The following is a 54,889-nucleotide window of genomic DNA, read 5'->3' on the forward strand; positions in this document are numbered from 1 at the left end:
GCGCAGCGCATGGCGAACCGCAGAGACAGCCGCATCGAGCCCAGTTTTGACGGACCGCCAAAGGCGCGATCCCAGACGGGTCTTTCGGTGAGCGAGGAGGACCGCGTCGTGCCGAGCAACCGCAAAGCCTCCGCCAAACGCAAGCCGTCCAAGACCAAATCCTCGCGCGGCGGTCGCGGCAGAAGCCGGCGCGGCCTTTTCGGCGTGCTTGGCCGGCTGTTCTACTGGTGTTTCGTGCTTGCCATCTGGGGCGGCATCGCGGTGGCGGGCGTGGTGATCTACTACGGTGCCAAGATGCCGGCGGCCACCACCTGGTCGATCCCAGATCGTGCGCCCAACATCAAGATCGTCTCGGCCGATGGGCAATTGATCGCCAACAGGGGCATGAGCGGCGGCGAGGCGGTCGGCCTGCATGAAATGTCGCCCTATATCCCCGAGGCGGTGATCGCCATCGAGGATCGCCGTTTCTACTCGCATTTCGGTGTCGATCCGATCGGCCTGTCGCGCGCGATGGTCACCAACCTGCTCGGCGGGCACTTCTCGCAGGGTGGTTCGACGCTGACCCAGCAATTGGCCAAGAACCTGTTCCTGACGCCGGACCGCACTCTGGAGCGCAAGGTGCAGGAAGTGCTGCTGTCGCTTTGGCTGGAGCACAAGCACACCAAGGACCAGATCCTCGAAATGTACCTCAACCGGGTCTATTTCGGCTCCGGCGCCTATGGCGTGGAGGCTGCCTCGCGGCGCTATTTCGGCAAGAGCGCGCGTGACGTCACCCTGTCGGAGGCAGCCCTGCTTGCCGGCCTTTTGAAAGCGCCGTCGCGGCTGTCGCCGGCGCGCGATCCCAAGGCGGCCGAGGAGCGCTCGCAACTGGTGCTCGCCGCCATGCGCGAGGAAGGCAAGATCAGCGAGAAGGAGCTGAAGACGGCGCTCAGCGCGCCGGCGACGCGCTCCCCATCCTACTGGACCGGCTCGGAAAACTATGTCGCCGACACCATCATGGAAGAACTGCCGGACCTGATCGGCGATGTTCGCGGCGATATCGTCATCGACTCGACCGTCGACCTGACGCTGCAGAAGCTCGCCGAACAGTCGATCCGCAAACTGATCGACGACAGCGGCAAGAAGCTCAATGTGACCCAGGGCGCGCTGGTTTCGATCGACGATTCGGGCGCGGTGCGCGCCATGGTCGGCGGCTATGATTATTCGACCAGCCAGTTCGACCGCGCCTCGGAGGCGCGCCGCCAGCCGGGTTCGGCGTTCAAGCCGTTCGTCTACATGGCGGCGCTGGAGGCCGGCCGCACGCCCGACAGCATCCGCAACGACGCGCCGATCAAGATCGGCAACTGGACCCCCGACAATTACGGCGGCAAATATTTCGGCAAGGTGACGCTGGCGACGGCACTGGCCAAGTCGCTGAATTCGGTCGCCGCCCAGCTGACCATGGAAGTCGGCCCCAACGCCGTGGTCGAGGCGGCGCACCGCATGGGCATCCAGTCCGACCTGCAAGCCAACACCTCGATCGCGCTTGGCACGTCGGAGGTGACGCCGCTGGAGCTGACCTCGGCTTACGTGCCTTTCGCCAATGGCGGGTACAAGCCCGACATCCATTTCATCCGCCGCATCACGGGTGCGGACGGCAAGGTGCTTTACGACAGCGGTGGCAGCGGCAGCGCGCCGCGCGTGATCAAGCCCGAGATTGTCGGCATGATGAATTCGATGATGACCGGCACGGTCGAGGTCGGCACCGCCAAGAAGGCGGCCTTCGCCTGGCCTTCGGCCGGCAAGACCGGCACCAGCCAGAATTCGCGCGACGCCTGGTTCGTCGGCTATACCGCCAACCTCACCACAGGCGTGTGGTTCGGCAATGACGACGGCACACCGATGAAGAAGGTCACCGGCGGCGCGCTGCCGGCACAGGCCTGGCACGAATTCATGGTCGCAGCCCATGAGGGCGTGCCGGTGCGGCCGTTGCCTGGCACATGGAAGTCGACGCCGCCAGATACGATCGTGCCCGACGATATCCCCTCGGTGGACAACAACCAGCAGGCGCCGGTACCGTCGGTGGCGGTGGGCCAGCAGCAACCGCAGGCAACGCAGACGTCCAACCCCGCGCCGCAGCCAGCGGCGCCGGTCCGCCCGGCACGGCCGGCCCAGACTGTGGATGCCAACGGCTTCAACATGCCGGCGGATGACGGCACCACCGCCTCGGTCGGGCATCCGGTGCCCCCGGGCAATGTCGGCGGCCCCATGAAGAAGCGGCAGACCTCGATCCTCGATATTCTGGGCGGCGGCTGAGGAGCCTGTCGTCCAGCGGCGTCAATCCGCCTCTCGCCAGCGCCGCGGTGTTCGGCTACACCTCCGGCCGGAGACCGCGACATGGCTGAACCAGACACCAGAAAAACCATCGTGCTGACCGGCGCCAGCCGGGGCATCGGCCATGCCACGGTCAAGCGCTTTTCGCGCGAAGGCTGGCGCGTCATCACCTGCTCCCGCCAGGCCTTTGCCGAGGATTGCCCGTGGCCCGCCGGACCGGAAGACCATATCAAGGTCGATCTCGCCGATCAGGAGGATGTCGGCATCGCGGTGTCGGAAATCCGCCACCGGCTGGAGGCGCATGGCGGCCATCTCCATGCGCTCGTCAACAATGCCGGCATTTCGCCCAAGCTCAAGGACGGCAATGGCCGCATGAATTCGATCGACACGCCGATGCATGTCTGGCGCGACGTGTTCCAGGTCAATTTCTTCGCGCCGATCATGCTGGCACGAGGCCTGTTCAAGGAGCTGGCGGCGGCGAAGGGCTCGATCGTCAACGTCACCTCGATCGCCGGCACGAGGGTGCATCCCTTCGCCGGCACGGCCTATGCGACTTCCAAGGCGGCGCTCGGCTCGCTGACACGCGAGATGGCGCATGATTTCGGCCCGCACGGCATCCGCGTCAACGCGATCGCGCCGGGCGAGATCGACACCGCGATCCTGTCGCCCGGTACGGACAAGATCGTCGAAACGATCCCGCTGAGGAGGCTGGGCACCACGGCCGAGGTCGCCGACATCATCTATTTCCTGTGTTCGCCGCAGTCGTCCTACGTGTCCGGCTCGGAAATCCACATCAATGGCGGCCAGCACGTCTGAGCCGGCCGGGCTCAGCTTGAGGACACGCTTCAAGTCATGGTCAGCACGGCCTTGCCGCTGAAGCTGCGCCGGCGCAGCGCCTCCAGCGCCTGAGCGATCTCCGTCCACGGCACGGTCAGGGCTATGCGGGTTTCGAGCCGGCCAGCCGAGACCAGGGCAAGCAGCGAAGCGATGTCGGCGCCGATGCTGGGTCCGGACGCGTAATAGGCGAAGGTCTGAAGCCTCGCGCCCTCGTGGCCCGGAACGAACTGGCGGAATCCAACCGGCGTGAGCTCGCCACTGCTCGAACCGAACATGACGATGGTGCCGCCCGGGGCCACCCGTTCGATCGCCTGCGCGAGGCTCTGGCCGCCAACCGATTCGGTGATGAGCGAGAATGGCCCGGTGGCCAGCTCGATCGACTCGACGACCTGCCCGGCTCCCAGCGCGCGAAGATCCTCCCTGTGACGCGCGGCGGCCACCGCGGTGACCAAGCCGCCCTGCTCGCGGGCGATCTGGACCTGGAAACGGCCGACCGCACCGCTCGCACCGGTGATCAGCACCTCCCGGCCGGCAAGCTCACCGCCATGGCGCAAAGTTCTCAGCGCCGTCGTGCCCGCGACCGGAAGCGTGGCGGCAGCGGCGAAACCGACGTCATCCGGCACGACGGTGAGGCGGTCCGTCGGCACGGCGACACGTTCGGCCCAGCCACCCTGGTCCACCAGGGCCGCGACCCGCGTGCCGATGGCTGGCCCGGAACCATCGGCCGCCATTTTCTCGACCACGCCGGCAATGTCCTGACCGGGGATGAACCCATCCGGACGGATGGCGATCAGGCGCAGTTCGCCGCGATTCAACGAGGTGGCGTGGACCGAGACAACTGCCTCGTTGGCGAGCGGCCTCGGCTCATCGAAATCTGCCAGGATCAGGCCACCGTTGCTGCCTGGGGACGTCATGAGGGCGAGCATTCGATTTATCTCCTGCTGTTGCGCGGCGCACGAGCGGTGCGCGCCATTTCTGCACGGCAGGAAACTATCGATTTCGAGGGTCGAAGAATTTAGCTATGATAGCTTCCTATCGCTAAAAGAAGTCAAAATGCGGCAACCGCTCCGATATCCCTGGGTCAATTTCGAAGTCGACCAGATCGACGCGGCGGCCATCGCCGTGCGTGTCGACGTTACCGAGACACGCGCGGAGGTCGCCGCTCATTTGCATCGCAAGGGACAACTCGTGTTCGCCCTCGGTGGTGGCGTAACATGCCGTGTGCCGAGCGGACTGTGGATGGTACCGCCTCATTGCGGGGTGTGGATTCCCGGGGCCATGGAGCACAGCAATATCGCCACGGCCAATGCCCGTATCTTCTTCGTCTATATCGAGCCGGGAGCCGCCGAATTGCCCGACCGCTGCTGCACGCTTTCGATTTCGCCGCTGCTGCGCGAACTGATCATCGACCTGTCCGACAGTTTGCAGGACGACCCGCAAAGAGATGAACTCCTGGCCAGGATCTTGCTCAACGAGCTGCCCCGCATGCCCGTGCAGCAGCTGCATCTGCCGATCTCATCGGAGCCTCGGCTCCGAAGGATCGCCGACGCGCTGGCGCAGGACCCGGCCGACCGCAGCACGCTTGCCGAATGGGCCGACCGCGTCGCGCTCAGCGAAAGCAGCCTCGCCCGCCTGGTCGTCAGGGAGACAGGGTTGAGCTTCGGGCGGTGGCGCCAGCAGCTGCACCTGATCGTCGCCATTCGCGAACTGGCTTCCGGGGCCTCCGTGCAGCAGGTCTCCGGCGATCTCGGCTACGGTTCCGTCACGGCCTTCATCACCATGTTCAAGAAGGCGCTGGGGAAGCCTCCGGCCAAGTATCTGGGCAGCATCGCCCAGAATGGAGGCTCCGCCTTCGTGGCGTAGCAGGTTCAGGTGGCGGAGGGTTCGGCGGCTTCCGGCTTGTTGCCCAGCACTTCCTCGACAATGCCGCGCGCTATCTCGCGCTCGCCCATGATCACCGTGTTGGCGCCAAGCCCCTTCAGATGCTCGACCTCGGCATCGGAATGGGCGCGGGCCACGACGTTGATGGCAGGATTGGCGGCGCGTGCGCGCAGCACGATCTGGCCGGCCTCGAAGGCATTGGGGATGGCAAGGATCAGCCGTCTGGCGCCTTCCGGATTGGCGGCCGCGAACACTTCGGCATTGGCGGCATTGCCGGCAACCGTCTCGATGCCGTCGGCCTTCAGCCGCGCCAGCGTCTTGTCGGCATCCTCGATGGCGAGGAAGGATTGCCCGGCTTCTTTCAGCGCCGCGCCGACGAGGCTGCCGACCCGGCCGTAGCCGATCAGGATGGCATGGCCGGTGAGCGCCGTCCTGGGAGGCGGACCGTCCTCCTTCCTGGATGTCGCGGCGACCGACGCCACCTGACCTGGTGACGTCGCCGGACCGACAGGCTTTGCGTCCGCGGGTGGTGCTGCCTTGGCGGCGCGGGCCTCAAGCCATGGCTTCATCCAGTCGATGATGAGGAACATCAGCGGGTTGAGCAGGATCGAGAGGATGGCGCCGGCAAGGATCAGGTCTCGGCCCTGTTCGGGCAGCAGTTTCAGCCCGACGCCGAGCTCGGCCAGGATGAAGGAAAATTCGCCGATCTGCGCAAGGCTTGCCGAAATCATCAGCGCCGTCGCCAGGGGGTATCCGAAGGCGATGACGATGACGAAGGCGGCAAGGGACTTGCCGATGATGATGATGGCCAGCGTCGCCAGGATAGGCAGGCCATTGCTGACCAGGCTGAACGGGTCGAACAGCATGCCGACCGACACGAAGAACAGCACGGAGAAAGCGTCGCGCAGCGGCAGGGATTCTTCGGCCGCGCGGTGGCTGAGCTCGGATTCGCTCATGATCATGCCGGCGAAGAAGGCGCCCAGCGCCAGCGAGACGCCGAACAGCTTGGCCGCGCCGAATGCCACGCCGAGCGCGATGGCCAGAACCGACAGCCGGAACAGCTCGCGCGAACCGGTGTGGGCCACGTAGTGCAGGATCCAGGGAATGACCCGCCGGCCGACCACCAGCATGACGACGACGAAGGCGACAACCTTGGCCAGCGTGATACCGACGACACCCCAGATGCCGTAGCTGGCCGGCAGCGACAGAAGGCCGCTAGAATGCGCATCCGCCTGTTCCTGGCCGCCAAGTACGCCGGCGAGCGCCGGCAGCAGCACCAGCGCCAGCACCATGGCCAGATCCTCGACGATCAGCCAGCCGACCGCGATACGGCCGCGTTCGGTTTCGATCAGCCGGCGTTCCTGCAGGGCGCGCAGCAGCACCACGGTGGAGGCGACCGACAGTGCCAGGCCGAAGACCAGGCCGGCGCCCATCGTCCAGCCGAGCATCCAGGAAAGTCCGACGCCGAGCAGCGTGGCAAAACCGATCTGCACGATGGCCCCGGGCACGGCGATCGCCCGCACGGACAGCAGATCCTTGAGGGAGAAATGCAGGCCGACGCCGAACATAAGCAGGATGACGCCGATTTCGGCCAGTTCATTGGCAAGGCCCGCATCGGCGACGAAACCGGGCGTATTCGGCCCGACCAGCACGCCGGCTACGAGATAGCCGACCAGTGGCGGAATTCGGAAGCGATTGGCAAGAGCGCCAAAGACGAAAGCCAGCCCCAGACCGGCGACGATGGTGGCGATAAGGGGCGTGTCATGCGGCATTGTCTATGGAGCGCCTTTCAAGCTAGCGATGTCGGATGTGCGCCGCCCGAAGCCGCCGCCTTTTTGCAATATGGTGGATGGCATGACGATGATGCAACCCGCAGAAGCGCGAAAATCGTCGCGGGGGGCCATAAAATGCACGACCGGCGGCCAGAGAGGCCGCCGGTTCAAGGATCGCGGCAGGCACGGACCTCGCCGGTTTGCCCGGCGCTTGTAGTCAGGCCGCCCGCAACAGGGTCTCGATCTCGAAGACCGCGTGGTTCGTCAGGGTCTTGGGAATTTCCGCCGCGACCTTGTCCTCGACCTCCTTGTGCAGTTTCTTGCGCATGGCGCCCAGCACCAGCGGCGGCGCGACGAGCACGAGGCTGTCGAACGCGCCCCGGTGCGCGAGCTTATAAAGTTTCGCTGCGATCTCCTCGGCGAAACGCTCCTTGCCGATGCGGTGCCAGTCGGTGTCCTCGACCGCGCTGCGGTGCGCTGATGGGCCGTCATTGTGCCGGCCCGGGCTGTCGCTTCCCTGATCGCGCGTGGGCGGGTTCTCCTGCTCCATCACCTGCACGACTTCCAGATTGGGAAACTTGTTGTCGCCGGCATTCTTCAGGAAGAGCGCCTTTTCCCCGTCGGCAACCATGACCCAGATGCCGTGCTTGAGATTGATCGTGTTCATGAAAGCGCTCCTTCTTCGGGCTGATGGATATGTCGGAACGCGTTTGCATCCGCTAACGTTCCAGGCAGCGGAGCGAGGTCGCCACGGCATGCCATCAAGCCGGTAAATCGGCTGAGGGGCGGGGCACGGCTTTAATCTATTAAATTAGTAGAATTTAGAAAAAACTGTTTTGCCGAATGGGGCAGCAACAGCTAAAACCATCTGAAATCAAGGGCCGTCTCGGCCCTACTGGCTGCGCCCTAGGCGCGCTCGTGGAATTTTTTTCTCCTGCCTTTCGCGGTTGCGAAAAAGCGATTGCCTGCCATCACAGGATGCGCGAGTGCTTTGCTTCTGGTTTTTCGCGCCCCGGCGTAAAACTGCCAGACTGTTCCCGGATTGCTTTCCAGATGTCGCCAGCCAATGCCAAGCTCAACGCCTTTCCCGTCTTCATGCGGGTCGAGGGCGAAGCCGTGGCCATCGTCGGCGGCGGCGCCGAGGCCCTCGCCAAGGCAAGACTGGTCGGCCAGTCGAGCGCGGCGCTACGCATCATAACCCCGACGATCGAGCCGGAGCTGTCGGCCTTCGTTGCCGAGGCTGGCGTCCGCCACGTCGCGGCGGCCTATGAAGCCTCGCATCTGGAAGGCGCGGTGATGGTGTTTGCCGCCAGCGGCGATGAGGAACTCGACCGCCGCGTGGCCTTAGATGCGCGCAGGCTGGGTATTCCGGTCAATGCGGTGGACCGGCCGGAACTTTGCGATTTCTTCACCCCGGCGCTGGTCAATCGTGCTCCGGTCGCCATCGCCATCGGCACCGAGGGGGCAGGGCCCGTGCTTGCCCAGATGCTGCGTGGCCGTATCGACCAGATGCTGTCGCCGTCGCTTGGGTCGCTCGCCGCGCTTGCGGCATCGCTGCGCGCCGCCGCCGAGAAGATTTTGCCGAAGGGAAATGCCCGCCGCCGGTTCTGGAACAGTTTCTTCCAGGGTGGTCCGGCGCGTGCCGTCGAGGCCGGCGAGCTTGGACGGGCGCATGACGCCGCCGTTGATCTATTGCTATCCAGCGCGCCCGCTGCTGGCCACGTCGCCCTGGTGGGCGCAGGTCCAGGCGCCGAGGATCTTTTGACGTTGCGGGCGCATCGCCTGCTGATGGAAGCCGACGTCATCGTTCATGATGCGCTGGTGCCGGAGGCGGTGGTTGCCATGGGCCGCCGCGATGCCGAACGCTTGCCGGTCGGCAAGCGCAAGGGCTGCCATACCAAGAGCCAGGCCGAGATCAACGCGTTGCTGGTCGAACTCGGCCGCCAGGGCAAGCGTGTCGTGCGGCTGAAGTCCGGTGATCCGCTGGTGTTTGGCAGGGCCGGCGAGGAAATGGCGGCGCTGCGCGATGCCGGCATCGCCTATGAAGTGGTTCCGGGCGTCACCGCCGCCTTTGCCGCCGCCGCCGATTTCGAATTGCCGCTGACACTGCGCGGCGTTTCGTCTTCCATGGTGTTCACCACCGGTCACGATCTTAAGGGCAATTCCTTGCCGGACTGGGCCAAGCTTGCCATTTCGGGCGCTACCGTCGCCGTCTATATGGGCCGCTCGGTCGCCGCCGAAGTCGCCGGCCGCCTGATCGAGGCCGGCCTGTCGCCAGATACGGCGGTCGCCATTGTCGAGAATGCCAGCCTCGGCCATCGCCGCCGTTTCCATGGCACGCTTGCCGATCTGCCGTCGCTGGAAGCGCGCGCCGATCTTTCCGGCCCTGTCATGACCATTATCGGCGACGCCGTCGCCGGCGCCAATTTCGAGCGGTCAGAGCCGCTGGCGGCATATCGGCGGGAAGATGCCATCACTGCCGCTGAAGGAGCCCAATCATGAAGATACTGACCGCCAATCGTCTCGGCGATGGCATCGCCGTCTGGTATGCCGATGGCGGTTGGGCCGAGACGGTGGACCAGGCCGACCTTGCCCATGACAAGGCGGCCGAGGATCAGCTGGAGGCGATCGGTGCCAAGGCCTATGCCGACAATGAGGTGGTCGACGTCAATCTGATCGATGCGGAAGTCGTGAACGGCGTGGTCGAGCCGGTGCGGCTGCGCGAGAAAATCCGCGCCGCCGGTCCGACCATCCGGGGCGATCTGGGCAAGCAGGCCGAACGGGCGGCATAGCCGGGACAGCAAATGAAAGCGGGCGGACGCGCCCTGAAAGACGAAGCATGTACCGTTACGATGAGTTCGATCACGATTTTGTCCAGGCCCGCGTCGCCGAGTTCAGCGACCAGGTCCAGCGCCGGCTGTCCGGCGAGATATCCGAAGACCAGTTCCGGCCGCTCAGGCTGATGAACGGCGTCTATCTGCAGCTGCATGCCTATATGCTGCGCATCGCCGTGCCCTACGGCACGCTGAACAGCAAGCAGCTGCGCATGCTGGGCCACATCGCGCGCAAATACGACAAGGGCTACGGCCACTTCACCACCCGCCAGAATATCCAGTTCAACTGGCCGGCGCTGTCGGATATTCCGGCGATCCTGGCCGATCTCGCCAGCGTCGAGATGCACGCCATCCAGACCAGCGGCAATTGCATCCGCAACGTCACCGCCGACCATTTCGCGGGGGCGGCCGCCGACGAGGCCGCCGACCCGCGCCCCTACGCGGAAATCCTGCGCCAGTGGTCGTCAGTGCATCCGGAATTCTCGTTCCTGCCCAGAAAATTCAAGATCGCGGTGACGGGAGCCGAACGCGACCGCGCCGCCATCCAGACCCACGACATCGGCCTGCACCTGAAGAAGAACGCCGCCGGCGAACTCGGTTTCGCCGTCTATATCGGCGGCGGCCAGGGTCGCACGCCAATGGTTGCGAGGAAGATCCGTGACTTCCTGCCGGAAGCAGACCTTCTGTCCTACTGCACGGCGATCCTGCGCGTTTACAACCTCTACGGCCGCCGCGACAACAAGTACAAGGCACGCATCAAGATCCTCGTGCATGAGACCGGCGTCGAGGAGATCACACGCCAGGTCGAGGCCGAGTGGCAGGAACTGAAGGACGCCGAGCTGAAGCTGCCGGACGCCGACATCCGCGCCATCGAGGCGTATTTCGCGCCGCCTGACCTCAGCGACCGGCCGGAAGGCGACGAGGCGGTCAAGCTGGCGCGGCTGGATTCCAAGGGCTTCTCGGAGTGGCTCGACCAGAATGTGGTCACGCACCGCCATCCCGACTACGCCGCGGTAACGATTTCGCTGAAAGGCATCGGCGAGGTTCCCGGCGATGCGTCGGACAGCCAGATGGAGGCGGTCGCCGACATCGCCGAGAAATACGCTTTCGACGAGCTTCGCGTCAGCCATGAGCAGAACCTGATCCTGCCGCATGTGGCGCGCGCCGACCTCAAGGCGGTGTATGATGCACTGGTCGAGATCGGACTGGCGACGGCCAATTCCAATCTGATCTCGGACATCATCTCGTGCCCGGGCCTCGACTATTGCGCGCTGGCGACCGCGCGCTCGATCCCGATCGCGCAGGAGATTTCGCAACGCTTCGCCTCGCTGGAGCGGCAGCGCGAGATCGGCGAGCTGAAGCTGAAGATCTCCGGGTGCATCAATGCCTGCGGCCACCACCATGTCGGCCATATCGGCATTCTCGGCGTCGAGAAAAAGGGTTCCGAGCTCTATCAGGTAACGCTCGGCGGATCGGCCGACGAGAACACGTCGGTCGGCGAGATCATTGGCCGAGGCTTCTCCTCGGAAGAGATCACCGACGCCATCGAGACGATCGTCGACACCTATCTCGGCCTTCGGCTCAACCCGCAGGAAATATTCATCGACGCCTACCGCCGTGTCGGTCCCGCGCCGTTCAAGGAGGCGCTCTATGCTGGCGAAGCCAAGGCCGCTTGACCGGATCGCCGATGCCGAGGACGGCGCCGCGGCAAAGGCGGCGGGGCTCGATGCGCTGTATGGTCATCTGAAGCCGCTCGAGATCATCGAGCGCGCGGCCAACGAACTGTTCCGCGACGAGATCGCGGCCGTGTCGTCCTTCGGCGCGGATTCCGCCGTGCTCCTGCATATGATCGCCGAGGTCGACCGGTCGCTGCCGGTCATCTTCCTCGACACCGGCAAGCATTTCGACGAGACGCTCGGCTACCGCGACGCGCTTGTCGCCGATTTCGGCCTGACCAACATACGGGTGATCAAGCCCGAGGAGGCGGCGCTGGAACGGATAGACCCGACCGGCAGTCTGCACCAGACCGACACCGACGCCTGCTGCGAGGTGCGCAAGGTCGAGCCCCTGGCGCGAGGGGTGGCCCCTTTCCGTGCCTGGCTGACTGGCCGCAAGCGTTTCCAGGCTTCGACGCGGGCAGCTCTTCCTGTGTTCGAAGCGGTCGGTCCGCGCATCCGCATCAATCCGCTGGCCCATTGGACGACATCGGACCAGGCCGACTACATGCGCGCGCATGCGCTGCGCGAGAATCCGCTGGTCGCCTACGGCTATCTGTCGATCGGCTGTTTCCCATGCACGCAGCCGGTGCAGCCGGGCGAGGACGCACGCAGCGGCCGCTGGGCCGGTCATGCCAAGACCGAGTGCGGCATTCATCTGTCGGGGCTGGAGAAGTCGCTGACCGACGCATCCCTTTAGAATATGATGATGTTCAGGTGAGGCCGGCCTACAAATAGCAGCTTCCCGCGCTTCCGGTGCTCACGTACTTCAAGTACGCTCTGCCCCGGTTCTCGCAAGCCGCCTTTTTCGGCGCAGCCTGACCTGAATCTCAACACATCCTTGGCTCGTTTGAATATCTAGGAACTTTTCTTGATGGCTGAACCAACGACACCGGAGACCCGGCTCTGGACCCCGCAGGGTTTTCGCGAGGATGAATGGGCGCATGCCGAAAGCGCCGAGGCGCTTACGGGCAATGGCCGCTTCATCCTGCCGTTGCAGGCATTTCTCGACCTTGACCCGGAAGTCCGCCGGTCGGCCAAGGAACGGCTCGGCGTTCTTTTGCAGCCCGGCGACCAGTTGGAGAAGATCGCAGATTTACTCGACCAGCTTTCGCTGGTGGCGCTGGTCTTTCCGGCCTTCAGCGACGGGCGCTCCTTCTCCAAGGCTGAACTGCTGCGCAGCCGCTACCATTTCGAGGGCGCCGTTCGCGCCACGGGCCAAGTGCTGGTCGACCCGCTGCCGCATATGCTGCGGCTGGGCTTCGACGAGTTCGAGATTTCGAACCCGGTGCTGCTGAAGCGTCTGGAAGAGGGCCGCACCGGCGGGTTGGGGCTCTATTACCAGCCGGCCGCCGTGACGGAGCCGAAAGGGCCGAAATACTCCTGGCGGCGCATTCGAGGCAGCTGACGCAGCGGCAATCCGGCGTCTCTTTACATCGCTTGCGATCGGGCCTTCTCTGATCATCCGGATGGAAATCCGCTTGATGATCGGGGAGGGTCTTCATGCGCTACGACTATGTCATTGCCGGCGGCGGGTCCGCCGGTTGTACGCTCGCCGCCCGGCTTTCCGAAGATCCATCGAAAACGGTTTGCCTGATCGAGGCCGGTGGCGAGGGCAGGAATCTGCTCATCCGCGCCCCGGCCGGTATCATCGCATTGTTGCCCGGCCGGCCCAAGATCAGCAACTGGGCCTTCGAGACCGTGCCGCAAACGGGCTTGAACGGCCGCAAGGGTTATCAGCCGCGCGGCAAGGCGCTTGGCGGCTCCAGCGCCATCAATGCCATGCTCTACGTCAGGGGACATCGCGCCGACTATGACGAATGGGCCGCGCTCGGCTGCGACGGATGGTCGTGGGACGAGGTTCTGCCTTACTTCCGGCGCGCGGAAGGCAACCAGCGGGGCAGCGATGCCCTGCACGGCGGCGATGGTCCTTTGCGGGTGGCCGAACAGCGGGAACCACGGGCGCTGTCGAAGGCCTTCGTCGAAGCCTGCGGCGAAAACCAGATCCGCCGCAACGATGATTTCAACGGGCCGGAGCAGGAAGGCGCCGGCCTCTACCAGGTCACGCAGTTCTGGGGCGAACGCCGCGGCGGCGAACGCTGCTCGGCGGCATCGGCCTATCTGCAACCGGCCGCGAGCCGGCCGAACCTGACCGTCATCACCGGAGCGCATGCCACCGGCATCGTCCTCGACGGCAAGCGGGCGACGGGCATGCGCTACCGCAAGGGCAACAGCGAGGCCGTCGCGCAAGCCGCGCGCGAGGTCATCGTCTGCGGTGGCGCTTTCGGCTCGCCGCATCTGTTGCTGCTGTCCGGTATCGGTCCCGCCGCCGAACTTGCCGCGCACGGCATTGCCGTCGCGCACGATTTGCCCGGCGTCGGCAAGAACCTGCAGGATCATCTCGATTTCATCCTGGGCTGGACGTCGAAGGATGCCGACATGATGGGCATTGGCCTGCGTGGCCTGCCTGCCCTGCTGCGGCATATGTGGCGGTGGCGCAGGGATGGCGGCGGCATGATCGCCACGCCGTACGCGGAAGGCGGAGCCTTCCTCAAATCCGACCCGGCGATCGACCGGCCCGACCTGCAACTGCATTTCTGCATCGCCATCGTCGACGATCACGGCCGCAAGCTGCATATGGGATACGGCTTTTCCTGCCATGTCTGCGTGCTCAGGCCGCATGCGCGCGGTGAGGTCGGGCTGGCGAGCGCGGATCCGCTGGCGCCGCCACGCATCGATCCACGCTTCCTGTCGGATGAACGGGATGCCGGCCTGCTGCTCAGGGGTGTCCGGATGATGCGCGGCATTCTGGAGGCGCCGGCGCTGGCCAGATATCGCCACAAGGAAATCTACACCGCCGGCGCTTCGACGGACGCGGAGCTGATGGCCCATATCCGGGCCCGCGCCGACACGATCTATCACCCGGTCGGCACCTGCAAGATGGGCATTGACGAAATGGCGGTGGTCGATGCGCAACTGCGGGTGCGCGGCATGCAGGCCCTGCGCGTCGTCGACGCTTCGGTGATGCCGAGGCTGGTCGGTGGCAACACCAATGCGCCGACCATCATGATCGCGGAGAAAGCGGCCGACATGATCAAGGCGGTTGGCTGACGCGGTTCTGGTCGAGCCAGTCTTGGTTTTTTCTGGTTGATCGAAGACCATGTTCAGCCGCTTCGGCAGGTTTTTATCAAAACTGGTCGTACCAATTGTACGATTTGAGCTTTTCCTTTTCCCGTCTTGCCCTTAGGATAAGGCTATTATTTCGTATCTCGAAATAAATAGCCGCAAGGGGAGGAACCGGAATGGCTGGCAAGAAGATACTGATGCTCGTTGGCGAGTTCAGCGAGGAATACGAGATTTTCGTTTTCGAGCAGGCCATGCATGCGGTCGGCCACACCGTCCACGTCGTGTGTCCGGACAAGAAGGCGGGCGATGTTCTGAAGACATCGTTGCACGACTTCGAGGGGCACCAGACCTATACCGAGAAACTCGGTCACGACTACATCCTCAACAAGACCTTCGCCGAAGTCGACCCGGCCAAGTATGATGCGGTCTATGCGGCCGGTGGGCGCGGGCCGGAGTATATCCGCATCGACAAACGGGTGCAGGCGCTGGTGCGGCATTTCCACGAGGCCGGCAAACCGATCTTCACCATCTGTCATGGCGTGCAGATCCTGATCGCGGTCGACGGCGTGGTGCGGGGAAGGGAAGTGGCCGCACTTCACTATTGCGAGCCGGAAGTGACGCTCGCCGGCGGCACCTATATCGACGTCGCGGCGACCGGCGCCCATGTCGACGGCAATTTGGTCTCGGCCAAGGGATGGCCGGGCCTGTCGAACTTTATCCGTGAATGCCTGAAGGTGCTGGGCACGGAGATTCGCCACGGCGAAATCCTGATGCGCGACGAGCGCCAGGCGGCCTGACAGATATTCTTGGCAGACACCGCCGCGCCATTGGCGCGGCGGCCCGTTTCAGGCCGCCATCCGCGCTTCGCGGAACGATACCAGTTTGCGGCGGCTTTCATCCCAGAGCGCCAGCTTGACGCAGCGCAGGCTGTCGAGAAGCGTGACGCGGCCGATGCCGCGCAACTCGGGATAGTCCCTCAGCACTTCCTGAAGCCGGTAGCCCGGTACCTTTGCGGAGAGGTGATGGACGTGATGGACGCCGATATTGCCGGTAAACCAGTTCAAGAGCGGCGGCAGATCGTAATAGGAAGATCCATGCAGGGCGGCGTGCTGGAATTCCCAGTCGTCATCCTTCGCCCACTCCGTTTCCTCGAACTGGTGCTGGACGTAGAACAGCCAGACGCCGGCCGAACCGGCGAGGATGACGATCGGCAGATGGACGATGAGGAACGCGCCGGGTCCGATCGCCCAGACAAGCACCGCCGCCGCAAGCGCGATGGCGAGGTTGGTGGTCATCGACGACACCCAGGGCGTCAGACCTGCACGCATCATGCCGACCGGCAGCCTTTGCGAGAAGATGAAAAGCCAGATCGGACCGAGGCCGAACATCACCAGCGGATGGCGGTAGAGCCGATAGGCAAGGCGGCCACGCCATGACATCCGGCGATATTCGGCAACGGTCAGCGTCCTGATGTCGCCCATGCCGCGTTCGTCGAGATTGCCGGCACTGGCGTGATGCACGGCATGCGCCCGCCGCCAGCAGTCATAAGGCGTCAGCGTCAGCACACCGAGCGCGCGTCCGATCCAATCGTCGGCATGACGGTTTGCGAAGAAGGAACCGTGGCCGCAATCGTGCTGGATCATGAAGATCCGCACCAGAAAGCCGGCGGCCGGCAGGATGAGGATCAGTCCCCACCAATGGCCATAGGCATAGGCGGTCGCCGACATGGCCCACAGCGTGACGAACGGAATGAGAGTGATGGCCAGTTCGATGGCGCTGCGGCGTCTGTCCGGCTTCTTGTAGCGCGCCAGAATCTTCAGCCAGGCGCGCTTGCTGTTGGCGGCCGTGTCGGGGGAAATCATGTTCATCAGGAACAATAGGCGGAGGCGCGTGCCCACCGCAAGCGAGTATCACACGAAATTACTGGGTGTAATTGTCGCGCGAGGCGCGGAATCCGGCCTTCTTACCGACGCCTGGCGCCGGCGCTGCCGTGGCTTTCGACGCTCTCGAGACGGTCGAGCAATTGCCTGAAGCGGTCCGGAGTGTCGGTTTCGGTGCGAAAGGTCGGCAAGGTGCGCAGAAAGCGCGTCATCGCCTCGGCGCCGAACTGGCGCCTGACTTCGGTGGCGAGCATGTCTCCCTTTTTTGCGTTGTCGCGGGTCATCATTTCAAAAATCCTGTGTCGGCTCCGAAACTCTTCCAGCAAGGGAATGGTTCCCCCATCACGCTCTCGTGGCAAGCGAAGCCGGTCAGTACGGTAAAATTTGAATTAAAAACCGGATATCGCCGTCTTGTGCCGGCTGACCCCGCCAAGGGGCCTAAAGGTCGCTTGCCCCTTGATTTTTGGCCGCCGAACCTCGATATCGGGCACAAAATCCATACCATTCGAGATGACGGGAAACGGCGATGAGCGACCAGGCAAAAGACGAACGCGCGCCCAGCGAAACCGAGGCGGCCGAGGCCAATGCCGAGCGCATGGAAGGCGGCATCGATGGCGACTATGAAGCGCTTGTGCGGCTGCTGAAGGAAAATGAAGAACTGAAGGACCGCGCGTTGCGCACCGCGGCCGAGATGGAAAACCTGCGCCGCCGCACGGCGCGCGACGTGCATGACGCGCGCACCTACGCCGTTGCGAATTTCGCCCGCGACATGCTGTCGGTGTCGGACAATCTGCGCCGAGCCCTGGATGCCATCCCGGCCGAAGCCAAGACTTCGGGCGATGCCGGATTCAAGGCGCTGATCGAAGGCGTCGACCTCACCGAGCGCGCCATGCTGTCGGCGCTCGAGCGGCACGGCGTCAAGAAGCTCGCTCCGGAAGGCGAGAAGTTCGATCCCAATTTCCACCAGGCGATGTTCGAAGTGCCGAATCCCGACGTCCCCGCCAATACGGTGGTCCAGGTCGTGCAGCCGGGCTATTCGATCGGCGAGCGCGTGCTGCGTCCCGCCATGGTGGGCGTCGCCAAGGGCGGCCCGAAAGTTGCCGCTGGGGCGCCCGTCGAGCCGGGACCGGTGAACGAGCAGGCGGAGAAGGATGCGTAGTCAGGGGTTAGGGATTAGGCAGTAGGCATTAGGCAGCCAAGGCAGTCGTATCAATCGCGCGGCTTCGTGCTATTCATGCGCAGTTCCTGATCCCAATGCCTATTGCCTCATGTCCTTCAGTCCCATCGCCCTTCTCGACTATGCCGGCGTTGCCGTCTTCGCGGCGACGGGGGCGCTGGCGGCTTCGCGCAAGCAGCTCGACATTATCGGCTTCCTGTTCCTGGCCAGCGTCACCGGCATCGGCGGCGGGACGTTCCGCGACCTCATCCTGAATGTGCCGGTGTTCTGGGTGACGAACCGAAACTATGTGCTGATCTGCGCGGTCGTGGCGGTCCTTGTCTTCTTCACGGCGCACCGTGTCGAATCCCGCTACAAGCTGCTGCTCTGGCTTGACGCCATCGGGCTGGCCGCCTTTTCGGTGATGGGCGCGGCCAAGGGACTGGCCATCACCGGATCGCCCGCGGTGTCGGTGATCACGGGCATGCTGACGGCGACGTTCGGCGGCATATTACGCGATCTGCTGGCCGGGGAGCCTTCGGTGCTGCTTCGGCCCGAAATTTATGTCACCGCCGCCCTCGTGGGCGCCGCTGTCTTCACCGCCGGGGACGTCTCTGGCCTGCCGTCGCTGGTTTCCAGCCTTGCCGGGTTCTTGGCAGCCCTCGTGGTGCGCGGCGGCGCGCTCAAATTCGGCTGGTCGTTCCCCTCCTACAAAAGCCGCCCCGGCAGGCGGCCCGAGGATATTCCGTGAGTAGGGAATAGTCAGTAGTCAGTAGAGTGTCCGCGATGTCGCGGCGTAGCGCTCACCACTCACTAGGCCGCAAAACGCTGCCCTTCACCGCCATAGTAATTGACGTAACGGGCGCCGATTTCCTTGACCGGCATAACCACGAAGACATCGACGGTGGAAAATTCGCGGTCGATGACGCAACCGTCGCCGATGCGGGCACCGACGCGCAGATAGCCCTTGACCAGAGGCGGCATCGCCGCGATGGCCGCCTTGGCGTTGACCGCCTCGATCGGCATCAGGTCCATGGAGCAATAGCGTCCGGATACCGCGCGCACATCCCAGGCCGAGTTGGTGCGGCAATGATGGGCGAGATAGGTAAGTGCCTCGGCATGCGCCGCCGGCACGGTGCCATGGAAAGAGGCGCAGCCGGTCATCACGCCGATTTCATAGTGATTGATGTAAGCCCAGATTCCTTGCCAGAGCGCCTCGATGGTCCGCTTCGAGCGATATTCTGGCAAAACGCAGGACCGGCCGAGTTCCAGGAAACGCTGTCCGGGATGGCGGGCGATGAGCTTGGTCAGTTCGAACTCGCCTTCGGAATAGAAGCCACCGGCCGCGGCCGCGATTTCTTGCCGCAGCAAGCGGTAAGTCCCGACAATGCGGCGATGCTCGGGGCCGGAAATCGAATTGTCAAAGACGAGCAGGTGATCGCAGAGCGGATCAAACCGGTCAGCGTCACGGCGATCCTGCGCCTGGAACAGGTCCTTGCGGGCGCCAAGCTCATCGTAAAATACCCGGTAGCGCACTTCCTGCGCGGCCGCGATCTCGGCCTCGTTGCGGGCGAGCCGCACTTCGAGGTTGCCGATACGGCCAAGCGCTGCGCCTTTCGTGACAGAATCGACGTTACGTCCGGCAAGCAAAGCGCTGCTGGCGTTCGGCCGAGTGTCACATTCCGGCATAACTGTATGCACGAGTGATTCTCCTTCGAGCCATCCCTCTTGGCACGGGGATACGGTGTAGGTGCAACAGGATTGTGACAGTACCGTGATACGGCGTCGCGGGCAATACTTCGTCGGCTGGCGAAAACGATCAACCGGCTACGTTGCGTGAAGCGATGCGGCCATGCGCCGGAAAAATCGACTCAAGCGGCGACCTGGCCCTCGACGGCATTGACCAGCGCGTCGGGGTCGAGCGGCTTGGTTACGAAGCCGCTGGCACCATGGGCAAGCACCGCATGGCGGGTCTTTTCCTGGCTGTCCGCCGACAGCACCATGATCGGCACGGGCGGCACGGAGGTTTCCTCCTCATGCCGGCGGATCGCGGCGATCGCGTCCAGTCCGTCCATCACAGGCATATGGAGGTCCATCAGCACCACGTCGTAGCGGCTCTTATGGCCGGCGCTGGTGACGGCCTCGACAGCCGCCTTGCCGTTGCCGACCACCTTGACGCGATGCCCCGCCTTCAACAGCGTGGCGCGGGCCAGCATGGCATTGATGTCGTTGTCCTCGGCGATCAGCACGGACAGCCCCTGCTGACGGTTGTTGGCAACGCGGTGGGATGGTGCGCGGCGTTTTTCCGGCAGCGGCTGGGCAGGCGCCTGTGGCTGGCTGCTCAAAAGGACACGCAAAAGTGTTCCGCCGCGCACGGGCCGGGCAAGGAAGGTCGCATAGCCGCTGGCGCGAAACTCGCCAAGCAAGCCGCGATCGGTGGGCGCGATCAGCGTGATGGCCTCGCAATCGGAGAAGCCGTTCTGACGCAGCCGCTTGAGCAGCCGTCCGTCACTTTCTTCCATGGCAGCGTCGACCAGAAGGACGTCGCAGCCCGCGGACAGGGTCGCCGCCTGCGCCGCGGTGGAGGCGATACCGGCCGTGCCGCCGTTGGCGCGGATTGTGCGGGCGATGGCGTCGGCCTCGACTGTGTTTCTGGACACAATGACGGCGCGCCTGCTCGCAAGCGCGTTCAGCCGGCCTTGCGGCGATTCGGTCGCAGCCGTGGCCGGAATCTCGAAAACGAATTCCGAGCCTTGGCCAAGCCGGCTCGAAACCGAGATGGTACCGCCCATGGCGGCGACCAGCCGCCTGGAGATGGCAAGCCCCAACCCGGCACCACCATGCGTGCGCGTCGATGTGCCGTCGGCCTGCTCGAACTCCTCGAAGATCCGCTCCATATCCTCGTCGCGCAGGCCAGGACCGGTGTCGGTGACGGTGAAACAGATGCGGTCGCTTGTCTCTGTGCGCGCGCGCGCGACGCTCACCAGCACGCCGCCGCTGTCGGTGAACTTGATGGCGTTGCCGATCAGGTTGAGCAGGACCTGCCTGACCCGGCCCGGATCGGCTGATATCATCTGCGGCACGTCGGGCTCGACGTGGCAGCCGAGGCCGATGTCCTTGGCGAAGGCGCGCGCGGCCATCAGTTCGATAATGTTGTCGGCGATCTCGCGCACCGACATCGGCTGTGGTTCGGGATCGAAGCGCCCGGCCTCGATCTTGGAATAATCGAGCAGATCCTCGATCAGCGCGAGCAAGGCGCTCGCCGAGGTCGAGATGGCCCCCACATAGGTCTGCTGTTCCGGCGACAGGCTGGTGTCGGCGAGCAGCCTGGCCATGCCCATGATGCCGTTCATAGGCGTGCGGATCTCGTGGCTGACGGTGGCGAGGAAGCGCGATTTGGCCTGACTTGCGTATTCGGCCCGTTCGCGCGCGGTAATGAGGGAGGATTCGGCGCGCTTGCGGGCGGTGATGTCGCGGGCGATGGCGCGGTGCGAAACCGCGCCGCTGTCCTTGTCGCGCACCGACAGTTCGATCCAAGAGAACCAGCGCGGGCCGCTCGGCGAGCGGATGGCGACATCGGTGGAACTCAGGCACTCATGGTCGGAGAAGGCCGCGTCGGGGACGATGCCGACCTCGATGCCGAGTTCGGCTAGGCTCTTGCCTGCGAGATCGCGCTGGTCGGTTTCGACGAGATCGGCGAACACCTTGTTGGCGTAGACGATGTAGCCGTCGCGGTCCCGGTGGATGACGAGGTCGCCAAGCGCATCGATGAGCCCGCGAAAGCGCTCTTCGCTCTCCTGCATTTCCCACATGCGGTCGGCAAGCGTCTCGATCTCGGCGCGGCTGCGGGCGGTGGTCTCGTCAAGCAGGGCGGAGGTGCGGTGGACATTGCGCCTGGCATTGACGTGGATGCCGAGGCCGGCAAGCCCGGCCGCCAGCAAAGCGAGGCTGATGAAAGGGGGCGCTCCCGTCAGATGCGCCATGCCGGCAAGCCCGACGACGGCGATGAATGTCAGCAAAGGCAGGTTTTCGCGCCCGGCCCGCTGCCTGGGAACCAGGGGTGGCGCGACGACGAACCGGCGCGCCGGCGCGTGTACCGCATCGGCGTCGTCGCCCGTGTCCGCTTCTCGCATGCCGGATTGCGCGCTCATGCGAAATCCTTGGCAGAGGAAGATTAGGGAAGCCTGCGGGGGATCATTCGAATTTTAGCGGATGATGTTTTTTGCCCCGGCAGCGGAGGATTTGCGACAGGAGGCGGCTTTCCAGCCGCTGCCCGCGATCGAAAGCCGGTTACATATCGACCACGACGCGGCCGCGAATCTTGCCGTCGACAATGTCGCGCGCGGCGTCGACGATACCGTCGAAGCCGATGGTGGTGGACAGGCTGGCGAGCTTGTGAACATCGAGATCGGAGCCAATGCGCCGCCAGGCTTCCAGGCGGACAGGCTTGGGCGCCATCACCGAATCGATACCGAGCAGGGAAACGCCGCGCAGGATGAAGGGCGCCACGCTCGACGGCAGGTCCATGCCGCCCGCCAGGCCGCAGGCGGCGACCGCCCCACCGTAGGAGGTCATCGACAGCACGTTGGCCAGCGTGTGGCTGCCGACCGAATCGATGCCTCCGGCCCAGCGCTCCTTGGCGAGCGGCTTGGCCGGCTGGTTGAGCTCCTCGCGCGATATCACTTCGGCGGCGCCGAGGTTGATCAGGTACGGACTTTCGGCATTGCGGCCGGTCGAGGCAACGACATGATAGCCGAGGCTGGACAGGATGGAGACGGCGACCGAACCGACACCGCCGGCTGCACCGGTCACCACCACCGGTCCGCGATCGGGCAGGATGCCGTGGCGCTCCAGGGCCATGACGCAGAGCATCGCGGTGTAGCCGGCGGTGCCGACCGCCATCGCGTCATGCGCGCTCATGCCTTCCGGCAGCGGCACCAGCCAGTCGCCATTGACGCGGGCGCGCGCGGCATAGGCGCCGAAATGCGTTTCGCCCACGCCCCAGCCGTTCAGGATCACCTTGTCGCCCTTGCGCCAGCCGGCATGCGAAGACGAGACGACGGTGCCGGCCAAATCGATGCCTGGCACCAGCGGCCAGCGGCGGATCACCGGCGCCTTGCCTGTTATGGCCAGCCCATCCTTGTAGTTGACGGTCGTTGCTTCAACCGCGACGGTGACGTCGCCCTCCATCAGGTCGGCATCGGTCAGCTCGGTTACGGCGACCGACTGCCTTTTCTCGGCATCGCGCGAAACGAGAATGGCTTTGAAGGTGTCCGACATCTTTTTCTCCGCGAAATTGCCTGGCGGGTGAACTGTGCGGCGCGTGGCGCCCGGGGTCAATCTTTGGAAGGTTCGGCGTTCGAGGCCTTGGCCTCGCGCCGCCAGCCGATGAGCTCGTCGAAAACGACCAACGCCGCGCCGACGGAGATGAAGGCGTCGGCGAGGTTGAAGACCGCGAAGGACCAGACCGGCGTGTGGAACAGGATGTAGTCGATGACATGGCCGTAGACGGCGCGATCGATGAGATTGCCCAGCGCGCCGCCGATGATCAGGGCAAAGCCGGTACGGGCGACGATGTGGCCCACCGGCGTGCGCGTGGCGAGATAGAGAACGAAGGCCACGACCACCACGGCCACGAGCACCAGGCCGGTGTCGCCGAAGGAGGAAAACATCGAGAAGGCGATGCCGGTGTTGTAGGTGCGAAACAACGCCAGGAACGGCACCAGGTCGAGCTTTTCCTGAAAAGGCAGCATGGTCTCGACCAGGTGTTTTATCCATTGGTCGAGCGCGATGGCCAACAGGACGAGCAGGGCGTAGGGAGACCACGATTTCAAGGTTGGACAGCCCTCATTTCGAGTCCGTGACGGGGTCGAGCTTCAGCGCGCCGCGCCGGATCTCGAACAGCATGATGCCGGTGGCAACCGCAAGATTGAGCGAATCGGCACGACCGGCCTGTGGAATCCTGAGCAGTCTGTCGCAACTCGCCGCGAGGGTTTCGGGCAGACCCTGCTGTTCGTTGCCCATCATCAGCAGCACCGGCCCGCGTGAAAAATCGACCGAGCGATAATCGACGGCGCCCTTCAGATGCGTGCCAGCGACAAGGCCTGAAAAACCGCCGCGCCAGGCAAGGAAAGCCTCGGTCGTCGCCTTGGCCACCGGCACTGCGAAGATGGAGCCCATGGTGGCGCGCACCGTTTCCACCGAAAAGGGATCGGTGGTGTCGCCGACCAGGATGACGCCCTTGGCGCCGACGGCATCGACGGTGCGGATGACGGTGCCGAGATTGCCGGGGTCGCGCACCCGGTCGAGCGCCACCCAGACATCGCCATTGTCGGCGCGGATGTCCTTCAGCGGCAGGAATTTCTGCGAAAACACGCCGACCACCATCTGCGGATTGTCGCGGCGGGTGATGGCGACAAGCACTTTTTCCGAGACTTCGAGCACGGTGCCGCCAGCGGCGACCGTGCGTGCCGCTGCCTTTTCCACCGCCGCGTTGCCGCGTCCGGCCTTGGCGAACACAAGCGTCCTGATCTGCCAGCCGAGATCGAGCGCGTCGATGACCAGTTTCAGCCCTTCGGCCATGAAGGCGTTCTGCTGGTCGCGGAATTTCTTCAGGGCCAGCGCCTTGATGTCCTTGACCAGCGGATTGGCGAGGCTGGTGACTTCCTTCACCTGGCCCGGTGCCCCGGCATGCCGTTCGTTCATTTCAGGCCACCCAGCGCGAAAACAATGAAGTCGACAGTGCCCGGCCGGCGGACTTTTCGCGGATGATCAGCTCGCCCGATTCGACCCTGCCGCCCATGCCGGCAAAGGTGTCGCGCATCAAGGCGTGGATGGCGAAGAAGGAGGCGCGAATCGAATAGGCGGTCAGCACCACTGCAAGTGGCTTCGGCGTCAGGATCGAACGGCAGAGATCGGTCAGGGCAGGGAGGTCTTCGAACAATTGCCAGACCTCGCCCTTGGGGCCGCGGCCATAGGCCGGGGGATCGAAGAGCACGATGTCGTAGCGGCTGCCGCGGCGTTCCTCGCGCTCGGCGAATTTCACCGCGTCCTCGACGATCCAGCGGATCGGCTTGGAGCCAAGTCCGGCCATTTCCTGGTTTTCGCGCGCCCAGCCGATCGCCTTCTTGGAAGCATCGACATGGGTGACCTCGGCACCGGCGCGGGCAGCCACCAGGGACGCGAGTCCGGTATAACCGAACAGGTTGAGCACCTTGACCGGTCGCTTGGCGGCCTCGATCAGGCCGGCCATATGGTCCCAGTGCGAAGCCTGTTCGGGAAAGACGCCGACATGGCGAAACGAGGTGAAGCGGCCGAGATAATCGATGCCGTCATGCTTCATCGGCCAGGTCTCGCCGAGCGGCGTCCTTGGAAAACGCCAGCGGCCGATGCCTTCCTCGTCGGTGTCGCCGGTGAAGATGGCGTCGGCACGCTCCCAGTCTTTCGCGGGGAGCGCCTTCTGCCAGATCGCCTGACCTTCAGGGCGCACGATGCGGTAGGGACCGTATTGTTCGAGTTTTTCGCCCGCACCGCTGTCGAGCAGCGCGTAATCGGCGTTCGGTGACACTTCGAGAATCAGCGGCAGCCGTTCGGCAGGCAAGGGGCCGTCGCGGCGGGCAAGGATGCGCGGCGCGGTTTTCGGTTCGGTGCGATCGTCGGTTCTGATCTCATGCCGCTCGCGCGGCTTGGCATCCGGTCGTGCGGCGCCACGCGGCTCGTGCGGACGCGGCTCTCCGGTTCCGCCTTTCGCGGGCGGGCGGTTGTCGCGGCGTTTGTCGCGAAAAGACTTCAAGCAGGAGCATCTCCGAGCGGCGTGCCGCTTTTGGCATAGGGCAACCGGCTACGCAACCAAGTCCGCCGTCGCAGCCGCCAGCGTTCATGACGGCAAGCAATGGACCAATTTCAAAGAAACAGGCAAATCTGCCTGATGTCCCGCTCCGAACGCCTGCTCGATCTCATCCAGTGCTTGCGCCGCCACCGCCGGCCGGTGAGCGGGCGGATGCTGGCCGATGAGCTCGGCATTTCGATCCGCACACTCTATCGCGACATCGCCACGTTGCAGGGGCAGGGGGCGCCGATCGAGGGCGAGGCGGGGCTGGGCTATGTGCTCAAGCCCGGCTTCATGCTGCCGCCGCTGATGTTCTCCGACGAGGAGATCGAGGCCATCGTGCTCGGCTCGCGCTGGGTCGCCAAGCAGCCGGACCGGCGCCTCTCCGCCGCCGCCGGCAACGCGCTGGCCAAGATCGCCGCCGTTCTGCCACAGGATTTGCGTGAGGATCTCGATGCCTCGACGCTGCTGGTCGGGCCCGCCATGACGGCCATCGAAGGCATAGACCTCGGCGTCGTGCGGCAGGCCATCCGCAACGAACGAAAACTCGGCTTTCTCTACCGCGACGCCGGCGGTGCTGCTTCGCAACGCGTCGTCTGGCCGTTCGCGCTCGGCTTCTTCGACAAGGTGCGGGTGGTGGTGGCATGGTGCGAGACGCGCCAGGATTTCCGGCATTTTCGCGCTGACCGCATCGCCGAACTGAAGACACTTGATGCGCGCTACCCGCGCCGCCGCCTTGCGCTGCTCAAGGAATGGCGGGCGACTCTCGACAAGCCGCGCGGGTCATGAGCGCTACTGCCAGAATCTGACAGTATCCTACTCTAGGTTCAGCAGATCGAAACGCTGACCCCCCGGAGAGTACACATGACCACCCCGAATTTCGTCATCCTCTATGTCGACAAGCCGCTTGAGAGCGGCGCCTTCTACAGCGCATTGCTCGGTCGCGAGCCGGTCGAGAGCGCGCCGACCTTCGTGCTGTTCGTGCTCGACAATGGCTTCAAGCTCGGCCTCTGGTCGCGGCATACGGTTCAGCCGGCGGCGGAAGCTGCAGGTGGCGGAGCCGAGATTGTGTTCGCGCTGGAGACGCCCGAGGCGGTCGACGCCACCCATGCCGACTGGGCCGGGCGCGGGTTGAAGATCCTGCAGACGCCGACCGACCTGGATTTCGGCCGCACCTTCGTGGCGCTCGATCCCGACAATCATCGCCTGCGTGTCTACTGGCTGTCCGATGGGGAACAGAAATGAGCGCGTACTGGATCGCGGTTGCGTCGGCCGAACATGTCCGGCGCGGCCGCAAGGACGGCTTCATGCAGGTCAATCATGGCAAGGCGGCGCCGCTGCGCCGCATCAGGCCTGGCGACGGCATCGTCTATTATTCGCCGACGACGATTTTGGGCCAAAAGGACGGCCTGCAGGCCTTCACGGCGATCGGCATCGTGCGGGAGGGAGAACCCTATCAGGGCGAAATGGGCGGCGGATTCACGCCGTTCCGCCGGGATGTCGACTGGGCGGCGTCCGGGGAAGCGCCGATCAAGCCGTTGCTGGACCGGCTAGAGTTCACCGCTGGCAACGCGAACTGGGGATATCAGCTCCGCTTTGGCCTGTTCCCGGTCAGCGCTGCCGATTTCGCGCTTATCGCCGAAGCGATGGGCGCCGGGATTGCAATCGCGAATCAGGCTCTCAATCCCTCGTAGACCGCGATGCCGGCGGCCAGGTCCTCAAGGGCCGCGCCGACGGATTTGAACAGCGTGATCTCATCCTCGCTCGCGCGGCCCTGCTTCTGGCCGCGCGCCAGTTCATGCAGGTCGGCGACGATGGCCTCTGGCTTGAGCACGCCGGAAGCGAGCGGGATGACGATGTCGCCGGCTTCCTTGGTGGCGCCGGCACGGGTGTCGACATAGACCCGCGCGCGCCGTATCGCGTCATCGTCGCTTTCGCGCATTGTCGGGGTGAAACCGCCGACCATATCGACATGAGCGCCCGGCTTCAGGCGCGCGCCCTTGATCAGCGGATCGGTTGCTATCGTCGCCGATGAGACAATGTCGGCCTGGCTCAACTCCGCATCGAGATCGCCAGCCGCTTGCGCCGCGAAGCCCTCGCCGCGAAGCTCCGCCGCGACCTTTTCGGCATTGGCCGGGGTGCGGTTCCAGATGCGGATGGTCGTGATGGGCCTTACCGCCGAATGGGCCTTGGCCAGAAACGGCGACAGCGCGCCGGCGCCGATCACCAGCAGTCGCGAAGCGTCCTGCCGCGCCAGATAGGACGCGGCCAGCGCCGAGGCGCAGGCCGTGCGCCACTGCGTCAGCCGCTGCCCGTCGATCAGGGCTTCGGGTTCGCCGGTGGCACCGTTGAGCAGGAGATAGAGGCCCATCACTGCGGGCTTGCCGATGGCATTGTTGTCGGGCGAGACGGTCACGATCTTGACGCCGATATGGCCGCCGGCGGACGTGCCGGCGGCGTTGAAGTCGGTCCATGCCGGCATCAGCAGCAAGGTCGAGGCCGCTCCGTCGGGCCGCTCGACCGGATGATGATGCCGCACCGGCTGCACCGCTCCCTCGCGGAAGGCCGTGCGCAACGTCTCGACCAGCCCGGAAAAAGTCAGCGCGCGGTCGACCTCGGCGGCCGAAATGGTCAGCATGAAAAGCTCCGTGGAACGAAAGGCGCCGGGCGGCGGCTCAACTGGTCGGTTTGGGCAGCGCCGGTCCCTGCGGCGCGGCCGGTGCGCGGCTGACCGCCTGGCGCAGGCTTTCCGCCTCGACGCCGCGCTGGCGCGCCAGCTTGCGGTAACGGCCCTGCTTGACCCAGGTCGCCAGGCTGCCGACGACCATGCCGATGGCGAGTGCCAGGAACAGGAAGATGAACAGCGGCAGGCTGAGCGTCAGTTTCGGATTGCCGGGGTTGAACGGGTCGAGCGTGAAGGCGACCAGTTCGCGGTTGGCGACGGCCAGCGCGATCAGGATGATCGCCAGGGGCACGAAGACCACGATGAGCATGAAGCGATTGAGCATGATATCTTTCGTCGCGAGCTGGCCGGATAGGGCCGTCCTGCCGTGAGGCGGCGCCTACTTGCCGCCATTCAGCCTTTCGCGCAATTCCTTCCCGGTCTTGAAGAACGGCACCCATTTCTCCTCGACCTCGACGGATTCGCCGGTGCGCGGATTGCGGCCGGTACGCGCCGGTCGGTTTTTTACCGAAAAGGCACCGAAGCCGCGCAACTCGACCCGGTTGCCTTCGGCAAGCGCGTCGGTGATCTCGTCGAAGATCGCGCCGACGATGTTTTCGACATCGCGCAGGAAAAGATGCGGATTGCGCGTGGCAATTATCTGCACAAGTTCGGACTTGATCATCAGACGGGTCCCCGTGAAAGCAGTGCGGTCAAATTATGAGGATGATTTTATTGGCTTTTTCAGCAGTCCCAACGGCGCTCAAGGGTGCCAGACGGAAACGAGACCGTCAAGGAACAAGCGGTCGGCGCCCAGTTCGTGGATGACGTCGCCGCTGTAGTCGGGCAGGCCGAGCGCGCTGCCGATCGTTTTGATCATTGCTTTCGACCACAGGAAGCTTCCGCGCCGCTCGGTATCTTTCCATTCGACCACCTTGAGCTTGGCATCCACGCCCTTGGTCGCCAGCCAGTCGACGGCCTCGGTCTCGCCGCCGACGGCGTCGATGAGCCCGTTGGCGACGCCCTGACGACCGGTGAAGATCGAGCCGTCGGCGAGCGCCAGCGCCTGCTCGTGGGTCATCTTGCGGCGTTCCGCCACGATGCCGACGAACCAGTCGTAGCTGTCGAGGATGAGTTTGCGGACCATGGCGCGTTCGTCGTCATTGGTCGGCTTGAAGGGTGAGGGCGAGGCCTTCAGCGGTGAGGATTTCACTTCCTCCAGCTTGATGCCGAGCTTGTCCATCAGGCCGCTGACGTCGGGATACTGGATCAGCACGCCGATCGAACCGACGATCGAGGTCTTGCGGGCGACAATGTGGTCGGCCGCGCTTGCGATCATGTAGCCGGCCGATGCCGCGAGCGTGCCGACCTCGGCCACGACCGGCTTGTCGGCGGCCACCTTGCGCACTTCCTCGTAGATCGATTCACCGCCGACGGTGGTGCCGCCGGGTGAATCGATGGCAAGGATCACGCCCTTCACCTTCGACGATTTGCGGATGTCCTCCAGCCGCTTGATCAGCTCCTCGTCCTCGGTGATCGTGCCTTCGATCCTCACCTTGGCGATATGGTCGACCGCCGAGCCGCCAAGATCGTCGCGATAGAACCATGCCGACAGCGCGATCACGCCCAGCGCCACGATGCCCAGGGCAACGACACGCCAGAATGTCAGCTTGCGCCGCAAGCGGCGGCGGTCGATCAGGTCGTCGGCTCTCAATGCCATGGTCAGCCTCACGGTCGGCGGGAAGAGACGCTTTTAGACCATGACGTCTCCATCGGGAAGCAATTCCGTCTCGCCATGGCGCGGCAATCCGCGCGGGACGGCCGCATGCTGTCCGTTTTGTGATTGGCTCGGGTCAGGGGCGCAAGGTAAGGGAGAGCAACGAGGGTGATGAAAAACGACGCAAATACGTCTATTTCTGCTATGAAGCACCGGCTGTTGTGCTGATGCGGTTTTCGTCTGTACAAGACAGCTGTCACATTTTTGCGGTTTTCGTCGGCTTGTGCTTGCGTGAGGGCACTGGCGTCCCACCTATAGGCAGTATTCTCCGGCGGGCGGGATTTTAGAAGAAAGCAGTCATGTTAGCGCGATCGAATGAACCGACCAGCCCGGAGACGGAGTTGGCTCCCCCGGCGGACGGCCGGTCGCGCAGCGATGCGTTCGACCGCGCCCAGCGTCATTCGCGCCGTGTGCGGGTGCTCAAGTTCGCCGTGCCAATGGCCGCGGCGTTGATAGCCGTCGCCTTCCCGGTCTATTCCTATCTCGCCGCACCCGTGTCCGTCGCGGTGCAGACGGAAAGTACCGCTTTTTCAAATGGTAAGCTGGTGATGGCCAATCCGAAGCTCAACGGCTTCACCAAGCTGAAGCAGCCCTATTCGATGACGGCGCTGCGTGCGATCCAGGACGTCGCGACGCAAGGAATCATCGAACTCGAAGGCATCGACGCCAAAGTGCCCATCGCTCCCGACAATGTCGCGGCGGTGAAGGCCTCACGCGGCACTTACAATCGCGATGGCAACACGATGAGCCTCAAAAGCGATGTGACGATCACCACCACCGACGGTATGCAAGCCAAGTTCAAATCAGTCTTCCTCGACATGGGCAAAGGCACTATGAAGACGGATGATCCTGTCGATGTCAGCCGTGGCGGATCGCAGATCACGGCGGCCTCGATGTCGGTCCAGGATAATGGCAAGATCCTGGTGTTCGAGAACAAAGTGCGTGTCAACATCGATCCCGCCGTTCTGAAGGCGGCTGAGGCAAAGGGCGAGGAAGCGAATGTGGCTCAATAGTTCGACACGGCTGATGGCCGCAACTTTCTCGCTGTCCTTGCTGGGCCTCGCGCCGGCGCTGGCCCAGTCGGGTCCCACCACGCTCAAGCTGGCGGGCGACAAGCCGATCCAGATCGAAAGCGACAAGCTGGAAGTCCGTCAGGCAGACAGTGTCGCCATCTTCACCGGCAACGTCACCGTCGTCCAGGGGCCGACCTTGATGAAGGCCGGCAAGATGCTGGTCTACTACGTCAAGGATCCGAGCGCGGGCGCCAAGGGCGCTGAAGCCGCCGGGGCAGCCGCCATGACCGGTTCGGCGAACATCGACCACCTCGAGATTTCCGACAAGGTCTACATCAAGTCGGACCAGCAGGTTGCGACCGGCGATCAGGGCAGTTTCGACATGAAGAGCCAGGTTCTGGTCCTGTCGGGCAAGAAGGTCGTGCTCTCGCAGAACGACAATGTTCTGGTCGGCTGCAAGCTGACCGTGCAGATGAAGAGCGGGCTGGCCCAGGTCGACCCATGCGCCGGGCAGCGCGTCCAGATGTCGATCACGCCCCCGCCGAAATCGGATGCGTCGAAATCCGGAGCGACGAACCCCTGATGGCCAGCCTGTCGTCGCTGACGGCGCGTCTTCCGGGGCGCGCCGCGGCTAAGGTTTCGGCTCCGGCCGTGGTCACCGACAAGGCGAAGTTCAAGGGAACCTTGATCGCCAAGGGCCTGACCAAGAGCTACAAGGGCCGCAGGGTGGTCGACGGCGTGACCATCGGCGTGCGCGCCGGCGAGGCCGTCGGGCTGCTTGGCCCTAACGGCGCCGGCAAGACGACCTGCTTCTACATGGTCACCGGCCTGGTGCCGGTGGATGAGGGCTCGATCGAGATCGACGGTTTCGATGTCACCTCGATGCCGATGTACCGCCGCGCGCGCCTGGGCATCGGCTACCTGCCGCAGGAAGCCTCAATCTTTCGCGGGCTGAATGTCGAGCAGAACATCCGTGCCGTGCTCGAAGTGGTCGAGAAGGACCGCAAGGTTCGCGAGCGCAACCTCGACGAACTGCTCGAGGAGTTCCACATCAGCCATCTGCGCAAGTCGCCATCCATGTCGCTGTCCGGCGGCGAGCGGCGGCGCCTGGAAATCGCACGCGCGCTGGCGACGCGCCCGGCCTACATGCTGCTTGACGAGCCGTTCGCCGGTATCGATCCGATCGCGGTGGCTGATATCCAGCAGCTGGTGCGCCACCTGACGGCACGCGGCATCGGCGTGCTCATCACCGATCACAATGTACGCGAGACGCTGGGCCTGATCGACCGCGCCTACATCATCCATGCCGGTCAGGTGCTGACCCATGGCCGAGCCGACGAAGTCGTGGCCAATCCCGACGTGCGTCGGCTCTATCTCGGCGAGGGATTCACGCTTTAGACGGCGCACGGCTCCGTGGAGATGGCGGCCGTTCGGCCCGATATTTTCTGACGCGAAGGCGGAATCTTTCCGTCCTGCTGGAATGGCTCTCAGTGTAAAAATTGTTTCCTGGCGTGATTTTTTGCGCTTGGCGGCCCGTTTTCCGGCGATTTTGCCGCGGGCTAACGCTCCGGTAAGCGGGTTTTGCTAGGCTTTGCCTTGACAAGCAAAAGCCGGGCCAGTCTCTATGTCCGGCCGTGAAATTTGTTTTCCGGAAGTCTGGATGCGTACAGGAGGCGTTTGAGACCGAACCATGGCGTTGGCGGCGAAACTACAGCTCCGACAGTCGCAGTCGCTGGTGATGACGCCGCAGCTGATGCAGTCGATTCGGCTGCTGCAGTTTACCCATGTCGAGCTGGAGCACTTCATCGACGAGGAAATCGAGCGCAACCCGCTGCTGGAGCGCGCCGAGCCGCAGGATGACGCCGCGAGCGACCAGACGCAGAAGGCCGAGGCGGAGCCGCCTGTCGCCGCCGACGGCGACTGGTTCGAGAACGAAGCGGGCTGGAGCGCCGAAGCGATCTCGGAAAAGCTCGATACGTCGCTCGAAAACCTGTTTCCAGACGATCCCGGCACCAGCGAGCGGTTGGGCCCCGACCTGACGGCGCAATGGAAGTCGGCTTCGGGCGGTGGCGGCGGTTCCTCGTCGGAAGGGCTCGACGCCGGCGACATGGCGGCCTCGGCGATTACCTTGCGCGACCATGTCGGCGAGCAGATCGCGCTTGCCTTCGCCGATCCCGCGGCGCGGCTGATCGCCAGGGAACTGGCCGACGGTCTTGATGAAACCGGCTATGTCAGGGCTGATGTTGCCGAGATCGCCGCGCGCCTGGGCACCGATGTCGCCGCGGTGGGCAAGGTGCTGGCGGTGTGCCAGACTTTCGAGCCTGCCGGGCTGTTCGCCCGCGATCTTGCCGAATGTCTTTCGCTGCAGCTTGCCGTGCGCGACCGGCTCGATCCCGCGATGAAGGCGCTGGTCGCCAATCTGGAGCTGCTGGCGCGGCGTGACTTCCAGGCACTGAAGCGGCTCTGCGGTGTCGACGAGGAGGATCTGCTCGACATGCTGGCCGAGATCCGGGCGCTCGATCCACGCCCGGGCATGGCGTTTTCTGGCGGCGCCAGTGACGCCATCGTCGCCGATGTCGAGGTCCGCGCCGCCAATGACGGCAGCTGGGCTGTCGAACTCAATGCCGAAACGCTGCCGCGCGTGCTGGTCGACCATATCTATTTCGCGCAGGTCTCGCCGCATGCGAAGAACCAGGCGGAAAAGGACTTCCTGGCCGAATGCCTGCAGAACGCCAACTGGCTGACACGCAGTCTCGACCAGCGGGCAAAGACGATCCTGAAAGTGGCCTCGGAGATCGTGCGCCAGCAGGACGCCTTCCTGGTCCATGGCGTCCGGCAGCTGAAGCCGCTCAACCTTCGCACCGTGGCGGATGCCATCGGCATGCACGAATCGACCGTCAGCCGCGTTACCGCCAACAAATACATGCTGACGCCGCGCGGCGTGTTCGAACTGCGCTATTTCTTCACGGCCTCGATCGCAGCATCGGGCGGCGGCGACGCGCATTCCTCGGAAGCGGTGCGCGACCGCATCAAGCAGTTGATCGACGAGGAGAAGCCAGTTGACGTGCTGTCCGACGATGCGATCGTCGACATGCTCAAGGAGAGCGGGGTCGACATTGCCAGGCGCACGGTCGCCAAGTACCGGGAAGGCATGAATATTCCCTCGTCGGTGCAGCGGCGGCGCGAAAAACGGGCGCTGGCCAGCGCCGGGCGCTGAGGTCAGCCGTTTTTCCACAGCTTTCGAGCTTTATTGACAAGCTGCGGTGAAGTGGCTAGAAGCCCGCCCGCATGAGACGGGCCTGATGCCCGCTAGCGGATGGTCCGTCACGACAATGACCTCGGGACGGTCAAAAAGGCGGCTTGTGATCAACCGGAAAGTTCGGATTTAAATCGGCGCGAGTGACGCCGCAAAGCTTGTGCGCACGGATCACGAGTATAAACTCGGGCGAGTTTGAAGCCTGAGCAAGGAAGGTCAGTTTTCAGATGAATCTGCGCATATCGGGAAAACACATGGATATCGGCGATGCGTTCCGCACACGCATCAACGATCGTGTCGGCGAAGCGATCGGCAAGTATTTCGACAGAGGCTTCGCGGGGCACGTCACCGTCATCAAATCGGGGTCGCGCTATCAGGCCGATTGCATGATCCGGCTGGATTCCGGCGCCTCGCTGCAAGCCACGGGCGATGCCCAGGATCCGACGCTTGCCTTCGAGGCGGCGGCCGACCGGCTGGAGACCCGGCTCAGGCGCTACAAGCGCCGTCTCAAATCTCACAATTCGGGCAATGGCAATGGCGAGTTGACCGACATCGCCTACACGGTCATGGCGCCGCTGGCCGATGACGACGAGGAAATCCCGGAGGATTTCGCGCCGGCCATCGTCGCCGAATCGACCATGACGCTGAAGACCATGTCCGTGGCTTCAGCGGTCATCGAGCTCGATACCAAGGACAGTCCGGTGTTCGTTTTTCGAAACGCCGGAACCGACCATCTCAATATCGTCTATCGCCGGCCCGACGGTAATATCGGCTGGATCGACCCGTCCACGACCAAAGTCGCGCAGGGATAAAAAGCCAGCCGCACGAGGGGTGGGGACTGGCGACGGCAGGCGAACAAGGATTTTCAAGCATGGATCTGAGCGATCTTATCAGCGTTCCGGCGATCTTGCCGGCGTTGAAGGCGAACTCCAAGAAGCAGCTTCTGCAATTGCTCTCCGAGCGGGCGGCCGCGATTTCGGGCATTCCTGAGCGGGAGGTTTTCGATACCATCCTGCAGCGCGAGCGGCTGGGTTCGACGGGCGTCGGCAACGGCATCGCCATTCCGCATGGCAAGCTTGCCGGTGTGAAGCGTATCGCCGGTGTTTTCGCGCGGTTGGAAACGCCGGTCGATTTCGAATCGCTCGACGACCAGCCTGTCGATCTGGTGTTTCTGCTGCTGGCGCCGGAAGGGGCGGGCGCTGATCACCTGAAGGCGCTCTCGCGCATCGCCCGGGTGCTGCGTGACGCCGACACGGTGGCAAAGATCAGGGGAACGCGCGACGCTTCGGCGATCCACGCGCTCTTGTCGGATACGCCGGCCTCGCACGCGGCCTGAAGCCTTTTTTGAGGGAACCGCCAAGGGCCGCCATGAGCGGCCCTTTTTGTTTCAGCCCACCAACGACCTTCAGTGAATGGCGACGGTGGTCAGGTCGTTTTCCATGGCGCCGGCCAGTGCGCGGTCGCGCGCATCGGAGAGCAGGATCGGCTGGCCATTGGCGGCAAACAGGGCCCAAAGTTCCATGCCGGGCGCGATCTCGCCGATGTTGGGGAAGCGGCCGAGCAGTTCGTCGCTCGAGACCTTGCGCAGATAGGCGACAGAGCCTTCGCCGAGATGGGCGAATTCACCGCTTGTCATGGTGATGGTTTCGTCAGTTCTGGTCATTTCAAGCCTCCTTGGCGCGAGACGCCGCCCCGTCCTGGGGCAACAGGCCATCCCGCATGAGAGCCATCGGCAAAGATCAGTCTTTCACCGATATGTTTATTTTCCGTACCAGCCGTTCAGCTTCCGGCCGATCGAGGTCGATCGACAAAAGGCCGTTCTTCAATTCCGCCGCGATCACCCGCATGCCGTCGGCCAGCACGAAGCAGCGCTGGAACTGGCGCGCGGCAATGCCGCGGTGGAGGAATTCGCGCTCGGTGTCGTCGGTCTGACGGCCGCGCACGACCAGCTGGTTCTCCTCCGTTGTCACATCGAGATCGCTTTCGGCGAAGCCCGCCACGGCAAGCGTTATGCGCAGCCTTTCGGCCTTGCCGTCGGCGCCGCTGAGGCGCTCGATGTTGTAGGGAGGGTAGCTGTCGCCGGATTTCGCCAGACGCTCCAGGGTCTTTTCCATGGCGTCGAAACCCAGGAGAAGCGGGCTGGAGAAAGGCGTCATTCGGCTCATGTTACACTGTCCTCTCAAGAGCGACATAAACTGGAAAAACCCTGCTGGCATTTTTCCCGATGCCCTTGATATGGTCCGCTCCGCGGCCAAGTTCAAGCCATCAACGGACCCGCCCAAAAAGTCCCGGTCGTGGACTCACAGGAATAATCGATATGGCGCTTGAAACGACGCGCGGATGCAAGGAGAAGCGCGGGTCGGGGCCGTTCCCGATCGAGCGCTTCGGCGGTTTGCAGCCGGTGCGGCGTTCCTCGGCGCACGCCCGGCCCGGTGAGTTCACGGCCAGTCAAACAAGGAAATGAAATGCCCCAGCCACGTAAGATCATCATCGACACCGATCCAGGCCAGGACGACGCCGTCGCCATTCTTTTGGCGCTCGGCAGCCCCGAACTGGACATCGTCGGCATATCGGCCGTCGCCGGCAACGTGCCGCTGAAGCTCACCGAAAAGAATGCTCGCAAGATCTGCGAACTGGCCGGGCGGCCCGACATCAAGGTCTATGCCGGCGCCATCCGTCCGCTGGTGCGCCAGCTCGTCACCGCCGAGGAGGTGCACGGCCAGACCGGCCTCAACGGACCCCAGCTTCCCGAACCGGTGATGAAGCTGCAGGACCAGTATGCCGTCGATTTCATCGTCGAGACGCTGATGCGGGAAGAGAGCGGCACCATCACGCTTTGCCCGCTCGGGCCGCTGACCAACATCGCGCTGGCGCTGATCCGCGAACCGAGGATCGCGCCGCGCATCAAGGAAATCGTGCTGATGGGCGGCGGTTATTTCGAAGGCGGCAATGTCACGCCGGCGGCGGAGTTCAACATCTACGTCGATCCGCATGCCGCCGATGTCGTGTTCCGGTCGGGCATTCCGATCGTTATGATGCCGCTCGACGTCACCCACAAAGCGCTGACCACCACCCAACGCACCCAGGCCTTCCGCAAGCTCGGCACCAAGGTCGGCATCGCCACCGCCGACATGCTGGAATTCTTCGAACGCTACGACGAGGGCAAGTACGGCACTGATGGCGGGCCGCTGCACGACCCCTGTGTCATCGCCTACCTGCTGAAGCCGGAGCTGTTCAAGGGACGCCACTGCAACGTCACCGTCGAGACCGCCTCGGAACTCACCATGGGCATGACCGTGGTCGACTGGTGGGGCGTGACCAAGCGGGAAAAGAACGCCATGGTGATGCGCGACATCGACCATGACGGGTTCTTCGCGCTGCTGGTGGAGAGGCTGGGGCGGCTTTAGGGCCGCCCCTTCACCCGTTTGGCAATCGATAGGTGTCCGCGCCGTGCTTGTGGTGCTGCCGCTCCACCCGGACTTGCGAGCCAATCATGTGCGGTGTCTCTACTTCGCCATCGACAAACACCAGTTCAGCGGTGTCCTCGAGACGAATTTCATATCTATAGCGAAATCCCTGACCGACAGCAGTTTTCGGATTGAGAGGCATCGTCGTAACGTATTCGACGTTGCCTCCAACCAATTGTGTGCCAACAATTGGGTCAGCTTGCCTCATCATGACAGGAACCAGAAGCCCAAGGGCGAGAGCGCAAAACATAGTTACAGCGATAGCTGCTCCACCGAACTCTTCCCGAAGCAAAAGCAGGCGATTTCTAGAAGAAAACCAGGATGTGCCCATACCCGATAGGTAAGGCGGCTATGAAACGTCCTTCAAGAGGTCCATCAAAATTAACCCCGATGGTTCATCCTATTCCTGGCGGGTGGTACTTCGTCTGTTGCCGGCTCGACTGCTGCCCGCTACTTCGACCTCGATAACGCCAGCCACAGGCCGCCGCCGACCATGAAGCTGCCGCTGATCCGGGACAGGAGCTTGACGCGGCTGGCCGAGAGCATGCGGCCGGCGCGGCCGGCGGCCAGCGCGTAGGTCGAATCCGACATGGCGGCGAAGATCATCGCGGTCAGGCCCATGACGATAATCTGCAGCGAATAATTGCCTTGCGGCGCTATGAACTGGGGGAAGAATGCGCCGAAGAAGATCAGCGTCTTGGGATTGCTCAGCGCCACCAGAAAGCCTTGCAGGAAGAAGCCGCCGCGCGGCTTCCGGGCTGTTCCGTCAGGGTTCAGCGTGCCCTTGGAGCGGAACATCTGCACGCCCATCCAGATCAGGTAGGCGGCGCCGATCAACCGCACCCATTCGAACCAGTGGCCCATGCCCGATATCAGCGTGTTGAGGCCGATACCGACGATAGCGATCATGATAGCGAGCCCGGCCTGCGTGCCGGCGACATTGGCAAGTCCGGCGCGGGCGCCATGCCGGATGCTGTTGGCGATTATCAGCGTGACCGTGGGCCCGGGAACGAGGATGATGACGATGCAGGCGAGAACATAGGCGGCGTAAAGTTCCAGCGACATGATTTTTCTCCGGCTGCGCCTTTACGAGGCTGCTTGAGGTAAATCAATGCATGGCGGCAGGAGCGACGCAAGCCGGCCGCGAAATGCCGTGTCGCCGCACGCGGATCAGGCGCCCGCGGGCCAGGGCAGCGTCCTCTCATAGGCTGCCGCGGCCCTGAGCACGGCGAGGTCGCCGCGCGGCCGGCCGATCAGTTGCATGCCCATCGGGCGTCCCCTGCCGTCGAAGCCGACCGGCACGTTGACCGCTGGGCAGCCGCCCAGCGTGGCATAGGCGGAAACCTGCATCCAGCGGTGATAGCTGTCCATCGCCTGGCCGGCGACTTCGCGGGGCCAGTGTGTGGCGAGGTCGAAAGGGAAGACCTGCGCGGTCGGCAATGCGACCAGGTCGAAGCGGTCGAAGATATCCAGCAAGGTGCGATGCCAGGACGTGCGCACGACCGAGGCCGCGCGGATCTGCGGCGCCGTCAGCCGCATGGCGTTTTCGACTTCCCAGACGGCCTCAGGCTTCAAGAGGCCGCGCTTTGACGGATCGTCATAGTGGACCTTCAGCGCGCAACCGCTGCTGGCCTGGCGCAGCATCACGAAGGCCTGCCACAGCGCTTCGAAATCGAAATCCGGCAGCAGGGGCTCAGTCTGGAAGGATGCGTCCGCGAACCGGCCAAGTGCCGTCTCGCACAGATCGAGGATGCCGGCTTCAAGCGGCAGATGACCGCCGAGGTCGCCGAGCCAGGCGATGCGGCCGCCGGTCGCGGCGGCGGCAAGCCCGTCCAGGAACGAGCCTTGCTTGTCGTAGGACAAGGGCGCCTGCGGATGGTAGCCGGCCTGAACGTCGAGCAGCAGCGCCATGTCGGCGACATTGCGGCCCATGGGACCCTCCACGCCCATCTGCGCGTGGAAGACCTCGAAGTCCGGTCCGCCGGGCACGAGCCCCTGCGAGGGACGAAAGCCGTAGACATTGTTCCACGCCGCCGGGTTGCGCAGCGAACCGCCGAAGTCGCTGCCGTCGGCGACCGGCACCATGTCGAGCGCCAGCGCCACCGCCGCGCCGCCGCTCGAGCCGCCGGCGGTGAGCGCGGGATCGAACGCGTTCAGCGTCGGCCCGAACACGGTGTTGTAGGTGTTGGAGCCAAGCCCGAATTCAGGGACGTTGGTCTTGCCGATGATGATGGCGCCGGCCTTTCGGATACGTTCGACGAAGAAATCGTCTTCCGCCGGGATGAAATCGGCGAAGATCGGGGAACCGAAGGAAGTACGCAGGCCCGTGGTCGAAGCGAGATCCTTGATGGCGATCGGCAGGCCGAACAGCGAGCCGGCTTCCTGCCCCTGCTGTCGGCTGGCGTCGGCGGCATCCGCCTCGCGCAGAATGTCGGCTCGGTCGCGCAGGGAGACGATGGCGTTGACCTGTGGGTTGACCGCCTCGATGCGGTCGAGAAAGGCCGTGACCACCTCGCGCACCGACAGTTTCCCGTGCCGGATCGCGGCGGCCAGTTCGACTGCGGACAGGCGGCAGATGTCGCCGGCCGGCGGCACGGCATGTTTGGACTCAGGGCGCATGCGATTGCCTCAACGCGACGTCTGGAGGGCCTGGTCGACTTCCGCGGCCAGCGGGATCGCCGGCTGGGCGCCCGGCTTGAGGCATGCCAGAGAACCGGCCGTGCCGGCGCGCTCCAGTGCCTTATCGAGTGTGAGGCCAGAAGAGAGGGCGGCGGCGAAGTAGCCGCAAAACGTATCGCCGGCGCCGACCGTGTCGACCGGGGTGATCTTCATGGCCGGAACGGTCAGAAACTCATTCGGCGTCGCCGCCATCACGCCATCGCCGCCAAGCGTGACGACAATGGTGCGACCAGTCTTCGAGGCGTAGTCGCGCATGCGCGCGGCGCGGTCCCGGCCGCTCAGCGCCAGCGCCTCGCCATAGAGGTCGAATTCGGTCTCGTTGGCGACCGCATAGTCGGCCTTGCCCAGGAATGCGGCCGCGGCGCCGTTGAACGGCGCCGTGTTGAGCACGGTGACGGCGCCGGCGGCCCTTGCCTGGTCCAGCGCCGCATCGACGGTCCCTAGCGGGATTTCGTGCTGGAGGAGCACGACGTCGCCTTTTTTCAGAAAGGCCTTGGCGAGATCGCCGGGCAACACCGAAGCATTGGCGCCGGGCACGACGGCGATGATGTTTTCGCCGTCGTCGCCGACCATGATCAGCGCCGTGCCTGTCGAGGCGAAGGTCTCGGCGACGCCGGACAGGTCGACGCGGGCCGCTCGCAGCAATGCCAGCGCTTCGGCGGCGAAGCTGTCCTTGCCGACGGCACCCACCATGCGCACCTGGGCACCGGCACGGGCCGCCGCCAGCGCCTGGTTGGCACCCTTGCCGCCGGGCGCGGTGGCGAAACCGGAACCGCTCACGGTTTCGCCCGGGCTCGGCAAGCGGTCGACATTGGCGATGAGGTCGAGGTTGATCGAGCCGATGACGATAATCAAGGAATGCCTCCTGCCAGCGCCGGCCGCAAAATCAGGATCGACTTTCGGAAGGCACGGTGTTTGTTCAAGATGGTGAGGTTCGCTTGCGCATCGAAATGGATGCGCGTTACCCCGGTCGCGCGGGAAGCTACCGCTTCATGCGCCGACTTTCCAGACCATGCCGGGATCAAACGCGATTTGTCGCGTCATTCGCACCGCACGGTGACGGTGCCTTGGTAGCTGCCGGCCGGAAAGATGCCGCTCGACTTGGCGGCGGTGAGGTCGATCTGCATGGGATGCGTGCCGTTGGCGATCCTTTGCGGCGTGCTTCCCGAAACGTCGGCGCCGGAGCCATCGAGGCGGAAAACAGAGACAAAGGTCACATTGGTGCCGCCGCCGCTCGGCGCGGATGAGAATGCGGCAGGCGCCGGCGCTGAAACGGAATAACAGTCGAGCAGGTTGAGCAACGAGCAGAGCAGCGAGCTTGCCACGACGGTGGCGCTCGCGCTCGACCCTCCCGCCTGCTTGGAGCTCAAAGTGTTTATCGTCGGATTTGGCATCATCGTTCCCGACGAGCCGACCATGATGGTGCAGGTGCCGATGATGGCGGCCCGCGCCGGGAGGCAGAGGCCCGCAAACACCGCCGCTGCAAGCAGCACGCGGCTACTTCTTCTTCTTTTTCTTGCCATCGCTGTTCCCGGTCCTGATGCTCCAGCCTTCATTGGCCCATCCGGGCGATGCGGCAGTGGGGGCGGCGGCGGCCACGCTCGCGGGCTGGCCATCGGCGCCGACGCCCATCTTGAGGAGTTTCAGCTCCAGTTGCAGGCGTTCGACCTCGAGTTCGTAGAGCCGGCTGCAGTCGAGACGTTTGGGCGTGCGTCCGATGGGTATCACCACGCGGCCGTAAGTGGCGACATCGTTGTTCGACTGGTTGTTGCCCCTGATGACGCCGAGATCGAGATAGGCGCCCGAACCCGAGACGGCGGAGCGGCAGGTCGTGCCGTCCGCGGCGTGGACTTCGTCCTGGCCCTGCGGCAAGGTCACGCCGGGCAGATTGAAGCCGCTCTCATTCTGGTTGAGGTTGTAGACGTCCTCGGCCCGAACCGGCGAGATCTCCGTCGACAGCGCGGCAAGCGCGACCGTCAGGATTTGCGGTGCCCAAAGAACTTTCCGCATATCTGTGCCCTTATCTGCGTCTGTTGATTGGGAAAGGGGATGCTTTCGGTACAGATACGCACTTTACGCTCGGCGGCGCCGCCAAAGGGCACGACCACGAGGACGGGACGGGAAGCCTGGGAACCCAACTGGAAGACGCTGGGAGAAATCCTGGCGTCGACCGGCTGAAAGTCCTGGTCGTAGACGTGGACTTCGACCTTGATCTTCTGGTCATAGGGATTGGCCGGGAAGACGCGGACCGCGAAGGCGTCGGTGAAGCTGTTGACCTCGCCCCGCATCGGCGACATCGACTGGGCCCCGGCAGCGGCCGGGATCAGGGCAACGGCCAGTGCCGCCGCCAGGGTTGGAACATGTGTCACGGAGTTCTCCTTGCCCAGGCGCTATTCGCAGCGCAGCGTTACCGTTGCCTGGTAGTTGCCGGAGGCGAAACGATTGCTGCCGCCCTTGGCGCCTGCCAAGTGGACGGAGACAAGATCGGCGCCCGGCGTGGTGATGCTTGTGGCCGAGCCGGTCTCGACGATCGAATGCGCGCCGGTGGCCGAATAGGTCGGTGTCCAGGTGGTCGAGGTGGTGTCGGCTGACGGAACGGTTGGCGAGGTGACGGGATCGACGCTGAGCGACACCCCGCCGGTCGTCGTCAATGTGACGGTTCCGGGCGAGCCGCCGCTGTTGTGCGAACTGAGCGACTGAAGATCGGGACTGACGGTCATTGTGCCGTTGGTGGCAATGACAAGTGTGCAGGTCGGGTTGACCGTGCCGTTGAAAATGACATTTTGCGTCGTGGCCGATGCGGTTTGGCTCATGCACGCGGCCAGCAAGGCTGCGCCGACGGCGGCGCGAAACGATTCCATCTTGACCCCTCCTATTAAATCGGATCGCCCGAATTAATATGAGTCATCATCGTTTTATCATGGTTAATTTAGAGTAAACTTAAATATCTGGCCAAAATAAAACTCTTTGAAAAACCAACGGTTGTGCTTGGTTGTAGGAAATAACGCCGGGTACATTCGCGCCAATACTTTAGAATAACAATATTTGTATATTGCTTCGGCGGAAACGGGAAAATCGATATTTCAGGGCGAGACCTGACCCGCCTCCCACCCCAGGATGGCGCGCTTACGGGTCAGACCCCAGTGATAGCCGGTCAGGTCACCGGACTTGCCGATGGCGCGGTGGCAGGGAACCACGAAGGAGATCGGGTTGGCGCCGTTGGCCGCGCCCACGGCGCGGCTGGCGCTTGGTGAGCCGATGCTGGCGGCGATCGAGGAATAGGTGCGGGCCTTGCCCATCGGGATCCTCAGCAGCGCCTCCCAGACCCGCACCTGGAAATCGGTGCCGATCATGACGACATGCAACGGCTGATCCGGCCGCCACAGCGTCGGGTCGAAGATGCGCGCGGCATAGGGGCCGGTCGCGGCCATGTCCTCGACATAGCGGGCGTTCGGCCAGCGGCTGGACATGTCGGCGAAGGCGGCGCGCTCCTCACCGGGGTCGCAGAAGGCAAGGCCGGCAAGGCCACGGTCGGTGGCGATGATCAAGGCGGTGCCGAAAGGCGAGGCATGGTAGCCATAGCGCATGGTCAGCCCGGCGCCGCGGGTCTTGTAGTCGCCCGGCGACATCGCCTCATGGGTGACGAACAGGTCGTGCAGCCGGCCGGGGCCGGACATGCCCAGCTCGAACGAGGTTTCGAGCAGCGGCATGCCGGAATCGAGCAGCCTGCGCGCATGATCGAGCGTCACCGCCTGCAGGAAGGCCTTGGGCGACAAGCCGGCCCAGCGGGTGAAGAGTTTCTGCAGGCCGGTCGGCGTTTCGCCAACCTCCTCGGCCAGCTCTTCGAGCGAGGGCTGATCGCGATAGTCCAGGCTGATCTTCTCGATGGCGCGGCGCACGATCTCGTAGTCGCTGCCTTCAGGCGTGATGTCTTTCTTGAGGACCGCTGTATGTGTGCTCATGGAATATCTCCTTGGTCCGGAATATCGCCCCTTGGGGCGCCGCTCGCCACCCGAAACTTGCCTTCCTGCCACGCACTCCCAGATAGATTCGCATTTCGTGCCCAGGAGACGCCGATGGCTGGCGAAAAGGTACATCTGACCGGGGCGAAGGAAACCTTGCTCATGACGCTCTACGGCAAGGCGCTGGAGAGCAGGCTGCCCCATTCATTGCTGGGGGATCATTTCGCCGACGAGGCGGTGGGCAAGATCGACTATGATTTCTCCAGGCTCAAGGTGGACCAGAATCTGGGCGTCGGCCTGGCGATCCGGGCCAGGACGTTGGATATGCGTGTTCAGGACTTTCTCGCCAGAAACCCCGGCGCCATCGTGCTGCATCTGGGCTGCGGGCTCGATACGCGCATCTTTCGTGTCGATCCGCCATCAGGCGTGGACTGGTTCGAAGTCGACTATCCCGAAGTCATCGATCTCAGGCGCAGGCTCTACCCGTCCCGGGACCATTGTCACCTGATCGCCTCGTCCGTGATCGAACCGGATTGGCTGGCCGAGGTGCCACGCAACCGGCCTGCCATCGTGGTGGCGGAGGGACTGACGCCCTATCTGCCCGCGGACGAGGGGCTCCGCCTGTTGGCGCGGCTTGTTTCGCACCTGGCCAGCGGCGAGTTGATATTCGATGCCTACAGCGATTTCGGCCTCAAGCTGCTCCGGCTCAATGCGACCATCAAGGCGACGGGCGCACAGGTTCACTGGGCGATCGACGATCCGCACGAACTGGAACTGGCGGTCCCCAAGCTGCGGTTCGTCGAGGATATTTCCGCCTACAAGCCAGAACATGCCGCCCGCATGGGCTGGTCCGCCAAGCTGTTCGTTCGTCTGTGGAAGCACATTCCGGCGCTGCGCAAGGTTGGGCGGCTTTTGCGATACCGTTTCTGAAGCCGGTCTGCCGATGTTCCCGGGATTGCCCGGTTCAGCGTGTCTTGGCGGTCGCCAGCGCCCGCGAGAAGGCGGCGGCAAAGCTCTCGCGCGAATCGGGGTCGAGAAAGCCGCCGATCGAGACGTTCTGGCCGCGCGCTTCCACCGTCATCCCTGTGATGCCGATCTCGGCATGCCGGGCGACCGAGAACCGGGTCCAGAATGGATTGAAGCGGTGGGCTTCCGACTTGCCCGAGGGAGCGGTCTTACGGATGTCGAGGCTGGTGCGCGAGACCGAGACCTCCTCGCGGGCGCGGGCGGCCCGGTAATTGGCGCGGAAGGCGATGTAGACCGCGATCACGTCGAGGCCGAAGAAGCCGAACACCGGCCAGGCTCCGCGTGACAGGAAGAAAGCCCCCGTCACCAGCCAGCCGAACATCAACGCGCCCATCAGAACCAGGAAGCCCGTCCTGCCCAGCGAGCGGTGCGGGGTCAGCAGCGCGTGAAAGAATGGCTCGTCAGCCTGGAACGAGGCGTTTGTGTCGCTCATGACAGGATATTATAGGAGGGAAATCGCGTCCCCCAAGTCCAAAGATTCTTCCATGCCCGAAAAAAAGCTGCCGGCCGGACGACGTGACGGATCGAACGCCAAGCCGCGTCCAAGGCCGGTGCGGCGGACGTCCCGTTACAGCCCGGCCGAAGTGCACGAGATATTCCGGCGCTTTTCGGTGCAGCGGCCGGAACCGAAGGGCGAACTCGAACACGTAAACGCCTTCACGCTGCTGGTGGCGGTGGTGCTGTCGGCGCAGGCGACGGACGCCGGCGTCAACAAGGCGACGCGGGCCCTGTTCAAGGTTGCCGATACGCCGCAAAAGATGCTTGCCCTGGGCGAAGCCAAGGTCGGCGATCACATCAGGACGATCGGTCTGTGGCGCAACAAGGCCAAGAATGTCATGGCGCTGTCGCAAGCGCTGATCCGCGACCATGGCGGCGAGGTGCCCGGTGACCGCGACGAGCTGGTCAAGCTGCCCGGCGTGGGACGCAAGACGGCCAATGTCGTGCTCAACATGGCCTTCGGCCAGCATACGATGGCAGTCGACACGCACATTTTCCGCATCGGCAACAGGCTTGGCCTGGCGCCAGGCAAGACGCCCGAACAGGTCGAGCAGGGGCTTCTGAAAATCATTCCGGACGAATATATGCGCCATGCGCATCACTGGCTGATCCTGCATGGCCGCTATGTCTGCAAGGCGCGCAAGCCGGATTGCCCGGCCTGCGTCATCGCCGATATCTGCAAGGCGCAGGAGAAGACCACCAGCATCCCGGCGCCGCTGGTGCCGGTCGCGCCGGGTGAAACGGCGCCGGCCGACGTTCAGGAGCCGTAGCCGCGCGCCATCGCCGCGGCGAAGACGGGGATGAGCAGGAAGACAGCCGCCTCGGCATGGATGTAGGATTTGACCGTGGCCAGTTCGCCCGCGGGCACGGCAAAGGCTGGATTGGCGCCCGCCTGCCTGTTCCATGAAATGAAGCGGACAGTGGGGATGATCGACAGCAGGCCGACGACCGCGAATGCCGCCATCTTGGCCCAGAAGACCCAGTTGTAGATGTAGAATTCCCAGCCCTTGAGGCCCCAGAAGACACGGCCGATGCCGACGATGATGATCAGCGCGGCGAAGATGCCGTAATGGCGGTCGATGCCGGCAAGGCGCCTGAGCGTGGCGGCGGGCAGGTCGCCGCGGATCAGCACGAACTCGGCGCCGATGATCCCCGCCAGCGAAAACACCAGGAGATGGTGGACGATGGCAAGCACAAGATCGGTCGTGTCCATGCTTTTCCCCTTGGGTTTGAGCACCAACTGGAACTTGAGGAAAATCGCGTTGCCAGGATGCTGAATCAGCTTGCGCGGAAAATAACACCGTCGGTCCGAATTCCCATAGCCGAGCTTGCACCGGCCGTCGGCAATTTGACGTCCGGTCCCCGCGTCGACGCGTTCGTCCTGGATAGTGGCGCGCGCCGGTTTGGCCCTTGCAGACCAACAGCGATTTGCTAAGCGCGCACGATATGAGCGAGGCCATTCCATGAAAACCGTACAAGCGACAACCGCCCCCGTCATCGAGACGCCGCGAACCATCCTGCGGGCGCACCGGCTCGATGATTTCGATGCCTACACCACGATGTGGGCGGATCCAGCGGTCACTCGTTTCATCGGCGGCAAGCCCCGCACGCGCGAGGAGAGCTGGATGCGGTTCCTGCGTCACGCCGGCCTGTGGTCGCTGCTCGGCTATGGCTTCTGGGCGATCGAGGAGAAGGCAACGGGCCGTTTCGTCGGCGAGGCCGGTTTCCATGACCTGAAACGCGACATGGAACCGCCGATCGAGGGCATTCCGGAAGCTGGATGGGCGCTGGCGCCTGATGTGCACGGGGCAGGGCTCGCCACGGAGGTCGTCAGCCGCGTGCTGGCCTGGGGCGAGGAAATATTCGGGCCTGCGAAAACCGTCTGCATCATCGACCCGCAGAACATCGCGTCGCTGAATGTCGCGGGCAAGGTCGGCTACCGCGAAGTGTTGCGCACCACCTATCACGATGCTCCAACGGTGCTGCTGGAGCGATCCTCGCGAAGAGGCGCCTAGCCGGCTTTGCGGCGCAGTGCCTGCGCCAGGTCGCTCCATGGATCGGCGGCGCTTCTGCCTTGTTGAATGCCGTGACCGCGCAGCACGGTCGAGGCATCGAAGGGTTTCGGCCGGGCGATCCCGTAGCCCTGGGCATAATCGACGCCGATCGCCTTCAGCGCGGTGGCGATGGCTTCGCTTTCGACGAACTCGGCAATGGTGCGCTTGCCCATGACCTTGCCGATGTGATGGATCATCTCGACCATGGCGCGATCGATACGGTCGTCCAGCATGTCCTTGACGAAGCCGCCGTCGATCTTGAGGTAGTCGACCGGCAGATGTTTCAGATAGGCGAAGGACGACATGCCCGAGCCGAAATCGTCGAGCGCGAAACGGCAGCCGAGGCCGCGCAGATCGGCGATGAAGCGCATGGCGCTGGTGAGATTGGCTATGGCGCTGGTTTCGGTGATCTCCAGGCAGATCACGGCAGGCGAAATGCGGTGGAAGAGGAACTGTTCGCGCAGGAAATCGAGGAAGGTCTCGTCGCCGAACGTCGCTCCGGAAAGATTGATGGCGCATGTGGCGATCGGCGGCATGGCGGGATCGGCTTGCCGCGCGGCCAGGACGCGAAAGGTGTTGCGCACCACCCAGCGGTCGATCGACGGCATCAGGCCGTAGCGCTCGGCCGCGGGAATGAAGCTCTGCGGCGTGACGAAGCTGCCATCCTCGTCGGTCAGCCGCAGCAGGATTTCGATATGCGCGCCCGTCTCGGCGGCGCCTTCGCCGAGCGGATGGATTTCCTGGGCGTGGAGCCTGAAGCGGTCCTCTTCCAGCGCGGCGTGCAGGCGCTGCACCCAGGCCATCTCGCCGAACCGTTCACGCAGGGCCGTGTCGCCCTCGCTGTGGATCTGGACACGGTTGCGGCCTTTCTCCTTGGCCATGTAGCAGGCGACGTCGGCGGCCCGCAGCGTCTCCTCTATGGTCACCTGCGCATTGGCGATCTGGACCATGCCGATGCTGACGCTGGTGTTGAAGGGCCGGCCGTCCCAGGCGAAATGCAGGTCCTGCACGGCCGCGCGCAGCCGCTCGGCGATGTCGGCCGCATTGCCGGGTTCGCAATCGATCAGCAGAACGCCGAATTCGTCGCCGCCGAGCCGAGCCAGCACATCGCCGGAACGCAATTCGTTGGTCAGCAGCGCGGAAATATGGCGCAGCAGCTGATCGCCCGCGGCATGGCCGCATGTATCGTTGACCAGCTTGAACTGGTCGAGATCGAGATACATCAGGGCATGCTGCCGGGGGCGTCCCTGCAATTCGACGATTGTCCTCTCCAGCCGGCTTTCGAAATCGCGCCGGTTGGCGAGCCCGGTCAAGGCGTCATGCGAAGCCTGCCATGAGAGCCGCTCGATGTAATCCTCTTCCCGCGTCATGTCATGGAAGGCGAGCACGGCGCCGACGATTTCGCTGGCAATCAGCAGCGGCGCGCCGGTCAGCGCGACCGGAACCACGGACCCGTCCGGCCGCTGCAGCAATTGCGGGCGAGGGCTGGAACGGCGGGGCTCGCCCGCCAGCAAGCGTTCGAGCAGCCGGGGCTCTTCGACGCTGGTGTCTTTGTCGACGAGGCGAAACAGCGATGCGGCCGGCTTGCCCCTTGCCGTCGCGAACGGGCAAGCCAGGAGCGTCTCGGCGACCGCGTTCATATAGTCCAGGCGACCATCCGGGCCGATGGTCATGACGGCCTGGCCGATCGAGGCCAGGGTGATCTGGGCGCGCTCCCGCTCAGCATTGAGCGCCGACTGGAAGGCCCGTCGCTGGGCAAGCAGCTTTCGCGTGCGCCACACCGCAAGCAGGATCAGCAAGGCAGCGGTGACGAGATTGGCAAAGGTGAGCAGCGTCCGGATGAAGCGCGATCCCTCGCCGAGACTGTCGGAGAAGGCCTTGGACAAGGGTGTTATCTGGCTATCGAGCTCACGGATCTGCGTTTTCCAGTCATTGATCCGGCCTGCCGACGCCGGCCCTTTGCCCCATTCTTCATGCATCGTGTCGCCAAGCCGTTGAATGGCCAGGATCATGGTGTCGGCCGCCGTCCAGTGCCTTACGGCGGCGTCGAGGTAGCTGAAGTCGCGGAAATTCTGGAAAAGCCAGATCAGCCCGGCGACATCGTCCGGGTGGTTCCTCGCTTGCAGGAAGCCAGCGCGGGCCGCGTTCGTGTCGGGTATGCGCTGTTCGAGAGCCAACCGGGCTGTACGGTCTGCCAGCGGAACGGCGATCGCTTCGCGATATTCGTCGAAGAATTCCTGCCTGCCGGTGTCGGCGTAGAGGTTGAGGAAGTAGATGGCGTGCTTCTGTCCCTTCGACCACTGGCTTTCGCCACCGACATAGGCGCGAACCGCCGAAAGCGTATAGAGACTGAGACTGGCGACGAGGGCCTGGGTCAGGACAACGGCGATGAATGGCCAGACGAGCCCGAGAAGACGGGGGCTGGCGTCCATCGATGACAGCTTCATCGACTTCATGGACGTGCCATGATCCTGTCCGCGTGTCTGTCCGACTGTTTCACCCGTCGGTTGAGACGATGTTCTTCCCTCATGTCGCTCTATGGGCGACACGATCCGGTTATCATGTGGGGCTTAACAGCAGATAAATAGTTCGGGTTCGTTGGTTGGCCGATTCTTGAAGTGCCGCGCCCGAATATTACGCAACGTCAAGAGTTGCTTTCAAATCCGATGTATTCACGGATGGCCATCTCCAGATCGGCGCGTGAAGGGCCTATCCCTGGCCGGGCGGATCCGGATCGGGAAGCTGCAGGGTCTTAACCAGCGTCGAGAGATCGGGCTCGTCGATGAGGGTCGCCGCTTCGGATGGCGTCAGCCACGCTCTTTGCCGACGTCTGGCCTCCTGCCAGTGGGCGAGTTCCTCCGTCACTTCAAGCAGGTAGACGATGACGTCGACCCGCACAAAGCGGTTGGCCAGCCGTTTCCAGTAGGAATAGGTGCCGGCCGGCTGCTTCAGCGTCCTGCCAAGAACTCCGGCTTCCTCCTGCGCCTCGATGGCTGCCGCCTTGCGTCCGCTCTTGCCCTTCATGGGCCATCCCTTGGGGACGATGAAACGCCGCGTGGTTCGCGACGTGACCAGCATCACCTCGACATTCCCCCGTTCGTTCAGCCGAAAGGGGATAGCCGCGACCTGGCGGATCCTTTCCCCTTTCTTGGCCTTGCGCACGGCCTTTTTGTTGGTGGCTACCATTCGTAAAAATCCGGTCGATGCAGTGCCCCATAGCGTGATGCGGCGCCTTTGCAAAATCCAAATTGCCGCTGGGGCATCTGAATGCCCCTAGCATGTAAGTCGGCTAAATAAAAGCGTGCCTGGCCGTCAGCGGCAGGTGCTCACGGCGGTGCTGCCGATTATCTGTGTCTGGCAGCTCGGCCTGACCTGCGGCACGACGGGCGGCGGCTGCTGGACGATCACCCTGTCCTGGGCTCTATATTGTTGTTGCTGCTGCTGAAACTGCTGCCGCTGAACCCGGTTCTGCAACGCCTGCAGGTCGTTCTGCAGGATCAGGCCATTGCCGTTGGCGCCGGGATTGAGCACCTGCGCCGAAGCCGGCAGGCCCAAGCCCGCCGCGACCGCGGTGGCCAGTACAGCCGACATGCAAACCATAGTTGCGCGAAATGCGGCCATCAGCTCATTCCCGGAAACAGGACACCTACCATCCTTGATATAGGACGTTTGCGCGGCAATGCCATCAAACGTGATCCGGGCCGCTTGAAACAGATCAACCCATCGCTCCCAACCTTATTCGGCTCGAACCATTAGACAGTCGTCATATGACGACTATGCAGTGGCCCCGGCTTTGGTCAGTGTCCCTTACGTAAGTTTTCGATTCCATCTGGCACAAGTTAATGTATTCTAATTGAGCCAGAGCTGCATAAGTGGGAATGCGGATGTGCTGGCTTTGATGCATTGAACCTTACTGCAACGTGCCGGCATTTCTATTGAATGGACTGACCATGGCCGCGGCGCCGGACTCAAGGAGGGATTGAGGGCGACTGCGAAACGGGGGGTAAGTGCATGGCTTGGTTTTCAAGGCGCTCTTTGGGGTGCCATCGTCTCAGCGGCGAATTCGACAGTCAGGCGGCAGATCGCCGTGCCACCATGTCGACTATGACGGGAAGTCGACTTCTCGTGACAGCCCCATCTCCCATGGCTGGAAACGGTCGTTCGGTGGTCATGGCTGCTCGGATGACTCTGCTGCTTGGCGCTACGGCGCTGGCCGGCATTGCCGTGCTGAACGTGAACGCTGCCCACGCACAGGTCGTCATCAACCACGACGGCGCACCCGGCGACAATGGCGCCAACGTCATTGGCGATGCCGATGCGGATGATGGCCATCCCCCGACCGGGCCGGTCAACGACACGAACAATCTTCCACAATCGAGTGTTGGCAGCGCCTATGTCGGTAGCGCCGTTGGCGGCAGAGGGGGCGACGGCGGCTCCACCGTCGAGCCGACCATCGTTCCGCCTTTCTTCGAGGTCGACGGCGGCAATGGTGGCAACGGCGCCAAGGGTGGCGTCGTCGATATCACGAATACGGCCCAGCTGCAGACCAGCGGCGTTTCCGCGAGCGGCGTCATTGCGAATGCAAGCGGCGGCAATGGCGGCAATGGCGGCTTTGCTTTCCATCTGCTGCTGATCGACGGCGGCACCGGCGGCAGGGGCGGTGATGGTGGCACGGCCACCGCGACGACGACATCGACCAGCAACATCACTACGACGGCAAACCTGGCGAACGGCATCACTGTCAACGCCAGCGGCGGCAATGGCGGCAATGGCGGCACCGCCGTTGGCGGCATCGGATCGGGCAAAGGCGGCGACGGTGGTTCCGGTGGAAATGGTGGCTCGGCAACTGCGGACAACGCGGGCGACATCCATACGCAGGGCACCTTTGCGAAGGGCATCCTGGTTCGCTCGGCCGGTGGCGGCGGTGGCGACGGAGCCCAGGGCACCGGCCTGATCAATGGCGGCGGCGGCAATGGTGGCGTACCGACCATCGGCGGCCCCGCGGACGGCAAGAACTCTGGAAACATCACAACGATTGGCGACTTCGCCAGCGGCATGGTTGTCCAGTCTGTCGGCGGCGGCGGCGGTGATGGTGGCGGAGCCTTCGGCCTATTCGGTGGCGGCGGTGCCGGAAAGCCGGGCAACGATGGCGGTACGTCCACCGGCACCAACACCGGTTCCATCACCACCAGCGGCCTCGGTGCCATAGGCATGCTGGTCGAATCGGTGGGCGGCGGCGGCGGCGATGGCGGCGGCGCGGCCGGCATCGTTTCCGTCGGCGGCAGCGGCGGCGGCGGCGGCAAGGGCGGCGAGGTCGATGCCAATGTCGGCGGCATCATCATTACGGGCAATGACGGCAGCGGCGATGGCGCGCATGGCGTGCTGGCGCAGTCGGTCGGCGGTGGCGGCGGCAATGGCGGCTTCGCTCTCTCGGCTGGTCCGGTCGCTTCCGTCGCCATCGGCGGAGGTGGCGGCACCGGCGGCAATGGCGGTGTCGTCAATGTTAACCAGGCCGGGACCAGCGCCACGGTCAGCACGCATGGCAATTCGGCCATCGGCATTCTGGCACAGTCGGTTGGCGGTGGCGGCGGCAATGGCGGCGGCAGCCTGGCGATCGGCGGGATTGTCTCGGTTTCGGTCGGCGGCAGCGGCAGCGCGGCCGGCGACGGCGACGAAGTCACCTACAACATCGCCAATTCCAAGGTCACGACCAACGGGAGCGATTCGACTGGCATCCTGGTGCAATCGGTTGGCGGCGGCGGTGGCAATGGCGGCTTCGCGCTTAACGGCGCGGGCACGGTAGCAGTTGGCGTCGGCGGTAGTGGCGCGGCCGGTGGCATCGGCAAGAAGGTGGATGTGACGACCGGCGGGACGGTGGAAACCTTCGGCGTGCGCTCGGCAGGCATCATTGCCCAGTCCCTCGGTGGCGGCGGTGGTAATGGCGGTTTCGTGGTCGCTGGCAGCCTGGGCGTGAGCGTCGGCGTCGGCGGCAACGGCAGTAAGGGTGGCGATGGTGGCCAGGTCTTCTTCCGCACGGCCGACGGCACCCAGCAATCCATCACCACCCATCAGACGGATTCGGCCGGATTGATTGTCCAATCTGTTGGCGGCGGCGGCGGCAATGGCGGCTTCGTCGGTACGTTCGGCTCGATCGCCAATCTCGGCATTGGCGGCGGCGCCGGCGCGGCCGGCGCCGGCCTGGCCGTGGACGCCACCTACAACGGATCGATCGAGACATTCGAACAGCGTTCGGCCGGCATCATCGTGCAGTCGATCGGCGGCGGCGGCGGCAATGGCGGGGGCGTCATCGGCGTCGGGCTCGGGCTGACCGTCGGCATCGGCGGCAATGGCGCGGGCGGCGGCGCCGCCGACACGGCGACATATCGCTCCGCGAGCACCGTCATCACCACGCATGAAGCCGATTCGGCGGGCCTCATCGTTCAGTCGGTCGGTGGCGGCGGTGGCAATGGCGGCTTCTCGTTCAATCTTTCGGCCGGTGCGGCTGTCGGCGTCGGGGGCCAGGCGGGTGCGGCAGGCGCGTCAAAGGCCGTGTCCGTGACCATCGACGACGGCACCATTCATACAATGAAGGACCGCTCCACCGGCATCATCGCGCAGTCGGTGGGCGGCGGCGGCGGCACGGGCGGCGGTAGCGCGGCCGGCAGCTTCGCGCTCAATATCAGCATTGCCGGCAAGGGCGCCGGCGGCGGCGCCGGCAACACGGTCGATGTCACCAATGGTGCCGACATCACCACGGACGGCATCCAGTCGCACGGCATCCAGGCGCAGTCGATCGGCGGTGGCGGCGGCTCGGGCGGTTTCGCCGTCGCGCTCGGAGGACCGTCGCTGGCGATAGGCGGGGCGGGTTCCGATGGCGGCAGCGCCATGAAGGTCACCGTGACCAATACCGGCGTGATCAAGACCAATGCGGACATGTCGATCGGTATCCTGGCCCAGGCTATCGGCGGCGGCGGCGGCGATGGCGGCCTCGCCGGCGCGGGTGGGCTGTTCACCGCAGTCGGCGTGGGCGGCAAAGGCGGCGGCGGCGGCAATGGCGGAGCGGTTGAGGTCAACAACACCGCGAACATCACGACCAAGGGCGACCTTGCCCACGGTATCCTGGCGCAATCGGTCGGCGGTGGCGGCGGCAATG

57 protein-coding genes (1 of these 57 running past the window's edge) are annotated in these 54,889 nt (G+C 64.2%); 26 read left to right on the forward strand and 31 right to left on the reverse strand.

Annotated elements, in window-relative coordinates; translation table 11 throughout:
* The first annotated feature begins 9 nt into the window (after window positions 1–9).
* Window positions 10–2,295, forward strand: coding sequence for a transglycosylase domain-containing protein (locus FFS37_RS20430; RefSeq protein WP_137932777.1), 2,286 nt, complete (start codon window positions 10–12; stop codon window positions 2,293–2,295).
* An 81-nt stretch (window positions 2,296–2,376) separates the two neighbouring features.
* Entirely contained in the window at window positions 2,377–3,129 is a 753-nt protein-coding gene (locus FFS37_RS20435) for an SDR family NAD(P)-dependent oxidoreductase (protein WP_137932778.1), read from the forward strand.
* Between the two features lie 29 nt (window positions 3,130–3,158).
* Here FFS37_RS20435 and FFS37_RS20440 read toward each other — a convergent pair whose 3' ends face one another.
* Window positions 3,159–4,076 carry a zinc-binding dehydrogenase gene (locus FFS37_RS20440; protein ID WP_137932779.1) on the reverse strand — a complete coding sequence of 306 codons (918 nt, stop codon included), beginning with the start codon at window positions 4,074–4,076 and terminating at the stop codon, window positions 3,159–3,161.
* A gap of 127 nt (window positions 4,077–4,203) precedes the next feature.
* On the opposite strand from FFS37_RS20440, the gene FFS37_RS20445 reads away from it, so the two are divergent.
* Window positions 4,204–5,013, forward strand: a complete 810-nt coding sequence (locus tag FFS37_RS20445) for an AraC family transcriptional regulator (RefSeq protein WP_137932780.1) — start codon at window positions 4,204–4,206, stop codon at window positions 5,011–5,013.
* A 5-nt stretch (window positions 5,014–5,018) separates the two neighbouring features.
* Here FFS37_RS20445 and FFS37_RS20450 read toward each other — a convergent pair whose 3' ends face one another.
* Together FFS37_RS20450 and FFS37_RS20455 are read right to left on the reverse strand one after the other, a co-directional pair.
* Window positions 5,019–6,803, reverse strand: coding sequence for a cation:proton antiporter domain-containing protein (locus FFS37_RS20450; protein WP_137932781.1), 1,785 nt, complete (start codon window positions 6,801–6,803; stop codon window positions 5,019–5,021).
* Between the two features lie 217 nt (window positions 6,804–7,020).
* A complete protein-coding gene (locus FFS37_RS20455) occupies window positions 7,021–7,470 on the reverse strand; it encodes a baeRF12 domain-containing protein (protein ID WP_137932782.1) in 450 nt (149 codons plus the stop codon).
* A gap of 386 nt (window positions 7,471–7,856) precedes the next feature.
* On the opposite strand from FFS37_RS20455, the gene cysG reads away from it, so the two are divergent.
* The 7 genes from cysG to FFS37_RS20490 all read left to right on the forward strand — a co-directional run bounded on the left by cysG (window position 7,857) and on the right by FFS37_RS20490 (window position 15,275).
* Window positions 7,857–9,305 (forward strand): siroheme synthase CysG, encoded by a 1,449-nt coding sequence (gene cysG, locus FFS37_RS20460; RefSeq protein WP_137932783.1) that lies wholly within the window; start codon window positions 7,857–7,859, stop codon window positions 9,303–9,305.
* A complete protein-coding gene (locus tag FFS37_RS20465; protein ID WP_137932784.1) occupies window positions 9,302–9,595 on the forward strand; it encodes a DUF2849 domain-containing protein in 294 nt (97 codons plus the stop codon). The genes cysG and FFS37_RS20465 overlap by 4 nt, the downstream gene beginning before the upstream one ends.
* Before the next feature lie 47 nt (window positions 9,596–9,642).
* Entirely contained in the window at window positions 9,643–11,313 is a 1,671-nt protein-coding gene (locus FFS37_RS20470) for a nitrite/sulfite reductase (RefSeq protein WP_137932785.1), read from the forward strand.
* Entirely contained in the window at window positions 11,288–12,052 is a 765-nt protein-coding gene (locus FFS37_RS20475; RefSeq protein WP_137932786.1) for a phosphoadenylyl-sulfate reductase, read from the forward strand. The genes FFS37_RS20470 and FFS37_RS20475 overlap by 26 nt, the downstream gene beginning before the upstream one ends.
* Window positions 12,053–12,226: 174 nt before the next feature.
* A complete protein-coding gene (locus FFS37_RS20480; RefSeq protein WP_137932787.1) occupies window positions 12,227–12,760 on the forward strand; it encodes a DUF934 domain-containing protein in 534 nt (177 codons plus the stop codon).
* 95 nt (window positions 12,761–12,855) lie between these two features.
* Complete coding sequence (locus FFS37_RS20485) at window positions 12,856–14,463, forward strand: GMC family oxidoreductase (RefSeq protein WP_137932788.1); 1,608 nt, start codon at window positions 12,856–12,858, stop codon at window positions 14,461–14,463.
* Between the two features lie 191 nt (window positions 14,464–14,654).
* Window positions 14,655–15,275 (forward strand): DJ-1/PfpI family protein, encoded by a 621-nt coding sequence (locus FFS37_RS20490; RefSeq protein ID WP_137932789.1) that lies wholly within the window; start codon window positions 14,655–14,657, stop codon window positions 15,273–15,275.
* 48 nt (window positions 15,276–15,323) lie between these two features.
* On the opposite strand, the gene FFS37_RS20495 is transcribed toward FFS37_RS20490, so the two are convergent.
* On the reverse strand, window positions 15,324–16,346 hold the full coding sequence (locus FFS37_RS20495) for a fatty acid desaturase (RefSeq protein ID WP_137932790.1): 1,023 nt from the start codon (window positions 16,344–16,346) through the stop codon (window positions 15,324–15,326).
* Window positions 16,347–16,441: 95 nt separating this feature from the next.
* On the reverse strand, window positions 16,442–16,645 hold the full coding sequence (locus tag FFS37_RS20500; protein ID WP_137932791.1) for a hypothetical protein: 204 nt from the start codon (window positions 16,643–16,645) through the stop codon (window positions 16,442–16,444).
* A 239-nt stretch (window positions 16,646–16,884) separates the two neighbouring features.
* On the opposite strand from FFS37_RS20500, the gene grpE reads away from it, so the two are divergent.
* Both grpE and FFS37_RS20510 read left to right on the forward strand, forming a co-directional pair.
* A complete protein-coding gene (gene grpE, locus FFS37_RS20505) occupies window positions 16,885–17,517 on the forward strand; it encodes a nucleotide exchange factor GrpE (protein WP_137932792.1) in 633 nt (210 codons plus the stop codon).
* 109 nt (window positions 17,518–17,626) lie between these two features.
* Window positions 17,627–18,265, forward strand: a complete 639-nt coding sequence (locus FFS37_RS20510; RefSeq protein WP_137932793.1) for a trimeric intracellular cation channel family protein — start codon at window positions 17,627–17,629, stop codon at window positions 18,263–18,265.
* A gap of 62 nt (window positions 18,266–18,327) precedes the next feature.
* Here FFS37_RS20510 and FFS37_RS20515 read toward each other — a convergent pair whose 3' ends face one another.
* The 6 genes from FFS37_RS20515 to FFS37_RS20540 all read right to left on the reverse strand — a co-directional run bounded on the left by FFS37_RS20515 (window position 18,328) and on the right by FFS37_RS20540 (window position 25,306).
* Window positions 18,328–19,215, reverse strand: a complete 888-nt coding sequence (locus FFS37_RS20515) for a GNAT family N-acetyltransferase (protein WP_137932794.1) — start codon at window positions 19,213–19,215, stop codon at window positions 18,328–18,330.
* A 170-nt stretch (window positions 19,216–19,385) separates the two neighbouring features.
* Window positions 19,386–21,665 carry a PAS domain-containing hybrid sensor histidine kinase/response regulator gene (locus FFS37_RS20520; RefSeq protein WP_137932795.1) on the reverse strand — a complete coding sequence of 760 codons (2,280 nt, stop codon included), beginning with the start codon at window positions 21,663–21,665 and terminating at the stop codon, window positions 19,386–19,388.
* A 139-nt stretch (window positions 21,666–21,804) separates the two neighbouring features.
* Window positions 21,805–22,794 carry an acrylyl-CoA reductase (NADPH) gene (acuI, locus tag FFS37_RS20525; protein ID WP_137932796.1) on the reverse strand — a complete coding sequence of 330 codons (990 nt, stop codon included), beginning with the start codon at window positions 22,792–22,794 and terminating at the stop codon, window positions 21,805–21,807.
* A 56-nt stretch (window positions 22,795–22,850) separates the two neighbouring features.
* Complete coding sequence (gene lspA / locus FFS37_RS20530; RefSeq protein WP_137932797.1) at window positions 22,851–23,348, reverse strand: signal peptidase II; 498 nt, start codon at window positions 23,346–23,348, stop codon at window positions 22,851–22,853.
* Between the two features lie 13 nt (window positions 23,349–23,361).
* Window positions 23,362–24,219: a TrmH family RNA methyltransferase gene (locus tag FFS37_RS20535; RefSeq protein ID WP_137932798.1), complete on the reverse strand. Its 858-nt coding sequence runs from the start codon at window positions 24,217–24,219 to the stop codon at window positions 23,362–23,364.
* A 1-nt stretch (window position 24,220) separates the two neighbouring features.
* Window positions 24,221–25,306 (reverse strand): class I SAM-dependent rRNA methyltransferase, encoded by a 1,086-nt coding sequence (locus FFS37_RS20540; protein ID WP_137932799.1) that lies wholly within the window; start codon window positions 25,304–25,306, stop codon window positions 24,221–24,223.
* Between the two features lie 135 nt (window positions 25,307–25,441).
* Between FFS37_RS20540 and FFS37_RS20545 the strand changes: the two genes are divergently transcribed.
* From FFS37_RS20545 to FFS37_RS20555, 3 genes are all read left to right on the forward strand, one after another.
* Window positions 25,442–26,131, forward strand: a complete 690-nt coding sequence (locus tag FFS37_RS20545) for a helix-turn-helix transcriptional regulator (RefSeq protein ID WP_137932800.1) — start codon at window positions 25,442–25,444, stop codon at window positions 26,129–26,131.
* Between the two features lie 75 nt (window positions 26,132–26,206).
* On the forward strand, window positions 26,207–26,587 hold the full coding sequence (locus FFS37_RS20550) for a VOC family protein (protein ID WP_137932801.1): 381 nt from the start codon (window positions 26,207–26,209) through the stop codon (window positions 26,585–26,587).
* The gene (locus tag FFS37_RS20555) at window positions 26,584–27,036 is read left to right on the forward strand and encodes an EVE domain-containing protein (protein WP_137932802.1); all 453 of its coding nucleotides are present in this window, start codon (window positions 26,584–26,586) and stop codon (window positions 27,034–27,036) included. The genes FFS37_RS20550 and FFS37_RS20555 overlap by 4 nt, the downstream gene beginning before the upstream one ends.
* Here FFS37_RS20555 and lhpI read toward each other — a convergent pair.
* The 4 genes from lhpI to sppA all read right to left on the reverse strand — a co-directional run bounded on the left by lhpI (window position 27,015) and on the right by sppA (window position 29,724).
* Window positions 27,015–27,980 carry a bifunctional Delta(1)-pyrroline-2-carboxylate/Delta(1)-piperideine-2-carboxylate reductase gene (gene lhpI, locus FFS37_RS20560; RefSeq protein ID WP_137932803.1) on the reverse strand — a complete coding sequence of 322 codons (966 nt, stop codon included), beginning with the start codon at window positions 27,978–27,980 and terminating at the stop codon, window positions 27,015–27,017. The two genes, FFS37_RS20555 and lhpI, sit on opposite strands and share 22 nt — an antisense overlap.
* Window positions 27,981–28,017: 37 nt before the next feature.
* A complete protein-coding gene (locus FFS37_RS20565; protein WP_137932804.1) occupies window positions 28,018–28,350 on the reverse strand; it encodes a DUF1049 domain-containing protein in 333 nt (110 codons plus the stop codon).
* Between the two features lie 54 nt (window positions 28,351–28,404).
* Entirely contained in the window at window positions 28,405–28,689 is a 285-nt protein-coding gene (locus tag FFS37_RS20570) for an integration host factor subunit beta (RefSeq protein WP_006200394.1), read from the reverse strand.
* A 78-nt stretch (window positions 28,690–28,767) separates the two neighbouring features.
* Window positions 28,768–29,724: a signal peptide peptidase SppA gene (gene sppA / locus FFS37_RS20575; protein ID WP_137932805.1), complete on the reverse strand. Its 957-nt coding sequence runs from the start codon at window positions 29,722–29,724 to the stop codon at window positions 28,768–28,770.
* A 356-nt stretch (window positions 29,725–30,080) separates the two neighbouring features.
* On the opposite strand from sppA, the gene lptC reads away from it, so the two are divergent.
* The 6 genes from lptC (at window position 30,081) to ptsN (ending at window position 35,386) form a co-directional block, all read left to right on the forward strand.
* Window positions 30,081–30,794, forward strand: coding sequence for an LPS export ABC transporter periplasmic protein LptC (gene lptC / locus FFS37_RS20580; protein ID WP_137932806.1), 714 nt, complete (start codon window positions 30,081–30,083; stop codon window positions 30,792–30,794).
* Window positions 30,781–31,377: an LptA/OstA family protein gene (locus tag FFS37_RS20585; protein ID WP_137932807.1), complete on the forward strand. Its 597-nt coding sequence runs from the start codon at window positions 30,781–30,783 to the stop codon at window positions 31,375–31,377. The genes lptC and FFS37_RS20585 overlap by 14 nt, the downstream gene beginning before the upstream one ends.
* The gene (lptB, locus tag FFS37_RS20590; RefSeq protein WP_137932808.1) at window positions 31,377–32,192 is read left to right on the forward strand and encodes an LPS export ABC transporter ATP-binding protein; all 816 of its coding nucleotides are present in this window, start codon (window positions 31,377–31,379) and stop codon (window positions 32,190–32,192) included. The genes FFS37_RS20585 and lptB overlap by 1 nt, the downstream gene beginning before the upstream one ends.
* Window positions 32,193–32,484: 292 nt before the next feature.
* Window positions 32,485–34,011, forward strand: coding sequence for an RNA polymerase factor sigma-54 (gene rpoN / locus FFS37_RS20595; protein ID WP_137932809.1), 1,527 nt, complete (start codon window positions 32,485–32,487; stop codon window positions 34,009–34,011).
* Window positions 34,012–34,277: 266 nt separating this feature from the next.
* Window positions 34,278–34,862 carry a ribosome hibernation-promoting factor, HPF/YfiA family gene (gene hpf, locus FFS37_RS20600; RefSeq protein WP_137932810.1) on the forward strand — a complete coding sequence of 195 codons (585 nt, stop codon included), beginning with the start codon at window positions 34,278–34,280 and terminating at the stop codon, window positions 34,860–34,862.
* Window positions 34,863–34,921: 59 nt separating this feature from the next.
* Window positions 34,922–35,386, forward strand: a complete 465-nt coding sequence (gene ptsN / locus FFS37_RS20605; protein WP_137932811.1) for a PTS IIA-like nitrogen regulatory protein PtsN — start codon at window positions 34,922–34,924, stop codon at window positions 35,384–35,386.
* Between the two features lie 69 nt (window positions 35,387–35,455).
* Here the strand turns inward: ptsN and FFS37_RS20610 are convergent, their stop codons facing one another.
* Both FFS37_RS20610 and FFS37_RS20615 read right to left on the reverse strand, forming a co-directional pair.
* A complete protein-coding gene (locus tag FFS37_RS20610; RefSeq protein WP_137932812.1) occupies window positions 35,456–35,713 on the reverse strand; it encodes a BQ00720 family protein in 258 nt (85 codons plus the stop codon).
* Window positions 35,714–35,789: 76 nt separating this feature from the next.
* Window positions 35,790–36,215, reverse strand: coding sequence for an Hsp20 family protein (locus tag FFS37_RS20615; protein ID WP_137932813.1), 426 nt, complete (start codon window positions 36,213–36,215; stop codon window positions 35,790–35,792).
* Between the two features lie 300 nt (window positions 36,216–36,515).
* Here FFS37_RS20615 and FFS37_RS20620 point away from each other — a divergent pair, with 300 nt between their 5' ends.
* On the forward strand, window positions 36,516–37,457 hold the full coding sequence (locus FFS37_RS20620; RefSeq protein WP_137932814.1) for a nucleoside hydrolase: 942 nt from the start codon (window positions 36,516–36,518) through the stop codon (window positions 37,455–37,457).
* A 10-nt stretch (window positions 37,458–37,467) separates the two neighbouring features.
* On the opposite strand, the gene FFS37_RS20625 is transcribed toward FFS37_RS20620, so the two are convergent.
* From FFS37_RS20625 to FFS37_RS20665, 9 genes are all read right to left on the reverse strand, one after another.
* Window positions 37,468–37,728: a hypothetical protein gene (locus FFS37_RS20625; protein ID WP_171026351.1), complete on the reverse strand. Its 261-nt coding sequence runs from the start codon at window positions 37,726–37,728 to the stop codon at window positions 37,468–37,470.
* A gap of 239 nt (window positions 37,729–37,967) precedes the next feature.
* Window positions 37,968–38,582: a LysE family translocator gene (locus tag FFS37_RS20630; protein ID WP_137932816.1), complete on the reverse strand. Its 615-nt coding sequence runs from the start codon at window positions 38,580–38,582 to the stop codon at window positions 37,968–37,970.
* A gap of 105 nt (window positions 38,583–38,687) precedes the next feature.
* Entirely contained in the window at window positions 38,688–40,136 is a 1,449-nt protein-coding gene (locus FFS37_RS20635; protein ID WP_137932817.1) for an amidase, read from the reverse strand.
* Window positions 40,137–40,145: 9 nt separating this feature from the next.
* On the reverse strand, window positions 40,146–41,051 hold the full coding sequence (locus FFS37_RS20640) for a ribokinase (protein WP_137932818.1): 906 nt from the start codon (window positions 41,049–41,051) through the stop codon (window positions 40,146–40,148).
* A gap of 185 nt (window positions 41,052–41,236) precedes the next feature.
* Window positions 41,237–41,719 (reverse strand): hypothetical protein, encoded by a 483-nt coding sequence (locus FFS37_RS20645; protein WP_171026352.1) that lies wholly within the window; start codon window positions 41,717–41,719, stop codon window positions 41,237–41,239.
* Complete coding sequence (locus FFS37_RS20650; protein ID WP_137932820.1) at window positions 41,694–42,206, reverse strand: hypothetical protein; 513 nt, start codon at window positions 42,204–42,206, stop codon at window positions 41,694–41,696. The genes FFS37_RS20645 and FFS37_RS20650 overlap by 26 nt, the downstream gene beginning before the upstream one ends.
* Window positions 42,173–42,565, reverse strand: a complete 393-nt coding sequence (locus FFS37_RS20655) for a hypothetical protein (RefSeq protein WP_137932821.1) — start codon at window positions 42,563–42,565, stop codon at window positions 42,173–42,175. The genes FFS37_RS20650 and FFS37_RS20655 overlap by 34 nt, the downstream gene beginning before the upstream one ends.
* 21 nt (window positions 42,566–42,586) lie before the next feature.
* Complete coding sequence (locus tag FFS37_RS20660) at window positions 42,587–43,057, reverse strand: hypothetical protein (RefSeq protein WP_137932822.1); 471 nt, start codon at window positions 43,055–43,057, stop codon at window positions 42,587–42,589.
* A gap of 222 nt (window positions 43,058–43,279) precedes the next feature.
* The gene (locus tag FFS37_RS20665) at window positions 43,280–44,158 is read right to left on the reverse strand and encodes a methylated-DNA--[protein]-cysteine S-methyltransferase (RefSeq protein WP_137932823.1); all 879 of its coding nucleotides are present in this window, start codon (window positions 44,156–44,158) and stop codon (window positions 43,280–43,282) included.
* Window positions 44,159–44,272: 114 nt separating this feature from the next.
* On the opposite strand from FFS37_RS20665, the gene FFS37_RS20670 reads away from it, so the two are divergent.
* The gene (locus tag FFS37_RS20670) at window positions 44,273–45,088 is read left to right on the forward strand and encodes a class I SAM-dependent methyltransferase (RefSeq protein ID WP_137932824.1); all 816 of its coding nucleotides are present in this window, start codon (window positions 44,273–44,275) and stop codon (window positions 45,086–45,088) included.
* Window positions 45,089–45,122: 34 nt separating this feature from the next.
* On the opposite strand, the gene FFS37_RS20675 is transcribed toward FFS37_RS20670, so the two are convergent.
* Window positions 45,123–45,617: a DUF2244 domain-containing protein gene (locus FFS37_RS20675; protein WP_137932825.1), complete on the reverse strand. Its 495-nt coding sequence runs from the start codon at window positions 45,615–45,617 to the stop codon at window positions 45,123–45,125.
* Window positions 45,618–45,669: 52 nt separating this feature from the next.
* On the opposite strand from FFS37_RS20675, the gene nth reads away from it, so the two are divergent.
* On the forward strand, window positions 45,670–46,452 hold the full coding sequence (gene nth, locus FFS37_RS20680; protein WP_408631442.1) for an endonuclease III: 783 nt from the start codon (window positions 45,670–45,672) through the stop codon (window positions 46,450–46,452).
* Here the strand turns inward: nth and FFS37_RS20685 are convergent.
* Window positions 46,440–46,895, reverse strand: a complete 456-nt coding sequence (locus tag FFS37_RS20685; protein ID WP_137932826.1) for a DUF2214 family protein — start codon at window positions 46,893–46,895, stop codon at window positions 46,440–46,442. The genes nth and FFS37_RS20685 overlap by 13 nt on opposite strands.
* A gap of 250 nt (window positions 46,896–47,145) precedes the next feature.
* On the opposite strand from FFS37_RS20685, the gene FFS37_RS20690 reads away from it, so the two are divergent.
* Window positions 47,146–47,697 carry a GNAT family N-acetyltransferase gene (locus FFS37_RS20690; protein WP_137932827.1) on the forward strand — a complete coding sequence of 184 codons (552 nt, stop codon included), beginning with the start codon at window positions 47,146–47,148 and terminating at the stop codon, window positions 47,695–47,697.
* On the opposite strand, the gene FFS37_RS20695 is transcribed toward FFS37_RS20690, so the two are convergent.
* The 3 genes from FFS37_RS20695 to FFS37_RS20705 all read right to left on the reverse strand — a co-directional run bounded on the left by FFS37_RS20695 (window position 47,694) and on the right by FFS37_RS20705 (window position 51,357).
* Window positions 47,694–50,183 carry an EAL domain-containing protein gene (locus tag FFS37_RS20695; RefSeq protein ID WP_210240469.1) on the reverse strand — a complete coding sequence of 830 codons (2,490 nt, stop codon included), beginning with the start codon at window positions 50,181–50,183 and terminating at the stop codon, window positions 47,694–47,696. The two genes, FFS37_RS20690 and FFS37_RS20695, sit on opposite strands and share 4 nt — an antisense overlap.
* A gap of 262 nt (window positions 50,184–50,445) precedes the next feature.
* Window positions 50,446–50,922: an NUDIX hydrolase gene (locus tag FFS37_RS20700; RefSeq protein WP_137932829.1), complete on the reverse strand. Its 477-nt coding sequence runs from the start codon at window positions 50,920–50,922 to the stop codon at window positions 50,446–50,448.
* Between the two features lie 126 nt (window positions 50,923–51,048).
* Window positions 51,049–51,357, reverse strand: coding sequence for a hypothetical protein (locus tag FFS37_RS20705; protein WP_137932830.1), 309 nt, complete (start codon window positions 51,355–51,357; stop codon window positions 51,049–51,051).
* A 561-nt stretch (window positions 51,358–51,918) separates the two neighbouring features.
* Between FFS37_RS20705 and FFS37_RS36475 the strand changes: the two genes are divergently transcribed.
* On the forward strand, window positions 51,919–54,889 hold the 5' end (the start) of the coding sequence (locus FFS37_RS36475; RefSeq protein ID WP_269750914.1) for a beta strand repeat-containing protein. 3,656 nt of this gene lie beyond the right edge of the window; the window shows 2,971 of its 6,627 coding nt (coding positions 1–2,971); the start codon lies at window positions 51,919–51,921; its stop codon lies beyond the right edge, outside the window.

The sequence above is a fragment of the Mesorhizobium comanense genome (assembly GCF_005503535.1).
Lineage (GTDB): Bacteria > Pseudomonadota > Alphaproteobacteria > Rhizobiales > Rhizobiaceae > Mesorhizobium > Mesorhizobium comanense.

Excerpts from the sequence above, each read along its gene's own strand:
- nth (WP_408631442.1), top strand. The coding sequence starts at position 45,670 with ATGCCCGAAAAAAAGCTGCCGGCCGGACGACGTGACGGATCGAACGCC.
- FFS37_RS20520 (WP_137932795.1), bottom strand. The coding sequence starts at position 21,665 with ATGAGCGCGCAATCCGGCATGCGAGAAGCGGACACGGGCGACGACGCC.
- grpE (WP_137932792.1), top strand. The coding sequence starts at position 16,885 with ATGAGCGACCAGGCAAAAGACGAACGCGCGCCCAGCGAAACCGAGGCG.
- FFS37_RS20660 (WP_137932822.1), bottom strand. The coding sequence starts at position 43,057 with ATGGAATCGTTTCGCGCCGCCGTCGGCGCAGCCTTGCTGGCCGCGTGC.
- FFS37_RS20695 (WP_210240469.1), bottom strand. The coding sequence starts at position 50,183 with ATGAAGCTGTCATCGATGGACGCCAGCCCCCGTCTTCTCGGGCTCGTC.
- FFS37_RS20615 (WP_137932813.1), bottom strand. The coding sequence starts at position 36,215 with ATGAGCCGAATGACGCCTTTCTCCAGCCCGCTTCTCCTGGGTTTCGAC.
- FFS37_RS20645 (WP_171026352.1), bottom strand. The coding sequence starts at position 41,719 with ATGGCAAGAAAAAGAAGAAGAAGTAGCCGCGTGCTGCTTGCAGCGGCG.
- sppA (WP_137932805.1), bottom strand. The coding sequence starts at position 29,724 with ATGGCATTGAGAGCCGACGACCTGATCGACCGCCGCCGCTTGCGGCGC.
- FFS37_RS20475 (WP_137932786.1), top strand. The coding sequence starts at position 11,288 with ATGCTGGCGAAGCCAAGGCCGCTTGACCGGATCGCCGATGCCGAGGAC.
- FFS37_RS20700 (WP_137932829.1), bottom strand. The coding sequence starts at position 50,922 with ATGGTAGCCACCAACAAAAAGGCCGTGCGCAAGGCCAAGAAAGGGGAA.
- FFS37_RS20430 (WP_137932777.1), top strand. The coding sequence starts at position 10 with ATGGCGAACCGCAGAGACAGCCGCATCGAGCCCAGTTTTGACGGACCG.
- lptC (WP_137932806.1), top strand. The coding sequence starts at position 30,081 with ATGTTAGCGCGATCGAATGAACCGACCAGCCCGGAGACGGAGTTGGCT.
- FFS37_RS20565 (WP_137932804.1), bottom strand. The coding sequence starts at position 28,350 with ATGCTCAATCGCTTCATGCTCATCGTGGTCTTCGTGCCCCTGGCGATC.
- FFS37_RS20490 (WP_137932789.1), top strand. The coding sequence starts at position 14,655 with ATGGCTGGCAAGAAGATACTGATGCTCGTTGGCGAGTTCAGCGAGGAA.
- FFS37_RS20570 (WP_006200394.1), bottom strand. The coding sequence starts at position 28,689 with ATGATCAAGTCCGAACTTGTGCAGATAATTGCCACGCGCAATCCGCAT.
- FFS37_RS20635 (WP_137932817.1), bottom strand. The coding sequence starts at position 40,136 with ATGCGCCCTGAGTCCAAACATGCCGTGCCGCCGGCCGGCGACATCTGC.
- FFS37_RS20480 (WP_137932787.1), top strand. The coding sequence starts at position 12,227 with ATGGCTGAACCAACGACACCGGAGACCCGGCTCTGGACCCCGCAGGGT.
- FFS37_RS20470 (WP_137932785.1), top strand. The coding sequence starts at position 9,643 with ATGTACCGTTACGATGAGTTCGATCACGATTTTGTCCAGGCCCGCGTC.
- cysG (WP_137932783.1), top strand. The coding sequence starts at position 7,857 with ATGTCGCCAGCCAATGCCAAGCTCAACGCCTTTCCCGTCTTCATGCGG.
- FFS37_RS20455 (WP_137932782.1), bottom strand. The coding sequence starts at position 7,470 with ATGAACACGATCAATCTCAAGCACGGCATCTGGGTCATGGTTGCCGAC.
- FFS37_RS20585 (WP_137932807.1), top strand. The coding sequence starts at position 30,781 with ATGTGGCTCAATAGTTCGACACGGCTGATGGCCGCAACTTTCTCGCTG.
- FFS37_RS20685 (WP_137932826.1), bottom strand. The coding sequence starts at position 46,895 with ATGGACACGACCGATCTTGTGCTTGCCATCGTCCACCATCTCCTGGTG.
- FFS37_RS20450 (WP_137932781.1), bottom strand. The coding sequence starts at position 6,803 with ATGCCGCATGACACGCCCCTTATCGCCACCATCGTCGCCGGTCTGGGG.
- FFS37_RS20465 (WP_137932784.1), top strand. The coding sequence starts at position 9,302 with ATGAAGATACTGACCGCCAATCGTCTCGGCGATGGCATCGCCGTCTGG.
- FFS37_RS20610 (WP_137932812.1), bottom strand. The coding sequence starts at position 35,713 with ATGACCAGAACTGACGAAACCATCACCATGACAAGCGGTGAATTCGCC.
- FFS37_RS20440 (WP_137932779.1), bottom strand. The coding sequence starts at position 4,076 with ATGCTCGCCCTCATGACGTCCCCAGGCAGCAACGGTGGCCTGATCCTG.
- FFS37_RS20705 (WP_137932830.1), bottom strand. The coding sequence starts at position 51,357 with ATGGCCGCATTTCGCGCAACTATGGTTTGCATGTCGGCTGTACTGGCC.
- FFS37_RS20630 (WP_137932816.1), bottom strand. The coding sequence starts at position 38,582 with ATGTCGCTGGAACTTTACGCCGCCTATGTTCTCGCCTGCATCGTCATC.
- FFS37_RS20625 (WP_171026351.1), bottom strand. The coding sequence starts at position 37,728 with ATGATGAGGCAAGCTGACCCAATTGTTGGCACACAATTGGTTGGAGGC.
- rpoN (WP_137932809.1), top strand. The coding sequence starts at position 32,485 with ATGGCGTTGGCGGCGAAACTACAGCTCCGACAGTCGCAGTCGCTGGTG.
- FFS37_RS20690 (WP_137932827.1), top strand. The coding sequence starts at position 47,146 with ATGAAAACCGTACAAGCGACAACCGCCCCCGTCATCGAGACGCCGCGA.
- FFS37_RS20500 (WP_137932791.1), bottom strand. The coding sequence starts at position 16,645 with ATGATGACCCGCGACAACGCAAAAAAGGGAGACATGCTCGCCACCGAA.
- FFS37_RS20545 (WP_137932800.1), top strand. The coding sequence starts at position 25,442 with ATGTCCCGCTCCGAACGCCTGCTCGATCTCATCCAGTGCTTGCGCCGC.
- FFS37_RS20485 (WP_137932788.1), top strand. The coding sequence starts at position 12,856 with ATGCGCTACGACTATGTCATTGCCGGCGGCGGGTCCGCCGGTTGTACG.
- FFS37_RS20550 (WP_137932801.1), top strand. The coding sequence starts at position 26,207 with ATGACCACCCCGAATTTCGTCATCCTCTATGTCGACAAGCCGCTTGAG.
- hpf (WP_137932810.1), top strand. The coding sequence starts at position 34,278 with ATGAATCTGCGCATATCGGGAAAACACATGGATATCGGCGATGCGTTC.
- ptsN (WP_137932811.1), top strand. The coding sequence starts at position 34,922 with ATGGATCTGAGCGATCTTATCAGCGTTCCGGCGATCTTGCCGGCGTTG.
- lhpI (WP_137932803.1), bottom strand. The coding sequence starts at position 27,980 with ATGCTGACCATTTCGGCCGCCGAGGTCGACCGCGCGCTGACTTTTTCC.
- FFS37_RS20535 (WP_137932798.1), bottom strand. The coding sequence starts at position 24,219 with ATGAACGAACGGCATGCCGGGGCACCGGGCCAGGTGAAGGAAGTCACC.
- FFS37_RS20510 (WP_137932793.1), top strand. The coding sequence starts at position 17,627 with ATGTCCTTCAGTCCCATCGCCCTTCTCGACTATGCCGGCGTTGCCGTC.
- acuI (WP_137932796.1), bottom strand. The coding sequence starts at position 22,794 with ATGTCGGACACCTTCAAAGCCATTCTCGTTTCGCGCGATGCCGAGAAA.
- FFS37_RS20675 (WP_137932825.1), bottom strand. The coding sequence starts at position 45,617 with ATGAGCGACACAAACGCCTCGTTCCAGGCTGACGAGCCATTCTTTCAC.
- FFS37_RS20435 (WP_137932778.1), top strand. The coding sequence starts at position 2,377 with ATGGCTGAACCAGACACCAGAAAAACCATCGTGCTGACCGGCGCCAGC.
- lptB (WP_137932808.1), top strand. The coding sequence starts at position 31,377 with ATGGCCAGCCTGTCGTCGCTGACGGCGCGTCTTCCGGGGCGCGCCGCG.
- FFS37_RS20665 (WP_137932823.1), bottom strand. The coding sequence starts at position 44,158 with ATGAGCACACATACAGCGGTCCTCAAGAAAGACATCACGCCTGAAGGC.
- FFS37_RS20495 (WP_137932790.1), bottom strand. The coding sequence starts at position 16,346 with ATGAACATGATTTCCCCCGACACGGCCGCCAACAGCAAGCGCGCCTGG.
- FFS37_RS20650 (WP_137932820.1), bottom strand. The coding sequence starts at position 42,206 with ATGCGGAAAGTTCTTTGGGCACCGCAAATCCTGACGGTCGCGCTTGCC.
- FFS37_RS20555 (WP_137932802.1), top strand. The coding sequence starts at position 26,584 with ATGAGCGCGTACTGGATCGCGGTTGCGTCGGCCGAACATGTCCGGCGC.
- FFS37_RS20620 (WP_137932814.1), top strand. The coding sequence starts at position 36,516 with ATGCCCCAGCCACGTAAGATCATCATCGACACCGATCCAGGCCAGGAC.
- FFS37_RS20445 (WP_137932780.1), top strand. The coding sequence starts at position 4,204 with ATGCGGCAACCGCTCCGATATCCCTGGGTCAATTTCGAAGTCGACCAG.
- FFS37_RS20670 (WP_137932824.1), top strand. The coding sequence starts at position 44,273 with ATGGCTGGCGAAAAGGTACATCTGACCGGGGCGAAGGAAACCTTGCTC.